This window comes from Reichenbachiella versicolor (assembly GCF_003171675.1).
In the GTDB taxonomy this organism is placed as follows: domain Bacteria; phylum Bacteroidota; class Bacteroidia; order Cytophagales; family Cyclobacteriaceae; genus Reichenbachiella; species Reichenbachiella versicolor.
The window spans coordinates 288,356-346,026 of the sequence record NZ_QFZQ01000002.1; the positions used below are offsets into that span (position 1 = coordinate 288,356).

At 34.5% G+C, this 57,671-nt stretch carries 51 protein-coding genes (2 of these 51 running past the window's edge); 13 read left to right on the plus strand and 38 right to left on the minus strand.

The window, feature by feature from the left end:
- Both DKG80_RS06155 and DKG80_RS06160 read right to left on the minus strand, forming a co-directional pair.
- Window positions 1-280, minus strand: the 5' portion of a protein-coding gene (locus tag DKG80_RS06155) for an MbnP family protein (protein ID WP_109830443.1). Its footprint begins 650 nt before the window's first position; only the first 280 of its 930 coding nucleotides appear in the window; the start codon lies at window positions 278-280; its stop codon lies beyond the left edge, outside the window.
- A 109-nt stretch (window positions 281-389) separates the two neighbouring features.
- Window positions 390-770 (minus strand): hypothetical protein, encoded by a 381-nt coding sequence (locus DKG80_RS06160; RefSeq protein WP_109830444.1) that lies wholly within the window; start codon window positions 768-770, stop codon window positions 390-392.
- A 306-nt stretch (window positions 771-1,076) separates the two neighbouring features.
- Here DKG80_RS06160 and cobT point away from each other — a divergent pair, with 306 nt between their 5' ends.
- The 3 genes from cobT to cobC are packed head-to-tail and all read left to right on the plus strand — an operon-like array spanning window position 1,077 to window position 3,412.
- Entirely contained in the window at window positions 1,077-2,114 is a 1,038-nt protein-coding gene (gene cobT, locus DKG80_RS06165) for a nicotinate-nucleotide--dimethylbenzimidazole phosphoribosyltransferase (protein WP_109830445.1), read from the plus strand.
- A complete protein-coding gene (locus DKG80_RS06170) occupies window positions 2,115-2,900 on the plus strand; it encodes an adenosylcobinamide-GDP ribazoletransferase (RefSeq protein WP_245906969.1) in 786 nt (261 codons plus the stop codon).
- Entirely contained in the window at window positions 2,882-3,412 is a 531-nt protein-coding gene (cobC, locus tag DKG80_RS06175) for an alpha-ribazole phosphatase (protein WP_109830446.1), read from the plus strand. Before DKG80_RS06170 ends, cobC begins: the two co-directional genes overlap by 19 nt.
- A 3-nt stretch (window positions 3,413-3,415) precedes the next feature.
- Here cobC and DKG80_RS06180 read toward each other — a convergent pair whose 3' ends face one another.
- Window positions 3,416-4,399 (minus strand): hypothetical protein, encoded by a 984-nt coding sequence (locus tag DKG80_RS06180; RefSeq protein WP_109830447.1) that lies wholly within the window; start codon window positions 4,397-4,399, stop codon window positions 3,416-3,418.
- 33 nt (window positions 4,400-4,432) lie between these two features.
- Window positions 4,433-4,807 carry a hypothetical protein gene (locus tag DKG80_RS06185; protein ID WP_109830448.1) on the minus strand — a complete coding sequence of 125 codons (375 nt, stop codon included), beginning with the start codon at window positions 4,805-4,807 and terminating at the stop codon, window positions 4,433-4,435.
- Between the two features lie 258 nt (window positions 4,808-5,065).
- Here DKG80_RS06185 and DKG80_RS06190 point away from each other — a divergent pair, with 258 nt between their 5' ends.
- Entirely contained in the window at window positions 5,066-7,198 is a 2,133-nt protein-coding gene (locus tag DKG80_RS06190) for a methyl-accepting chemotaxis protein (RefSeq protein WP_109830449.1), read from the plus strand.
- A 55-nt stretch (window positions 7,199-7,253) separates the two neighbouring features.
- Window positions 7,254-7,679, plus strand: a complete 426-nt coding sequence (locus DKG80_RS06195; protein ID WP_109830450.1) for a DoxX family protein — start codon at window positions 7,254-7,256, stop codon at window positions 7,677-7,679.
- A gap of 66 nt (window positions 7,680-7,745) precedes the next feature.
- Here the strand turns inward: DKG80_RS06195 and DKG80_RS06200 are convergent, their stop codons facing one another.
- The 3 genes from DKG80_RS06200 to apaG all read right to left on the minus strand — a co-directional run bounded on the left by DKG80_RS06200 (window position 7,746) and on the right by apaG (window position 9,914).
- Complete coding sequence (locus DKG80_RS06200) at window positions 7,746-8,672, minus strand: coiled-coil domain-containing protein (protein ID WP_109830451.1); 927 nt, start codon at window positions 8,670-8,672, stop codon at window positions 7,746-7,748.
- 81 nt (window positions 8,673-8,753) lie between these two features.
- Window positions 8,754-9,461: an O-methyltransferase gene (locus tag DKG80_RS06205; RefSeq protein WP_109830452.1), complete on the minus strand. Its 708-nt coding sequence runs from the start codon at window positions 9,459-9,461 to the stop codon at window positions 8,754-8,756.
- Window positions 9,462-9,527: 66 nt separating this feature from the next.
- Window positions 9,528-9,914 carry a Co2+/Mg2+ efflux protein ApaG gene (gene apaG, locus DKG80_RS06210; protein ID WP_109830453.1) on the minus strand — a complete coding sequence of 129 codons (387 nt, stop codon included), beginning with the start codon at window positions 9,912-9,914 and terminating at the stop codon, window positions 9,528-9,530.
- 77 nt (window positions 9,915-9,991) lie between these two features.
- On the opposite strand from apaG, the gene ung reads away from it, so the two are divergent.
- Window positions 9,992-10,654: a uracil-DNA glycosylase gene (gene ung, locus DKG80_RS06215; protein ID WP_109830454.1), complete on the plus strand. Its 663-nt coding sequence runs from the start codon at window positions 9,992-9,994 to the stop codon at window positions 10,652-10,654.
- Here ung and lepB read toward each other — a convergent pair whose 3' ends face one another.
- The 13 genes from lepB to DKG80_RS06280 form a co-directional block, all read right to left on the minus strand.
- Window positions 10,655-11,746: a signal peptidase I gene (lepB, locus tag DKG80_RS06220; RefSeq protein WP_109830455.1), complete on the minus strand. Its 1,092-nt coding sequence runs from the start codon at window positions 11,744-11,746 to the stop codon at window positions 10,655-10,657.
- 19 nt (window positions 11,747-11,765) lie between these two features.
- Window positions 11,766-12,479, minus strand: a complete 714-nt coding sequence (gene dapB / locus DKG80_RS06225; RefSeq protein ID WP_109830456.1) for a 4-hydroxy-tetrahydrodipicolinate reductase — start codon at window positions 12,477-12,479, stop codon at window positions 11,766-11,768.
- A gap of 4 nt (window positions 12,480-12,483) precedes the next feature.
- A complete protein-coding gene (locus DKG80_RS06230) occupies window positions 12,484-13,074 on the minus strand; it encodes a DUF5683 domain-containing protein (protein WP_109830457.1) in 591 nt (196 codons plus the stop codon).
- Complete coding sequence (locus DKG80_RS06235; RefSeq protein ID WP_109830458.1) at window positions 13,067-13,975, minus strand: ParB/RepB/Spo0J family partition protein; 909 nt, start codon at window positions 13,973-13,975, stop codon at window positions 13,067-13,069. Before DKG80_RS06235 ends, DKG80_RS06230 begins: the two co-directional genes overlap by 8 nt.
- A gap of 9 nt (window positions 13,976-13,984) precedes the next feature.
- Window positions 13,985-14,767, minus strand: a complete 783-nt coding sequence (locus tag DKG80_RS06240; protein WP_109830459.1) for a ParA family protein — start codon at window positions 14,765-14,767, stop codon at window positions 13,985-13,987.
- A gap of 228 nt (window positions 14,768-14,995) precedes the next feature.
- Window positions 14,996-15,358, minus strand: a complete 363-nt coding sequence (locus DKG80_RS06245; protein ID WP_109830460.1) for a hypothetical protein — start codon at window positions 15,356-15,358, stop codon at window positions 14,996-14,998.
- Between the two features lie 87 nt (window positions 15,359-15,445).
- A complete protein-coding gene (locus DKG80_RS06250) occupies window positions 15,446-19,660 on the minus strand; it encodes a CHAT domain-containing protein (RefSeq protein ID WP_109830461.1) in 4,215 nt (1,404 codons plus the stop codon).
- A 146-nt stretch (window positions 19,661-19,806) separates the two neighbouring features.
- Window positions 19,807-22,329 carry a replication restart helicase PriA gene (gene priA / locus DKG80_RS06255; protein ID WP_109830462.1) on the minus strand — a complete coding sequence of 841 codons (2,523 nt, stop codon included), beginning with the start codon at window positions 22,327-22,329 and terminating at the stop codon, window positions 19,807-19,809.
- Window positions 22,330-22,335: 6 nt separating this feature from the next.
- Window positions 22,336-23,631 (minus strand): glutamate-1-semialdehyde 2,1-aminomutase, encoded by a 1,296-nt coding sequence (hemL, locus tag DKG80_RS06260; protein WP_185140162.1) that lies wholly within the window; start codon window positions 23,629-23,631, stop codon window positions 22,336-22,338.
- Window positions 23,624-25,429: an ABC transporter substrate-binding protein gene (locus DKG80_RS06265; RefSeq protein WP_109830464.1), complete on the minus strand. Its 1,806-nt coding sequence runs from the start codon at window positions 25,427-25,429 to the stop codon at window positions 23,624-23,626. The genes hemL and DKG80_RS06265 overlap by 8 nt, the downstream gene beginning before the upstream one ends.
- Window positions 25,430-25,514: 85 nt before the next feature.
- On the minus strand, window positions 25,515-26,936 hold the full coding sequence (gene pyk, locus DKG80_RS06270; RefSeq protein WP_109830465.1) for a pyruvate kinase: 1,422 nt from the start codon (window positions 26,934-26,936) through the stop codon (window positions 25,515-25,517).
- A 15-nt stretch (window positions 26,937-26,951) separates the two neighbouring features.
- Window positions 26,952-27,380 carry an IPExxxVDY family protein gene (locus DKG80_RS06275; RefSeq protein ID WP_162555716.1) on the minus strand — a complete coding sequence of 143 codons (429 nt, stop codon included), beginning with the start codon at window positions 27,378-27,380 and terminating at the stop codon, window positions 26,952-26,954.
- Between the two features lie 151 nt (window positions 27,381-27,531).
- The gene (locus DKG80_RS06280) at window positions 27,532-28,029 is read right to left on the minus strand and encodes a paraquat-inducible protein A (protein WP_109830467.1); all 498 of its coding nucleotides are present in this window, start codon (window positions 28,027-28,029) and stop codon (window positions 27,532-27,534) included.
- A gap of 159 nt (window positions 28,030-28,188) precedes the next feature.
- Here DKG80_RS06280 and DKG80_RS06285 point away from each other — a divergent pair, with 159 nt between their 5' ends.
- A complete protein-coding gene (locus DKG80_RS06285; protein WP_109830468.1) occupies window positions 28,189-29,676 on the plus strand; it encodes a dihydrolipoyl dehydrogenase family protein in 1,488 nt (495 codons plus the stop codon).
- A gap of 21 nt (window positions 29,677-29,697) precedes the next feature.
- Here the strand turns inward: DKG80_RS06285 and DKG80_RS06290 are convergent, their stop codons facing one another.
- Entirely contained in the window at window positions 29,698-30,375 is a 678-nt protein-coding gene (locus DKG80_RS06290; RefSeq protein ID WP_109830469.1) for a SiaB family protein kinase, read from the minus strand.
- Window positions 30,376-30,596: 221 nt separating this feature from the next.
- On the opposite strand from DKG80_RS06290, the gene DKG80_RS06295 reads away from it, so the two are divergent.
- Entirely contained in the window at window positions 30,597-32,360 is a 1,764-nt protein-coding gene (locus DKG80_RS06295; protein ID WP_109830470.1) for an ATP-binding protein, read from the plus strand.
- A gap of 32 nt (window positions 32,361-32,392) precedes the next feature.
- On the opposite strand, the gene DKG80_RS06300 is transcribed toward DKG80_RS06295, so the two are convergent.
- Both DKG80_RS06300 and polX read right to left on the minus strand, forming a co-directional pair.
- Window positions 32,393-32,887 (minus strand): SixA phosphatase family protein, encoded by a 495-nt coding sequence (locus DKG80_RS06300; RefSeq protein WP_109830471.1) that lies wholly within the window; start codon window positions 32,885-32,887, stop codon window positions 32,393-32,395.
- Window positions 32,884-34,557, minus strand: coding sequence for a DNA polymerase/3'-5' exonuclease PolX (gene polX, locus DKG80_RS06305; protein WP_109830472.1), 1,674 nt, complete (start codon window positions 34,555-34,557; stop codon window positions 32,884-32,886). Before polX ends, DKG80_RS06300 begins: the two co-directional genes overlap by 4 nt.
- Before the next feature lie 303 nt (window positions 34,558-34,860).
- Here polX and pfkA point away from each other — a divergent pair, with 303 nt between their 5' ends.
- Window positions 34,861-35,832 (plus strand): 6-phosphofructokinase, encoded by a 972-nt coding sequence (gene pfkA / locus DKG80_RS06310; RefSeq protein WP_109830473.1) that lies wholly within the window; start codon window positions 34,861-34,863, stop codon window positions 35,830-35,832.
- 168 nt (window positions 35,833-36,000) lie between these two features.
- Here the strand turns inward: pfkA and DKG80_RS06315 are convergent, their stop codons facing one another.
- The 6 genes from DKG80_RS06315 to DKG80_RS06340 form a co-directional block, all read right to left on the minus strand.
- On the minus strand, window positions 36,001-37,644 hold the full coding sequence (locus DKG80_RS06315; RefSeq protein WP_162555717.1) for a TonB-dependent receptor: 1,644 nt from the start codon (window positions 37,642-37,644) through the stop codon (window positions 36,001-36,003).
- A gap of 29 nt (window positions 37,645-37,673) precedes the next feature.
- Window positions 37,674-40,580 (minus strand): tetratricopeptide repeat protein, encoded by a 2,907-nt coding sequence (locus DKG80_RS06320; RefSeq protein ID WP_162555718.1) that lies wholly within the window; start codon window positions 40,578-40,580, stop codon window positions 37,674-37,676.
- Between the two features lie 26 nt (window positions 40,581-40,606).
- Entirely contained in the window at window positions 40,607-41,629 is a 1,023-nt protein-coding gene (gene holA / locus DKG80_RS06325; protein WP_109830476.1) for a DNA polymerase III subunit delta, read from the minus strand.
- Between the two features lie 86 nt (window positions 41,630-41,715).
- Window positions 41,716-42,111: a DoxX family protein gene (locus tag DKG80_RS06330; RefSeq protein ID WP_109830477.1), complete on the minus strand. Its 396-nt coding sequence runs from the start codon at window positions 42,109-42,111 to the stop codon at window positions 41,716-41,718.
- Window positions 42,112-42,171: 60 nt separating this feature from the next.
- On the minus strand, window positions 42,172-42,648 hold the full coding sequence (locus DKG80_RS06335; protein ID WP_109830478.1) for a DUF302 domain-containing protein: 477 nt from the start codon (window positions 42,646-42,648) through the stop codon (window positions 42,172-42,174).
- Window positions 42,649-42,709: 61 nt separating this feature from the next.
- Entirely contained in the window at window positions 42,710-44,785 is a 2,076-nt protein-coding gene (locus DKG80_RS06340) for a carboxy terminal-processing peptidase (RefSeq protein WP_109830479.1), read from the minus strand.
- Between the two features lie 103 nt (window positions 44,786-44,888).
- Here DKG80_RS06340 and DKG80_RS06345 point away from each other — a divergent pair, with 103 nt between their 5' ends.
- Window positions 44,889-46,088, plus strand: coding sequence for an aspartate aminotransferase family protein (locus DKG80_RS06345; protein WP_109830480.1), 1,200 nt, complete (start codon window positions 44,889-44,891; stop codon window positions 46,086-46,088).
- A gap of 3 nt (window positions 46,089-46,091) precedes the next feature.
- On the opposite strand, the gene DKG80_RS06350 is transcribed toward DKG80_RS06345, so the two are convergent.
- The 7 genes from DKG80_RS06350 to DKG80_RS06380 form a co-directional block, all read right to left on the minus strand.
- Entirely contained in the window at window positions 46,092-47,261 is a 1,170-nt protein-coding gene (locus DKG80_RS06350; protein ID WP_109830481.1) for an aspartyl protease family protein, read from the minus strand.
- A gap of 88 nt (window positions 47,262-47,349) precedes the next feature.
- Entirely contained in the window at window positions 47,350-49,227 is a 1,878-nt protein-coding gene (locus tag DKG80_RS06355; protein WP_221409059.1) for a M23 family metallopeptidase, read from the minus strand.
- Window positions 49,214-49,822: a fumarylacetoacetate hydrolase family protein gene (locus DKG80_RS06360; RefSeq protein WP_109830483.1), complete on the minus strand. Its 609-nt coding sequence runs from the start codon at window positions 49,820-49,822 to the stop codon at window positions 49,214-49,216. Before DKG80_RS06360 ends, DKG80_RS06355 begins: the two co-directional genes overlap by 14 nt.
- Window positions 49,823-49,901: 79 nt before the next feature.
- Window positions 49,902-50,387, minus strand: a complete 486-nt coding sequence (locus DKG80_RS06365) for a hypothetical protein (protein ID WP_109830484.1) — start codon at window positions 50,385-50,387, stop codon at window positions 49,902-49,904.
- A gap of 35 nt (window positions 50,388-50,422) precedes the next feature.
- Window positions 50,423-50,938, minus strand: coding sequence for a DinB family protein (locus tag DKG80_RS06370; RefSeq protein WP_109830485.1), 516 nt, complete (start codon window positions 50,936-50,938; stop codon window positions 50,423-50,425).
- Window positions 50,938-51,459 carry a gamma carbonic anhydrase family protein gene (locus DKG80_RS06375; RefSeq protein WP_109830486.1) on the minus strand — a complete coding sequence of 174 codons (522 nt, stop codon included), beginning with the start codon at window positions 51,457-51,459 and terminating at the stop codon, window positions 50,938-50,940. Before DKG80_RS06375 ends, DKG80_RS06370 begins: the two co-directional genes overlap by 1 nt.
- Window positions 51,460-51,484: 25 nt before the next feature.
- On the minus strand, window positions 51,485-52,144 hold the full coding sequence (locus DKG80_RS06380; protein WP_109830487.1) for a pyridoxamine 5'-phosphate oxidase family protein: 660 nt from the start codon (window positions 52,142-52,144) through the stop codon (window positions 51,485-51,487).
- Window positions 52,145-52,228: 84 nt separating this feature from the next.
- Between DKG80_RS06380 and DKG80_RS06385 the strand changes: the two genes are divergently transcribed.
- The 3 genes from DKG80_RS06385 (at window position 52,229) to DKG80_RS06395 (ending at window position 55,759) form a co-directional block, all read left to right on the plus strand.
- Complete coding sequence (locus tag DKG80_RS06385) at window positions 52,229-53,647, plus strand: aminotransferase-like domain-containing protein (RefSeq protein WP_109830488.1); 1,419 nt, start codon at window positions 52,229-52,231, stop codon at window positions 53,645-53,647.
- A 94-nt stretch (window positions 53,648-53,741) separates the two neighbouring features.
- Window positions 53,742-54,887, plus strand: a complete 1,146-nt coding sequence (locus DKG80_RS06390; RefSeq protein ID WP_109830489.1) for an FIST signal transduction protein — start codon at window positions 53,742-53,744, stop codon at window positions 54,885-54,887.
- Entirely contained in the window at window positions 54,884-55,759 is an 876-nt protein-coding gene (locus tag DKG80_RS06395; protein ID WP_109830490.1) for a sensor histidine kinase, read from the plus strand. Before DKG80_RS06390 ends, DKG80_RS06395 begins: the two co-directional genes overlap by 4 nt.
- Before the next feature lie 203 nt (window positions 55,760-55,962).
- On the opposite strand, the gene DKG80_RS06400 is transcribed toward DKG80_RS06395, so the two are convergent.
- Both DKG80_RS06400 and argH read right to left on the minus strand, forming a co-directional pair.
- Entirely contained in the window at window positions 55,963-56,427 is a 465-nt protein-coding gene (locus DKG80_RS06400) for a CBS domain-containing protein (protein ID WP_109830847.1), read from the minus strand.
- Between the two features lie 86 nt (window positions 56,428-56,513).
- Window positions 56,514-57,671: the 3' portion of an argininosuccinate lyase gene (gene argH, locus DKG80_RS06405; RefSeq protein ID WP_162555719.1), read on the minus strand. Its footprint extends 177 nt past the window's final position; the window shows 1,158 of its 1,335 coding nt (coding positions 178-1,335); its start codon lies beyond the right edge, outside the window; it ends in the stop codon at window positions 56,514-56,516.

Consider the following 57,671-nt stretch of genomic DNA (forward strand, 5'->3'; position numbering starts at 1 on the left):
AAATCTCACCATTAGGACCTTCTAGTTTGATATTCGTAACATAGTACTGAAGGGTAGCAACATTGAACATTCCTATACCTTCTTCCATACTATGAATATCATAGTCGGTAGAACCACTTTCAGCTAAATCTAGTTCAAGAGCTTCTCCCGATTGATGATCTAAACCTCCAAAATGAGAAAAGTAGACCATCATCGTACCAGAATCTGTATTCTCTTCTTCATCGCAAGAGAGTATTACACTTGCTACAAGCACCAACAAAAACAATTGATATAATTTCATTTCTAAAATATTGAGTATAAATACACGTAAAAATTACGCTTTGCGTAAAGCGAAACCTCCATTATGACGTAGGCGAGGATATTTTCCTTCTAAAAAAAACGATAAGAATTTATACTCTAGGGGGATGAAAAATATCATGACCAAAGAGCTTGGTCACAAACTTCAAATAGATGTTAAGGTTAGGAATAATGTTATCGATTGGAATCGTAACAAAAACAATTTCACTAAGCAATTCATTATAAAAAGAAAAGGTCTCTTTTAAATTGTTCTTTTGATCTCGTTGTTGTTCTTTACTTGCTTTCTTAAGTTTCTTTGCAAGAAAGCACTTGCCATTACAATTAAGCATTGGCTTGGACTTATTGACACATAGGTATTCAGCTATGTAGTCCTTACGCATTTCATAATCAATGTAAGCAAATGGAGCCGACAGTGTACCAGTTATTAACTGAATCACAAGAAAAAACACTCCTATTCGCTGCAATATTTTCACAATGCAAAAATGTATAATTACCACTTGATTCAAAAATAGTATTTGCCCATTATAATGTGGTTTGTCTTATTATTTTGAGGCCATATTAAATATTTATATTCTTGATTTTTTTGCATGATAAAAAGATTTGAAGAATAATATTGACCTAAGTCTGGAAATTAGAGAGCTTTGCCACTTCGCTAAAAATAATATTTAACAGCTTTAAATCGTTCCTAAAAAAAGCGACTCTTAACAATACCTTTTGAATTATAAATATTTAAACGAGATATATAGTTTAGACCTATTCCTTAATAAGCATCATTACTAATGAGTAAATTTAGAATTAAACCACTTGACCACAGTTTTGAAGTAGATCTTCAGTCAATTATTGATACCAAAACCAAACCGCTAGGTGCCCTAGGTCAACTCGAAGAACTAGCACTACAAATAGGCTTAATACAAAACACCGAAGAGCCACATATTGACAGCCCATCTATCGTTGTATTCGCAGGAGATCATGGTATTGCTAAAGAACAAATATTGAACCCATACCCTCAAGAAGTTACCGCTCAAATGGTTTATAACTTCCTCAATGGAGGTGCTGCGATTAATGTATTTTGTAAACAACAAAATATAGACCTTAAAATTGTGGACTGTGGGGTCAACCATGATTTTGAACCTGGTTTAGAGATGTCCTATCTAAAAGTTGCTAAGGGGACAAATAATTATAAACACGGACCAGCAATGACACCTGATCAATGTGAGCAAGCTATTGAAAATGGAGCAAGTGTTATTGAAGATCTTTATAATAAAGGATGTAATACTGTTGGTTTTGGTGAAATGGGTATTTCTAACACCTCTTCAGCTGCATTAATCATGAGGCAACTTACTCGTATACGTATGCAAAACTGCGTAGGAGCTGGAACAGGTTTGACGCCTGACGGGGTAGAAAATAAAATTAAAACACTCAAAGAAATAAGATCTTTTTATAATGTTGGGAGAGACCCCTTCAAGACACTTTATACTTTTGGAGGTTTTGAAATAGCCTCTATGGTAGGCGGTATGTTGAAAGCCGCAGAGCTTGGTATGATCGTATTAGTTGATGGATTCATTTCATCAGCAGCATTATTGGTAGCATCTAAAATGAACGCTTTAGTTCGTGAGTATTCAATTTTCACACATGAATCTGATGAACATGGTCATCAATTGTTACTAAAACACCTTGATGCTTTTCCTATTCTTAACCTTGGTATGAGACTGGGCGAAGGTACTGGCTGTGCGATGGCAATGTCGGTAATTCATAATGCTGTTGCTTTCTTAAATAACATGGCCAGTTTTGAAGAAGCATCTGTAAGTCAAGCTTAGGTGAAAGAGATTAATATCTTTCTTACCGCATTGATGTTTTATACTCGAATACCTTGCTATAGATGGACAGGTTATAGACCTGATTATATAAATCAGTCTATTAGATATTTCCCTCTTATTGGCTGGATAGTCGGTATAATATCTTCTATTGCTTATTTATTGGGAACATACCTCATTAATACCTCATTTGGCGTCATAGCTTCTATGATAGCTAGTATACTTATCACTGGCGGGTTCCACGAAGATGGTTTTGCTGACAGCTGTGATGGTTTTGGGGGAGGCTGGACTAAGGAGAAAATACTCTCAATAATGAAAGATAGTCGAGTTGGAGCGTACGGTGTTATTGGATTGATTCTTTTATTCTTAACCAAGCACTCTCTAATGGTAAAGATTTCAACGACCTTTCCTAATTTAACCATTGGATTAGTAATTATCTCAGCTCATTCTCTAAGTCGATGGATTGCCTCAATTAACGTTTTCATATTGGACTATGTACGTGATACAGTAGATTCTAAAACCAAACCAATAGCAAAACAATCTGGGTATATAAACCTTATTATTGGTTCTTTATTTGGAATAACACCTTTAATAATATTTGCTCTGTTTACAGATAGTTTCAAACATCTAATTACAATCCCAAGTTTAGTTCTTGTTAATATTTTGCTTGCCCGTTATTTCAAAAAATGGATAGGTGGGTATACGGGAGATTGCCTTGGTGCGGCTCAACAAATAGTTGAAACGAGTTTTTTATTCATTCTGATAGTAATATGGAAATTTACCTTGTAAGACATACCAAACCTAAAGTCGATATGGGTATATGCTACGGACAAACGGATTTAGAAGTTGAGGATACGTATACTGAGGAATTAAATGAAGTAAAAAAAATACTCCCCAAAAAAGTAGAAGCCATATTTTCAAGCCCTTTGAAGAGATGTAGTCAATTAGCAACTGATTGCTACCCAAATAGTAATATAGAATTTGAATCCAGACTCAAAGAATTGGACTTTGGAAAATGGGAGATGAAGGCATGGAAGGAAATATCAAAAAAAACTTTGGATGAATGGATGGCAGACTTCATTAATAATGCACCTCCATCGGGGGAATCTATGAAAGACTTAAGTGATCGAGTACTTAATTGGTTTTTTGAGTTGCAAACTTCGAATGTGAACTCGGCTACTGTATTTACTCATGCAGGAATAATCAGGACTCTACTTTCTCACATGAATGACACCCCTTTGCATAAGGCCTTTGACCTCTATAAGGTTGACTATGGACAAGTATTCAGTATCAGAATTTAACCCTTATTCACTCATTTCCTCAGTCTTTATTTGTTTAGAAGCATCATGAATTATAGCTTGTAGCTCATCAAAATTGAGATTATACTTTCTATAAATACCATTTTTTTCCAAAAGAAACGCAATCCTTCTTGTTATATGATTCATCTCAGAAATTGACTCTTTCATATGATGAATTAACTCTTCTTTTTCACATTGATCACTACTGAGTTTGAGTAGACTTAATAATCCTTCCAACCTGCACAAAGGTGCACGTAGTAGGTGAGAATTAATATATGAATGCTCAGCCAACAACTTATTTTGTACTCTTAATCTTTCCGCTCTTTGGTATATTTTCTGTTCTAAAATATTATTCAGCATCGACATCTCTAATTGCTCGGCATAAAGGTTTTGATTATCATTCAGCAATCTCTCCTGATATTGCTTTAGTTCTTCAACAAGAGCGTCATTCTTTATTTCACTATTATAAGATTCAACATGATGTAAAATCAATGGGACAACTATCATTACCAAAGCATAAGCGTATGATAATACCTCTATTAGAGTCCCAGAAAAAATACTTAATCCATCTAACTGGATTAATATTGTTTGATTCAGTGCAGGCTGAATTCCTAGAAGGATTGTACCTATCAAACCTGATAAAATCAGAAAAAACTTATCCTTAAAATCGAATATCGTTACTAATATCAACAACATTCCAAACTGACTCAGATACAACGGAGCTATAATAGCATCATTGTCCCCCACCATCGAAGCATGAAAAATAGAATTGAAAACTATAGGAACAAGACCAATGCAAAGCCTACCTACTATTGATGATTTTATCTTAATTAAAAAAACTCCAAAAATATTAAAAATGGCAGCGACGATAGGATACCATCCTAACGAGCTTTGGTAATTGATTAGAAAAACACCTCCAAATAAAAACCCTACAGTAGCAGTTACAAAAGCAAGTTTAATGGCTACACTATCTTTTTGTGAGATATTCATTGCTAACAATCTTTGATTAAAGTGGCAAAATTTTTACGCTGGAATCAATAGATCCTTCCTATTCTTCACAATCCTAGATTCTAATCCAAAAAATTCTAACATAACTCGAGCTGCTCCTCGAATTAAAATTTTAGGAGAAATAACAACAACATCAATAATTCGTACTTTGAATATCTTAAGATGGTCATACCATATCTTGCGAGCTTCTATATCAAACCCTGACATGTAAGTACAGTCCCATACCAATGAATAGGTCATTTCTGGATATTTTTCAAAAACCTTGAACCAAACCTTGGCTGCGTCTTTACTACTTTGCAAATCCAGATGACCAATAAATTTGAATTCCAAATGGTTAAGTCCCATTTCTTTGGCCATTCTAATAACCACTTTATCCGAGTCGTAGATCATAATTCATCGATTTTCAACTCAAAACACTGCTATTATTAATTTAATAATTATCAAGCAAAAAACCTCATAATCAGAGAAATGCATTATCCCTTAACTACTCTGTCTAAGATTTTCTTTTACTAATTCCTAAATGAAACAACATCGATTTCAACGAAGTGATCTAAACAATCACTTTTCCTTATTAATTTACGCTTATATAAGAGCGTTTCGCTATCAATTCTAGCTCCCATCCAGAGTTATCACCACTTTGTATTTATTATGCTTATTCAAAAAATTAAAAACCTTGACCTAAACTTGAAACTCGCACTAGGCCCAGTATTGTTTTTACTATTGGCTATAGCAAACTACTTTGTTATCAATAGGCATCAACAAAATCAAAGAGAAGATGCTGCAGTGGTAGATGTAGCAGGAAGACAAAGAATGCTCTCGCAAAGAATTGGTCTGTTTGCTGAACAAATAGCAAAAGGAAACTTCAAGGCCAAAAAGCCACTGAAAGCTGCTATAAACCTTTGCGACTCTTCTTTAAAAGCACTAAAAAAAGGAGGCAAAGCTCCTGGCATGAATGTAGAATCCAACCTTCCTCCTACTCACCCTGAAATCCTTCCAACTTTAAAAGAGGCTGAAATTTTATGGATTAACTATAAAATGAATGCTGAAGTTTTATTGAACCAAACCAATCAAGATACTTTACTTGATAATGCCTCTCAAGCTATTAGCTTTATTGAAAGAAACTCAACTCCAATGTTGAAAAAATTCAATGCATTGGTCCAAAAATATGTACAGGAAAGTAAGGCAAAACAAAATAAACTCAATACGCTTCTTCCTGTACTATTGCTGATAAACTTACTCATAGTAGTCATAGCAGTTTCCTTAAATAGTTATTTAGTTTCCAGACCAGTGCATAAAATGGACAGCTACATTAGTCAATTATCTCTAGGCAAGCTTAATGTAAACCTCACCTATCATAGTCATGACATTATTGGTAAAGCATTACAAAAGCTTGAACAGTTAGACAAAAACCTATTGAAGGCTACTCGTTTTGCAGATAAAGTATCAAAAGGGGATCTAGATACAGAATTCGAGCTACTCAGCAAGGATGATGAGCTTGGCAAATCACTTATAACTCTTCAAAATAACTTAAAGTATTTTGTAGATGAAACTGAAGAAGTCGTTTCATTGGCTGGAAGAAAAGGATTGCTAGATTCTAGAATTGGACTTGAACAAAAAGAAGGAGCATGGAAAATTCTTGGAGAAGCTATTAACAGACTGCTTCAAAATATATCAAAACAGTTAAAAGATGTAAACGATGTGGTAACGTCAGTAGCATATGGAGACCTCTTTTCTAGATACAATGGAGATGCTCAAGGAGATATAGAAACACTCACAAGATCTCTTAATCAGTCTCTTGACAATATGAAACAGTTAATGGTTCATATCAAGAAGAATGCACTCAATATGGAAAACCAAGCTCAAGAAATGTCGGTTTTTTCTGAAGAAATGGGAGCAGCAATGGGTGAAATATCTTCTGCTACTACAGAAATGAGTCAAGGAGCTCAAACTCAAGTTGAAAAAATTGATATGGCATCTAATAAAATTGAAGCTATTCTAAAGTCCTCAACCGAAATGGGGGAACACTCGGAGGAAATTAACTCTGCTGCTCAACAAGGCGTAAATAACAGCACAAAAGGTGGAGAAATTGTATCTAACTTGGTGAATATTATAGAAGTTATTTCGGACTCTTCTAAAAAAACAACAGAATCAATGGGGATCTTATCTAATAGATCTCAAGAAATTAGTAGAGTGCTAGGCGTTATCACAGAAATAGCTGCTCAGACCAATTTACTTGCCTTGAATGCTGCTATTGAGGCGGCACAAGCTGGTGACGCTGGAAGAGGCTTTGCTGTAGTAGCGGAAGAAATAAGAAAATTAGCAGAAGACTCACGAAACAGTGCCAAAGAAATAGAAGATCTAGTTGCTGATGTTCATACTGACACTAAGTCTACTCAACAACTCATGACTACTATGAATAAAGGTGTTGAAAAAGGTGTTACAGCCTCAATGGAGGTTTCTTCATTTTTTAAACAGATTAATACTTCTTCACACACTACCTTAAACCTCTCTGAAAAAATTCTAGATGCGACCAAAATTCAGACTGAAAACATTAATGATATGGTAGTAATCACAGAAAACGTAATAGTCATCTCTGAAGAAACTGCTGCCGGTTCTGAAGAGACTGTGAGTGCCGCTGAATTATTGAATGAAGGTATATCACAATTCAAAAACAAGATTTCAGAACTTGGGTTAGTTGCAGAGGAATTAAAAAATGGAGTAGATCAGTTCAATCTAGAGAACAAAGCAAACATGGAAAATCAAAATTCTGCGAATATCTGAACTAAGTCATTTTAAAAACTGTTAAATTAAAAAGGTATTACAGTCCAAGCTAACTATGAATAGACGTAACAGAATACTAAGAACCTTGCCTAAATACATAGTTGCGGGAATTCTTCTTCAGACTCTTTGGTTTAAATTTGGTATTGGGGGTGAAGATGCTTTAAACGAATCTAAACAACTATTTTCTTCATTGACCATAGCCATATTTGGTAATAGCAATCTAGAGCCTTTGTTTAGAATAGGTACTGGAGTAGTTGAATTGTTAGCTTCAATACTAATAATCCTGCCTAAAAGGTCTCTAATAGGAGCACTTCTTGCCTCCGGAGTCATGCTTGGGGCTCTAATTTCTCATGTATTTTTTATAGGCATATCGGTAGATGGAGATGGCGGCATTTTAATGTTCCTTGCTACAATTGTCCTTTTATCTTCTGTTAAAATCATTTGGGACGAACAGGAAGCATTTTCCAAAATACTGCCATAGTTAAAAGATTAGAAAAATAAGTGGTCGCAATTTGCAGCCCCTTATTTTTTGATACCTTCAAAATACCTATTTGACATCAAAAGTTCCTGATCCCATTTTATAGCTATCTGTATATACATCTACTTGATAAGTACCCTGAGCATAATCCGAACCTTTATTATACAAATAGACTAATAGCTGTCCTTTTCGATCGTAAAGAATTTCTTTCTTAGCTGTATAGAACTCTTCTCTCCCCTCAAACATAAATGTTCCTGACCCTGTAGTCACATCAAAGATAACGTTACCATCTGGAGCTGTTATTTTAACCAATATCTCCTTTCCTTCAATAGGTGCTACCTTATTTTCAATAATATCAAAACTAATCTTGAGATCGTTGATATGACGATTTCTAAATGGACTTTCACGTTCCTTTCCATTAGAGTTTACAGCTAAAATAGACATCCCTTTAATTTTTAATCTCGATGCCAAAGCCACTTTGCTCTCCAAATCTTTTTTTCTGCTATTCAGCTCTCTAATTGATTCGTTTAACTCATTCTTCTCATTTTTAAGCCCAGTATTCTCAACTAACAATTCCTCATTGGCTTTTTTTAATCTAGCTATCTCTTCATCCTGAGCAACAAGTAATTCTTTATAACCGCTTACCTTAGATTTAAGGTCATTAATCTGCCTATAAGCTCTTTTTCTAAACTGCCTCTTTTCTTCCTCAAGTTGATTTTTAATTGCAATTAAAGTATCAATTTCACCTCCTAACTGAGCAATTTTCAAAATCCTGTTATCTAACTCTGTACTCATGGAGTCTAGTTGACTATATGCCTGATCTAATTGTGCCTGAGTTAGTTCATTTTTGTTCTCAAACTCATTAGACCTCATCAATATGTAAACAAACGCGCCTACAACTAATGAAACAACGATAAGTACATATATAATAATTAGGGTTTTGTTCGGCTTTTTCTCAACTGGGAAACCGTTTTCAACTTTATTCTTTTCTTCCATAGTCTCTAAAAATAGCAAAAATATGCTTTTAAAGGACTTTGCCAAGCTTGAGGGAATGACTTTACTGTTAACTTAAAAAGACTAAAAATTAAGTACATAGGGATAATTAGTATCCCTAGTAAAATGTCGGAGTAATATCCCTCTATTATAATTTTCAGTTGACACAAACTCAGAATCCTTTCTAATCGATTTCCAAGCCATAGACATTCCTCTAGACCAATTAATGTCATCAAAAACTATTGTACCCTCTGCTGTCAAATGATTCTTAGCCCAATTAAAGTATCTTAAAGTAGCCTCATAGGTATGATTAGCATCTATGTATATTAAATCAAACGCTTGATTTATTTCTGGCATTTTTTCGTCAATATCACCTAACATAGATTTTATTTTAGGGAAAGACCTAAAAGTACCCTTGGCAATTCTTGTAAGACCTTCGTCAGCTTCAATAGTCACAACAGACTCTACAGAAGCGGGTTTGGCTAAATATAACGTATTTACGCCCAATGAAGTCCCGAGTTCCAATACGGTTTTATATTGAAAAAATTCAATCAACCTTAGTATCAACAAAGAATCAGATGCTTCTGATATACCTTTCCTAGCTATATTAGCAATTTTCCGAGGATCTGACAAGGTTGATTTTTCGCCTATTGAATCTCCTTCTAAAAAGCCCTCTGATTCCAAAAAATGAGCCCTAATCATCTCAAATTCATCAACAGATTGACTTTTACTTTTTAATACTTGAAGATAAAATGAGGATAGTTTACTGCTTTGGATTCCATAATTATCCATGCGATAAAGCCAATAAACTACATATCGGTATATCCGAAATAGGGCTAATCTAGTTGAAAACACTTTTTAGTTCTGACGATCAGGAACAATCATTGTAAACTCTGGAATTTGCACTTCTATCATTTTCCCATCAATAATTCTCTCCATTTGATAGGTTCCAAACATCTTACCTATCCCACTTTTTAAATTACAACCTGAAACGTAAACATGTTCTTGGCCCGGCTCTATAATAGGCTGTTGACCAACTACACCTTTGCCCTCTACCTCTCTTTCAAGATAGGCTGCATCTTTGATGAACCAATGCCTGCGTTTGAGTTGTATTGTATTATCGCTCTCATTTTCAATAATAACTTTGTAAGTAAATACATAGTGGTATTGTCTGGGACTAGAATATTTTGGTTGATATTCTGTCTCAACACTAATCTTAATACCTTTTGTTTTTTGCGTTACCATTTTCTTTCCATGAAAGTGTGCAATCGAGTTCAAATACTCTAGAACAAGTAAGCGAAATTATTTTACTTTGAAAAATTATGAATGTAAAAATTGAACCGAGCTGGAAAACTTTACTTTCAGCAGAATTTGATAAATCATACTTTCGACAATTAGCTGAATTCGTTAAATCTGAATATCGAACAAATTCTGTATACCCTCCTGGAAATAAGATATTTGCCGCTTTTGATCACTCCTCTTTTGACAATACTAGAGTTGTAATAATTGGTCAAGATCCTTATCATGGCGTAAATCAAGCTAATGGATTATGCTTCTCGGTTCAAGATGACATGAGGATCCCTCCTTCATTGGTTAATATCTTCAAAGAAATTAAAGATGATCTCAACATTCCAATACCTCCATCAGGTAACTTAGAAAGATGGGCTAAACAAGGTGTTCTGTTGTTAAATGCAACTTTAACTGTTAGAGCCAGTCAAGCGGGTTCACACCAAAATAAGGGATGGGAAGAATTTACTGATGCAGTCATTACTAATCTATCTCAAAAAAAAGAGAATATTATATTCTTGTTATGGGGAGCATACGCACAAAAAAAAGGAGCAATCATAGATCGCTCCAAACATTATGTCTTAGAATCAGCACACCCTTCTCCTTTCGCTGCTCATCGTGGCTTTTTTGGCAATAAACACTTCAGCAAAACAAATGAATATCTTACCAGCAAAGGGCTGAAACCTATTCAATGGTGACTATCTAATAATATTAAATAGTCTAGACCATCTTATTTTGGATAATAAACCGCCATTTGGATCCATAGACATCCAAATAAAAGCAGCTTCACCCACTACATGATCTTCAGGAACAAAACCCCAAAACCTAGAATCCTCGGAATTATGTCTATTATCCCCCATCATGAAATAGTAATTCTGACTAAATGTGTGTTCAGTCATTAACTTTCCTTCTTGATATAACTGAAAGTCTTTCATTTCTACATTGTCAAGACCTTCATAGTCTCTAATGGTAGAGCCATACTTTGCTACCATCATAGAATCAAGTGTTATAGTCAAACCTTCACCAGGAATAACTAAAGGGCCATAAAAATCTGCATTCCATTCATAAATAGATGCATCTGGAAATATTCGCCTATTAACATAACCTTCAGGTTCTTTATATTTCACAACATCTTGTACAAATGCTAAACTTTTAAGTTTCATTGCATCTTCAGGCCTTGCATGCACAAAATACCCACCCTGTATTCTATTAATATCCCAAATATTATTCTTCCTAAAAACTCTTTCGTTAATTGTCTTTTCAGTTACAATTTGATAGCCAAACTGCCTATTCTTAGGAGATTCTCCAAGTTTTCCATTGATATAAACTTCCGAATCAACCACTGTAAGTGTATCTCCAGGTACAGCTACACATCTTTTGATATAGTGAGTTTTTAGATCTGCAGGATGCTCAAATTCTGGTGGGTAATTAAAAACGACCACATCATTTCTTTCAACATCATCTAACCCAGGAAGTCTAAACATTGGAAATTGAATAGCATCCGTATACGAAGGTATAGCTGCCAGTGGCCCCCATAGTTTAGCATGAGTTAAAGGAACTTGAAGTGGTGTCTTTGGTGTTCTAGGTCCGTAATTAATCTTACTGACGAAAAGATAATCTCCCACTAATAAAGAATTTTCCATAGAAGGAGTAGGAATAACATACGCTTCCATAAACGCCCATCTAATCAAAGTTGCTGCCACCACCGCAAAAACAATGGCGTCAACCCATTCTTTAACAGGGCCTTTCTTCTTTATTTCTTTCTTTTTTTTAAACGGATTCAAATTCATTTCTCAATGAAAGTTTAAGTTAGAATTTAAGTAAATCATCCATAGAATATACTCCAGCCTTTCCTGCTAAGAATTCAGCCGCTAATACAGCACCCAATGCAAACCCTTTACGATTATGTGCTATATGCTCTATTCTAATTTTATCAATTTCTGATTCGTATTCAATGATATGAGTTCCTGGAACGTTCTCTGTTCTCTCAGATATAATGCTAATATCACTAGCGTTGGTTGCTTTAGAATTAACCCAACCAGATTTATCTGATAACCCTTCTATCATACCTTCAGCCAAAGTAATTGCTGTACCACTGGGAGAATCAAGTTTCTGTGTATGATGAACTTCTACCATACCAGTTTCATACCCTCTACCATTCATCATTTTCGCAAGGATTTTATTTAACTGAAAGAAAATATTTACCCCTAAGCTATAATTTGACGCATAGAAAAAACCAGTTTTGTTAACTGTGCAATAGTTTTCTACTTCCTTAAAATTATCCAACCATCCGGTACTTCCTGAAACTACTGGTACGCCGTTTTTTAAACATGACATGATATTACTGAAAGCAGCCTCTGGCGCTGTAAATTCAATAGCTACGTCAGTGGTTTCTGTAGTAATCTTATTTAAGTCTTCAGGATTATCAATACTGATAGCAAATGGAACAGAATGCCCCCTTTCAATCAATACTTTCTCTATGGCTTGCCCCATCTTACCATAGCCTATTAAAGCTACTCTCATATGTCTATTTATTTAAATTCAATGTTAAAGAAAGGCCTAAATTTCGCCTGGCAAATTGTGAGTTATCCTCATATGCTGGTGATAGAGATAAATCATCATTGATCTCAAACTCACTTAAATGCGCCGCAACATGTGCATCTACAATATTCAACACATAGTAAACACAACCAATGATAATTAGAAAGTCTCGATCCCTCTTAAATTTCTCAGCATTATATTGAAGTCTATCTATATCAAATCTTGCATAGTTTTCAGGTACATCTCCTCCGTCACGTCTAGCGATGTAAGCATTTCGAAAACCATTGTAAAAATCATGATTGTATTTAATGTAGTGACCTATAAGAATCGCTCCTCCATATAGTATTGGGAGCTTCCAATATTGTTTATTATAAATCTGTCCGAGGCCTGGAATTACTGCAGAATAAAGAGCTGCTCGATTTGGATCTAATTTAGACTTACTTTGAAATGTTTCTATTTGAGGAAAACTATTTAAAGCTGAATCTAACTGAACGAAACTCTTTTCCTGTCCCCAAGAAAAATGACCTATCGAAAGCAGTAAGAAAACAATACTCGAATTAACTAAATTATTACGCATCTATGATTTCCAAAATCCTGTTTAATTCTGAAACAGAATCAAATGGTATTTTGATTTCTCCTTTGTTATTATCTTTCGTAGCGACTCTGATACGCGCTCCGAAATGCGAAGTTAATCTTTCTTGTACTTTTAATATTTCTCTATCCTCCTCTTTATTTGAAGGTTTTTTTTCTACTTCATCAGGAAAATTAGCTTGCTTTACCAATGCCTCAACTTTTCGAACAGATAACTCTTCAGCTAAAGTCCTCTTTAAAATATCTAACTGGACAGCTGTATCCTCTACATTTACTAAGGCTCGTGCATGCCCCATAGATATTTTACCATCTCTTACAGCTGCTTGAATATCCGGAGGAAGTTTTAACAGTCTTAAATAGTTATTAACAGTTGTTCTGTCTTTTCCTACTCTTTCACCCAGCTGCTCTTGTTTTAGATCACACTCGGTTAGCAGTCTTTGATAACTCAAAGCCACTTCCATAGCATTTAAGTCTTGGCGCTGAATATTTTCAATTATAGCCATCTCCAGCATTTGCTGGTCATCAGCTGTACGTATGTATGCAGGAACCTTTTTAAGTCCAGCTAACTTACTTGCTTGAAATCGTCTCTCTCCAGAAATTAACTGATAAGAATTATTATTCAACTTACGAAGAGTAATTGGCTGAATAATACCTTGAACTCTGATCGATTCGGATAATTCTTCCAGTGCTTTTTGATCAAAGTCAGTCCTAGGTTGAAATGGATTAACTTCTATTTGATCCAGTGGAATTTCTGATATACTACCTGCAGATGCTCCTCGTTCTCTGAGGGGCTTTTTAGGGGCAGTTGCTGCTTCATTACCAGAGTCATCTAGTAATGCTCCTAATCCTCTACCTAATGCGTTTCTTTTTGTAGGTTTCTTCGCCATCTATTCTGCTTACTCTACTTCTTCTACCAATTCATTCTTCGCTATAATTTCATGCGCCAAATTAAGATAGCTAATAGCACCTTTACTTTCTGCATCATGAGCAATAGCCGGAAGACCAAAACTTGGAGATTCACTCAATTTGATATTTCTAGGAATTAAAGTATCAAAAACCATTGATTTGAAGTGAGTAGTAACTTCATCTACCACTTGGTTTGAAAGTCTTAATCTCATGTCATACATGGTCAATAAAATCCCTTCTATTTCCAATTCTGGATTTAATCTTGACTGAATAATTTTGATAGTATTAAGCAGTTTCCCTAAACCTTCTAGTGCAAAGTATTCACACTGCACTGGAATAATTACTGAATCGGAAGCAGTCAAAGCATTAATTGTAATCAAACCTAAAGATGGAGAACAATCGATTATAATAAAATCATAATCCTCACGAAGACCATCTAATACTTTCTTCATTTTTTGCTCTCTCTCATCATAATCAACGAGTTCAACTTCAGCACCAACCAAATCAATATGAGAAGGCAATAAATCCAAGTATTCTATATCAGATTTGACAATGCAATCATATGGATCTATATCGTCAACCATACATTCATAGATACCTGCCTCTACTTGCTTGGGATCCTCCCCTATACCAGAAGTGGCATTGGCCTGTGGATCGGCATCTACTATCAAGGTTTTGTATTCTAAAGCTGCTAAACTAGCTGCTAAATTTATTGAAGAGGTTGTCTTCCCTACACCACCTTTTTGATTCGCAATTGAAATTATTTTACCCATAGAGCTTGGTTATTTTCTTTGACACGTAGAATATCCAAAATCCTCAGATTTTGACCTTGGCAAATATAATTTTCGTTTATTCATAATTAATAGGCACCATTAGAAACTTGTCCACATAAAAATGTTGATAAACTCGTATCTATCTGAATTTCAACACCTCTAGAAAACAATAAAAACTCCATTAATCCAATCCATGAAGTCCTTATTCTTAACATTAATTATTAGCCTTTAGATTTTAGGCAGTTCAGTTCTCATTCTATTCAGAAATGGGTTGAGTTCCTTTGGCTCTACCCCCACTATTATTGCCAGTTTTTTCTTTTGCCCTTTCCAAAAATCAGACTTTGTTTTTTTAAAGTCTTCTTCATTAATAAAACCTCCCTCTTTATTCTTCTTTACTATTAAACCAAATTCGCTGTATTCACTGAACTTATATTTATATACAGCGGACTTTTGCTCTTCTGTTAACATAAATTCTTGAGCTGCTTGCGTAGCATAATAGGTAGCTTTCTTTTCTTTCCACCCTTGTTCAGCAACAACTACTTTAAGAGCAGAAATAACAAGAAAGCTTAACAATAATAGTTTTTTAATCATCTGTTTTATTACGTTGAAACATGAAGCATTTTATGTACAGAAAAGTTAATAAACTAGACATTTTAAGATTAGATAAATATTAATTAGTTACTCTAAACCAATCATTATGAATGGACCCCAAAAAATAGGGTCTTTATATTCATCTCGTATTTCTTTTTTTGCTTCTATAAAAGACGCTCTTTTATTACCTGAAACTAACCATTTAGAATAAAAGCTTACCATAAGTTTTTGAGTAGCCTCATCTGAAACTTTAAAAAGAGACATAATAATTGTTCTTGCTCCTGCAACTAAAAAAGCCCTTTGCAAACCATAAACCCCTTCACCAGCTTCAATTTCGCCAAGACCTGTTTCACAAGCCGATAAAACGACAAGATCAGTTTTATCAAGATTGAGATTCATACCTTCATATGCTGTTAAAATCCCATCATCCATATTGAAGTTATTCGTCGTTTGATTCAAAATATCTCCAGCTCCAGCCATCAATAAACCAGTTTTCAATAAAGGGTTTTGAGCAGCTAGATTTTCATTCATTGCAATTTCTTCAGATGATAAATCGGAATTCGGCTGAAAAAAACCATGTGTCGCAATATGAAAGACTTTAGGGTTATCCATTTCTTTTATTGCCTTTTCAGTTGCAGTCTTTTCCATATGGTTTTCAATTACCCAACCATCATTTCTAAAAAGAGTCTTCAAGGTATTTACTTCAACAGCTGTCCCCGGCAAATTGCCTATGACCTCAGGATTACCTCCTCGATGGGTAGCTCTGCCCACCCATCTACCTGGATTAGATTTAACATAGTAGGTCGGGTCTCCAAACATCTCTACAGTATTCGCATCCTGTACTAAATATTCTTTCTGTTTGTCAAGATACAGATCCTTTGTATTGCTGATTAATATAATATTTGAATTGTCTAGAACATATGAACCGTCTTCAACCTTGATTGCCTCTAGATTAATCTGATTATAAACACCGTCCGCTGACAAATAAATATTTCCAGGATTACCAATTACGTCTTGTATGGGCTTCCAAAAATTCTCGTATGATTTAGGATCGTCAATTCTGAACTTGATGCTATTTCTATAATATTTCAAGTATTTCTTCTCAAGATCTTTACCATTTTTAAGTAAAATCAGACCTGGAGTACTTTTCTTTTCATTCGTCACATATAAGACGGCATACATAATGGAATCAGTAGAGAATTTATGATTAAATACTCTAAAACGTATCATTTCAAGTGCTACTTCATCATCGACCAGCGAACTTTGTACGTCTTTCCAAGTAACCACTTCTTGATCAAAACCTGAGCTAAAGTCTTCAGACTTTTGAGAAAGTTGTTTTTCTATATTTTCGACATCTTCAGAAAGCTTTTTCCCGTCAATTCCTGCTTGAAGCATTTGCTCACTACTCATAGACAAAACGTAGGTTAAGAGCTCTTTCTTAGCCTCCCAGTCATTATACAAACCAATCATCTCTTCATCCCCGGAAGATATAATTCTTTGTTTTATTTTGATTGATGAGCTTAGCAACAATGCTTTTGTTAATAGTGCGTTATTGTAAAGCGTTCCTATAAGTTCATTATTCTTTCTATTGTAGTTAATAACTAACGTATTATAGAATTCATAATCAGACTTTATAGTATTCCAAAATTTAGCCTTTTCTCGTTCCGATAATGCCGGAAAATAATCTTTGATAAAAACAGAATAATTAGCAAGAGCCTCTTCTAAAACATCCTGAGAATGTTTGATATCCCCTTGCATAAAATATGTCTTACTTAACTTAGAAAGCACTTTAACATACTCTGGGTGATTATCATTAAAAATATCTACATATAATTTTTTAGCGTTCCCATAATACTTTTCTGCCTCGTCATAATTCTTTTGATTGTAATATATATCGCCCTTCAATACATTAATAGTTGCGGCATTTACGTTATTTCGACGACCGATTTTAGCACTCCATATCCCTCCTGCTTTATCAAGTAACCTAAAGGCTTCATTGTAATTCTCCTCTGCGATATATACAATGGCCAAATTCTTAAGAACTTCTGCATAGTAAGGATTACTACCTCCTAGTTTTCTACCAATAATTTTTTCTGCTCTTAAAAAAGTTTCTTCTACTTGATCAGTAGGAGTATTATTGTAAAACTGCACGAGTGCCAAATCAGAAAGTGCTCTAGCAACGTCAATATGATCTCTACCAAACTGCTTCTCTCTAATCTCTACTACTTTTTCTAGTTTTTCTATAGCAATATCATAATCACCAATGAAAGTATTAATCTTAGCAGAAGTAAGCATTGCGGGAGTGATTTTAGATGACTCATCTCCAAAAATACCTAACATGATTTTATAAGCTTTATCAGCCAATTCTTCAGCTTTAGTATAATCACCAAGGATCATTTTCACCCTTGATTTGAGAATCAATGGGTCGTTTAAGTGTCTACTCTTTTCTCCAAACTGACGTGTCTTTTTTTCAAGATCATCCTCAATAAGTTCTTCCGCCTCTCTGTAACGACCAATATCTAAAAAAACTTCTGCTAATTCATCATCAATGTCTATACCCGAGGTTTTCACAGTTTGAATTCCTTTGGATTGAATTTTTTCAGATTTATTCATATTTGTTTCAGCCTCATCATATTCTCCTTTAATTGCCAAAAGTGTAGCTTCTGTTATCAAAGTCTGAGCTAAATAGCCTTGGGTACCTTCTACATCAGAATCTTTCAATATTTCAATAGCCTTCAATATGTTATCTTCTGCTTCATCATATCTCCCGATCTTATATTGCAGGTTAGCTATTCTATCTAGTTCAATTGCATATTCCGGATCTTTATCGTCATATTTCCTTCTGGACGCTTCTAAAGCGATATCGAGAATATCAGAAGCTTTTTTATATTCATCATTTTCTTGATAGTAAACAGCAATATGATCCAATACGTCTACATAGTCTAAGTGCCCTTCTGTGATCTCCTTACTAACAACCTTTTCCCAACTGTTGTTATAGATATCAATGGCTTCATCGAATTTCTCAGTATAGTCCACATAATAATTAGCCAAGTGAACCATACTCATCTGATATTCAGGAGACTCTTCCCCATAGAGAATCTCTTTAATATTCAGAATTTCATTTATGTATTTTCCTATATTATCCGGACGTCCATTTATTGCCGCGATTTTAGAAGCAAATTCAAGTAAATCAATTCTCATCCTATGATTCTCCGGAATGACTGATTCTTCTCCCAAAATCTCAGCTACTTCATCTTCCAGACCTTTATCTTTTCCGCCCATTAAAACATCATAATTAAGAGTAGCTAACAACAGAGAATAGATGCTCTTCTTGCCAAACTCACTCATAATACTCTTACGAAACACCTCTTTAGCCTCTCTTATTTTAGCATCTTTCCCCGCCTTCACATAGCCCTTAATGAGTCTATTTTTGATTGCTACACTTACATGATGTGATAGTGCATAATTATTGATAATCAATCTATCTGCGTCTTCATATCCTTTTACCACCGCTTCAATATCCATACCATTTTCTTCAAGCATGAGCGTATTATAGTAAAGGTTTTCACTGTATAGGATATCAGACTTTTTCAAGTTATCCTTTATCCATAAAGTATTTTGAACAAAGTACTTATCAGCGTTCAGATAGTCACCCATCCTACGGTATGCATCTGCTTTGAACAAGATCATCCGAGCATATTCTCGTTTTCTTTCTCTTACAATTCTTCTCTTGCCTTCTTCATCTTTTGAACGAGTAGCATAATAATCTAACCTTGAATCAATTAATTCAATTGCCTGTCTATAAAACCCTCTTCCTACAAGGATTTCAGCTGTTAGCACATCCATAGCTGCAGCTAAATCGTCGTTCATTCCCGTTCCTACCAGAATTGGACGAGCTTCATCTACATATTTCAAGGCAGTGACATAATCTCCATAAAGATTCATTACTTCAGCAGACTGCTTCAAGAGCAAAGCATGAACTTCACTTTCATTCCCGTTTAGCTCTCTACTAAGACTAAGGCCTTCTTGAACAGAGGTATGTACATTGTCCAGTATACCTAGAGCCACATCGTATTGAGCTTCTCGAATTTTTGCAATAGGAATAAAGTCATTTTTCTCTCCAAGTTTTTTGGTCGAAGACTTTTTGATTGTTTCTATTTCAGATCTAGCTTTCGAATAATCACCATGATCATAATATTCATCTGCTTTTTCAAGCTTCTTATCATATTTAGTTTGAGCTTGAACATAGAATGTTGTAATTAGGGGTAATACTAATATTAGAGTGATTTTTGCAATTTTCATCTTTGAGAGATTAATACAGAATATTGGGGTTTGAAGTTAAAAAGCCATCGAGTTAAATACAATTCAACTACTTCTTACAAGTTTAAAGATGTATAAAAATCAATTGGCATCAAACTATTAACGATCGATGTATCAGGCAGATTGCATCACACTGGATCAACATCAAAGGCTACTCTTAGGGACTTATAGATATTCTTCTCTTTTAACTCTAGGCTTTTACGAAAAATGAGCTCCTTAACCTTGGGAATACTCACACCTTGCCTTTCAATCTTAATAATAGTTTCTTCCAAGAATAAATTTCTAATCCTCGAAATCATAGGTTGCTGAGGGCCTAGTACTCGCTTTTCACCTAACTCAGCTAATAAGGTAGTCGTCAAAGCTCTTGCCGCTTGATTCACTATATTTTGATCCTTATGTTTCATTATTATTCGGATCATCCTATAGAATGGTGGATATCTAAACCTCTCTCGTTCAAGAATTTCACCTTGATAAAAGGCTCTATAATCATCTGTTATAATCTGAGAAAGCAACATTCCTTGTGGATCACTGGTCTGTAAAACTACTTCTCCGTCTGACTTTCTTCCTGATCGTCCAGCAACTTGAGTAATCAACTGGTAGGCTCTTTCATGAGATCTAAAATCTGGGAAATGCACTATTCTATCATAATCAAATATCCCCACCAAGGTTACTTTGTCAAAGTCTAGGCCTTTACTAATCATCTGAGTACCCACAAGAATATCTGTATCCCCATTCTCAAACCTATCAATTATCGTTTGGTACCCGTGTTTACTTCGAGTAGTATCTTGATCCATTCGTTGAATCCTTGCCTCTGGAAATATTAGCTTCAAGTCTTCTTCAAGCTTTTCCGTTCCAAAACCAACTGTTTTAATGGCTGTGGAACCACAAGCTTCACATACTGAAGGCATTGATTCTTTATGTCCACAATAATGACAAATCAACAAGTGTGAATTCATGTGATAAGTCAAACTCACATCACAATTTTGACATTTAGGAACATGACTACAATCTCCACAAATTAAATAGGGAGAATACCCTCGTCTATTTTGGAATAGTATGACTTGCTCATTTTTATCAAGTCTATTCTCTATTTGCTCTAGTAATTCTGGGGTAAAATCGCCCTTCATCCGTTTGTTTTTGGATGCTGTAAGGGTATTAGCTAACAAATAATTAGGAAGGCTAAAATTCTCATGACGCTTGGTCAACTCGATTAATTCATACTTTCCTTCTAACGCCTGATAGTAAGTATCGATAGCAGGGGTAGCAGTTCCCATTAGTACCTTGGCACCATGTAATCGAGATAACCACAATGCACAATCACGTGCGTTAAACCTTGGCGCTGGGTCATACTGCTTGAATGAAGAATCATGTTCTTCATCTATAATAATCAAACTAAGATCATTAAAGGGTAAGAAAACAGAAGACCTTACACCAGCCACAAATTGCAAATTCCCTTGCTTGACTTGATTCCATATCTCAACCCTTTCGTTGTCAGAATAACGTGAATGGTACACTCCTACGTCAGCCCCAAAAACTTTTATCAACCGCTTAACAATCTGAGTGGTGAGTGCTATCTCTGGTAGAAGGTAAAGTACCTGTCCTCCACTTTCCAGTGCTTTTTGAATAGCATCTATGTATATTTCGGTTTTTCCGCTTCCAGTCACTCCGTGTAAAAGTACTGGCTTTCCTTTCTCAAAAGCCGATTGTATTTGATTAACAGCATCGAGTTGAATATTGGAAAGTTCTTTAGCTATTTCAAGCTTTATTTCATTAGTTTGAATCCTCGGAACTACTTTTTCGATTTCTTCAAAGTACCCATTTTTTATCAGTGTTTTAAGAGAAGATGATGACAAACCTGCGTCTATAATCTCTGACTTAGGAACATCATACTTCTTATCTAAATCATTCTGATCCATCCCAATGATGCTCAAATACTTAAGAAGAATATCAAATTGCTTTTGCTTCTTTTCTAAAATAGAAAAAAGCTCTTCTAGCGATTCACGACTTCTAAATTGATCCTTTATACAGATATACTTTACAGTCTTAGGCGTATACTTGTCTTTGACTTTCTCAAACACCAATATCGAATCCTTTTGAATCAAAGATTTAATAACTGGATGTATAAGTTTTATCCCCAGTAAACTGGATACATCTTCAAAAGACATCCTCTCTGAAGCTTTCAATGCTTCGAGAACTGTTAATTCTCGCTCTGAAAAGTCATCTACCGACCAATCTTGAGATGATATAGGGTTAAGCTGAATATAAGACTCACTGGAAATCTTCAATCCACTTGGAAGAGCCGCGTTGAGTACTTCTCCTACTGTGCACATATAATACTCAGCAATCCATTGGATAAACTTTAGCTGAAACTCGTTAAACGCTGGACTCTCGTCCATAACATCTAAGATATACTTTGCCTCGTATACAGTAGGAGCTATTTCATGTATTTGCCTTACAATTCCTGTAAGAACTTTTGATTTTCCAAATTGGACAATGACTCTACTACCTATTTGAACTTCGCGAATTAATTCTTGAGGAATCCTATAGGTATAAGCATTTGAAAGAGGAATAGGTAAAATGACATCAGCGAAATAAGTGACTCGCTCTTCAAAGTTCTTTTGCAAGTCACTATTTAACTCTAGCTGTGCCAAAAATTATTATTTCAATAAAGATGCAAGTACAGATTTGTTTGCTGCTACTACTTTATCAACCATGTCTGTAGTAATTGAGGTAGAAACAAATAAAGACTCATACTGAGAAGGAGCTAAATAAATACCTTCATTCAACATTTCATTGAAGTACTTTCCAAACAAATCAAAATCACAGGATTTTGCAGATTCGAAATCCACAACTGGTTTTTCAGTAAAAAACAAAGAAAACATCGAACCTATAGTATTTATAGTATAGTTAAGATCTAAGTCATTCAAGTTAGATCTGATACCTTCTGCCATTGATTTAGTTGTAGCTTCCAAACTTTCATAAATATCTGGATTCTCATTAAGATGATTTAACATAGCCATCCCCGCAGACATAGCAACTGGATTACCAGACAGCGTACCAGCTTGGTAAACCGGCCCAGATGGAGAAACGAGATCCATAATTTCTTTTTTACCTCCGTAAGCACCTACCGGCATACCTCCTCCTATAATTTTACCTAAAGTGGTCAAATCTGGAGTAACACCAAACAGCTCTTGAGCACCTCCTCTTGACAACCTAAAACCTGTCATCACTTCGTCAAAGATCAATAAGACATTGTGCTTATCACATAATTCCCTTAATCCTTGGAGATAACCATTAACTGGTAATACACACCCCATATTACCTACTACAGGTTCTAGAATAATTGCAGCTATTGAGTCCGATGCTTCAACTAAAATACCTTCTACTACTTCTAAATCATTATATGGAAGTGTAATGGTATCTTTAGCTACGCTTTCAGTAACCCCAGGACTATCAGGATGTCCCATTGTGGCTGCACCACTACCCGCTGCGATTAAGAAAGAGTCCCCATGACCGTGATAGCAACCTTCAAACTTGATAATTTTATCTTTATTAGTATAGCCTCTAGCCAATCTAATTGCAGACATAGTTGCTTCCGTACCAGAATTAACCATTCTAATCTTTTCAATAGAAGGAACCATTGAGCATATCAACTCTGCGATTTCCACTTCTCTTGCCGTTGGTGCTCCAAAGGACAAAGACCCTTGAACTGCTTTAATTACAGCTTCTTGGATCATAGGGTTTTTATGTCCCAGAATCATTGGCCCCCAACTATTGATAAATTCGATATATTCATTCCCATCAATATCTCTTAAATAAGCCCCATCTGCTGAATCAATAAACAGAGGCTGTCCTCCTACAGCTTTGAATGCTCTGACAGGTGAATTAACACCTCCGGGAATAAATTTTTGCGCTTCAGAAAAACATTTTACACTCTTAGATTTATCAATCATTATCTATACTATTAATCACTTCTACTTTAGCGTTTCTTATTCTAAGAATTGGTACATACTGATTATTGTTTGTCAAGGTATAGTCAACTCCTTCAAAAAACACTCCATTACGCAATCCGTATTCTGCTGTACCATTTTGGAAATATGTACCATATTTCTCAAGAAGCTCACCAAATACCGACATCAATTCATATCCTAATAATACATTCTTAGAAATTGGTCTATGGTACATTCTCAAGAATTCACTGCTTGCTTTTTTATAGCTTTTAGATGTTTTATCACAGTAATCAATATCTATAAGTCTGACATCCAACCTTTCCATCTCCTCAAAAGTCAAAGTCTCAAACCCCAACCAATTTCCTCTACCAATAATTTTAGTTGAATCATTTCTAATTTCGACGGCACTTATATAATTAGATGCATATAAAGGTTTTGAACTAGCCACAAAAATATGTCCTATGCTATCAGGTGCTATTTTAAAAAATTCTTCATAATACACCATTTCCCCTTTTTCTTCAGTTGACTTACGCTCTTTAATTACTCTTTGGCTATCCGCTTTTTTAATCGAATCAGCTTGATATTCAAGATATTCCAATTCAAAAGTCTCAATTAATAAATCATATGAAGCTCTTACAGTTGTATCAACAACTCCTTCATACTTCAATACATTAAAACCTAACTCCTGTATGCGTTGACTGTATACTGCTGCACTAAGAGAATCTTTAGGGTTGTTTTCATAGAATACCCATGCATTTTTGTTGATTAACGAATCATTCGCAACTACTTCTGCTACTTTTTTAGCTTGTGACTCTAATGACGACCTAAAGAGAAATGCATATGGGTTAGCTTCTACCACATTTGAATTTGTAGATAAAGGATGGATTATATTTATTTTGTTTTCATATGCGAAATCTGAAACTACTTTAAAAGGCTTTTCAAACAGGGGACCGATAATCAAATCCATTGACTTTAACTCTTCATCTTCCAATAAAGCTTTAGTCTCATCAGCGTTTCTCTTAGTATCATAAGGAAAAATTTGTATTAACTCGTTTTTAGCTTCATTCTGATTTTTAGCTGACCATTTGATACCTTCATATAAATCCATTACGAACTTATTCCTGATAGTCATAGAAGGGTTATCAAGACCAGAGAAAAAAAACGGTAGTATTACCGCAACTTTGTATGTTTTCTTTATAGAACTATCACCTATATCTGGCAAACCATACTTTGTTCTATCCAAATCAAACTTTTGTACTATCGTATTCAAAAGGTAGTAATCCCGTTGGCTATTGGGCTTAATCAAAATCCTTTTGGCTAATGTTTTTGCCACGCTCAAATCATCCGGAAATTGATGATATAAATTTTCCAGAATTTGAGAAGAAACAGTACTGTCTAATGAATGAGATATAAGGTCATTACTTTCTGGAAGTTTTGATTTTTTTGCATAAACAACACCTTTGGAATAGTCCCCTTCATCAAAATAGACTTGGGCTAACCAAAAGTATACCTCTCTTATTTGTTTCCACTTTGGATTCTTTGCTTCAATTTGCTTCCAAGTAGAACGTGCGAAACCTATTTCATTATTCTTGTAAGAAGAAAGGCCTAAATAATATAATGCGTAATTCTTGAATGGAGAATCTTCTCTTGCAGCTTTTTTAAAGAATTCTGCAGCAAACTTATAGTTCTCTTCAGCAAAAAATTGCTTGGCTTGAAGATAGTCTTTTTGGGGAGTTTGAGATACAGCTAATCTACTGATTAACAGTAATAAAAAAAGAAGGTCAAATCTTATTGTTCGCATCAAGCCTCTTGTCAATCTATAAATTGTTTAAAAACTGGATAAAACTATAAAATTTGACCTTGTCAACTACTTTATCTACGGCAATTTATTTTACCGTATCAAGCTTAAGCATATTCGTTTTCTCTTGCCAGTGTAGTGGCATTGAAGCTGTATTAATGTATACATCTCCTTCTTTCAAATATCCTTTTTCCTTCAAAAAGTTTGCAAGATCAGCAAATGTTTCATCAATGCTTCTTTGCTCTTCATAATGAAAAGCTTTTACACCCCAAACAAGGTTCAGAGTTTTCACTATGTTCTCATTATTTGAGAAAATAAACAAATCTGCCTCTGGTCTATTTTTTGCCAAACTAAACCCCGTATATCCAGATTTAGTCATACCAATTATAGCCTTTGCTCCTACAGATTTACTAAGCTGACATGCTGACTTCACTAGTAAATCATTGTTGGTCAAGTCAGGATCATTGTCATCCCAATACTTATTAAATACCACGTCTGTAGAATCTTCAATAGCAGCAATGCATCTAGCCATACTCTGCACAGACTCAACAGGGAATTTACCCGACGCTGACTCAGCAGATAGCATTACTGTATCAGCACCATCATAGATTGAGTTTGCAACATCATTTGCTTCAGCTCTAGTCGGGCGAGGGTTCTCCGTCATGCTCTCAAGCATTTGAGTAGCGACAATTACTGGCTTACCAAGAGCATTACACTTTTTAACAATGGTCTTTTGGATTGGAGGAACATCCTCCATTAAAATTTCAACACCTAAGTCTCCTCTAGCTACCATTATAGCGTCAGTTTCAGCAATGATATTATCAATGTCATCAATAGCCTCAGGCTTCTCAATTTTCGCTATGATTTTACATTCCTTTCCTGCTTTGGTGATAATGTCTCTTAGTTCGGTAATATCAGCAGCATTTCTCACGAAAGATAGTGCCACCCATTCCATATTATATTGTAATCCGAACTCAAGATCAACTCTATCCTTGTCAGTCAATGAAGGTGAAGATATCGCAGTATCAGGAAGGTTTATACCTTTTCTAGACTTAAGCATCCCCCCATGCACAACTTCAGTTACTACTTCTTCACCGTCAGAGGAGACTACTTTCACTTGTAAGTTACCATCATCGATCAAAATCAAATCTCCAGCTTTCACATCATTTGCCAATGGCTTGTAAGTCGTACTTACTCTCTCATTAGTACCAAGAACATCTTCTGTACTAATTACCAATTTCTGACCTGGATTGATTTCAACTGCTCCATTCTCTACCTGACCAATTCTAATTTTTGGTCCTTGTAAATCCTGAAGTTTACAAACGTTAGTCCCTAACTCCTCATTCACTTCGTCAATCAACTTGATCACTTTCAAATGATCCTCATGTGTACCATGAGAAAAATTCAATCTGAAAACATCTGCTCCAGCCTCGATCAGTTTAATTAACGTCTCTTTGTTGTTGCTGGCAGGACCAATTGTTGCAATGATTTTTGCTCGTTTAGAATGCATCAATTTCGATTTTGATTAAAATATTAAGCTCTCTTTTTCTTTAATCTTCCTTACATCAAGTTTCAATATGGAGTCTATTTTCTCAGCGTCACGAAGTCGCATAAAAACATCCTTCACATCTTCTACCTCCTCAAACACCTCTACCTTCAATAGGTAATCAAAATGCGCCAAAGTCGGCAATAGTGGTTTGAACCTTTGACTAGAATCTACTAGCACTTTGTTAGACACTAAAGAATACCTAATAAAGTCATTTTCAAACACACAAATGGAAACCATCTGTTTCTCATCATTTCTCGACACCAATTCAATATCCGGTTCTTTTTTAAGGTCAATCTTCAAAGTATGATTGATAGACCAGCACACGGTGTACTCTCTGGCGTTAGAGATGATTCCTATAAGGTGGAAGTCAAAATTAACATCCGATTGTAGTTTTACCTTCTTCAAATCCAGAGGTTAAAATGAGCGCCAAAATTGTTAACATTTTAACCAATATCAAATTTTAGAATGAACTATTACCTATCGGATTACAGGTATAAGAAAAGTTTTTTACGTAGTACGTACTTCAACTACTTAGATAATACTTTAAAATCTGACATTAATCAGTCTTTTCGTTAACACTAGTAAGTTGAATTCCAAGTAAAGAAAGAATGCAATAAGCAACGAAGAAATTAAAACCTACTAAAAGCTTAGCATCTATTGCACTATTAGAAGTAGTAGATAGATAAGCAATAAAAATACCTACAACAAATACATCTGCCATTGACCATTTACCAATCAAAAAAACGAATCGATACAGTCTGTTCTTTAATTTGTATTCTTTCAATAATATAGTTGCTAAAACTATTACACCTTTTATTACAGGCACTACCACACTGAATATTAATATTAAAGCCGCAACCAAAGTATTATTATTCTTATGCAATACTCTTATTGATTGTAAAATGCTCTGCGTTTGCTCATGGAATGTCATTCTACCTACAATTGGTAAATCAGCGGCAATGGTAATTTTAAGAATAGGTTCTGTTAATCCGGGATACAATAATATAAGTGAGACTACAGTAAAAACTAGTGCGACAATATTTCTTTTCTGCATTAAGTATTTGATTTTATGACTCTTGTACAAAACAACTCTTTCAGAAATTGCTAGAGTGAGACAGTTGATAAATGATTAAATAAAAGACTCCTTAATATTAGATTTATTAACTATAATTAACAATGAAACTGGCTAGCATTACTTAAACTCACTTGTATTATGGAAAAATATGATGTCTGTGTCATAGGTGGAGGTCCAGCAGGTTATGCAGCTGCTATGAGAGCCGTAGATTTTAAGAAGAAAATTTTACTCATAGAAAAAAAGAGAATAGGTGGTGCTGGCATTCATAATGGCGCTCTTTCAAGTAAAACTTGGTGGGAGCTTTCGAGAGAAGCTTTAGCACTTAGTACTCACTGTAAATCCACCAATGTTCCTGCACCAAAACACCATTTCCAAATTTTAAAGGATGAAGTAGATAAAGCTGTTACGAAAAGGCGTGAATTGTTAGAACACCACATGCACAATATAAATCTCAATTCCCAGGGAGATTACTTTCATTTTAAACATGGCACAGCTAAAGTCATAAGTGAAGATATAGTTTCTATAAAGACATGTGAAGGTGAAAATATTGAAATAAAATCTGACAACATCATACTTGCCACGGGTAGTCGCCCTAGAAAACTAGAACAAATACCAATTGATGAAGAAATAATATTAACAAGTGATGGAATAGAAAATCTAAAAGAGTTTCCTAAAAGCATTGTAATAGTAGGAGCTGGAGTAATTGGTTGCGAATTCGCTACAATATTTTCAAATTTTGGACAAACAAAAGTTCACATGATCGATAAAGGAAATAGAATATTGCCTTTTGAAGATGAGGACATTGTCAATATCATTGAAAAGAACCTTGAACGCAAAGAGGTACTTATTCATAGAAACTCTAAGCTGGTAGAAATGAAAGTCGTAAACAAAACAGTGGTGTATACACTGGAATACGATAATGGTTCTCGAGAGATGTTTCATGTTGAAAAAGCTTTAGTTTCTGTGGGTCGCATACCTAACTATGAAAGTTTAATTTCTGAATCTGTCAAAATCGAAAAGGATAGTAGAGGGATCATAGATAACCTTACTAGAACTTCCATTCCTAATATTTATGCAGTAGGTGACATAACAGCAGATATAGCCTTAGTGAATGTTGGTGAGCTTGAAGGAAGATATGCAATTGAACAGATGTTCGGTAAACCAGAAAAAAACTTAATTTATGAGAATATATCTACGATTATGTTTTTAGCACCTGAGGTAGCGGGAGTAGGTATAAATGAAGTTCAAGCTCAAAAACAGAATATTCCTTATAAAGCGGTTTCTATCGATTATAGTTGTATCTCAAGAGCTATTGCGATGAGAAACACAGATGGATTCATTAAAATCATCGTCTCAAATGATGACGACATGAAAGTACTTGGTATGAGAGTAGTTGGAGAACATGCTTCTAGCTCGATTGAAGCTGTAGCTCTATTAATATCAATGGGCAAAGGAATTAATGAACTAGCTGAGTTAATTCATCCTCATCCATCTATAATCGAAGGTATACAAGAATGTGTAAGGATGTTATTAAATAAATCAATGCTCAAACCTGGTGTACTAAGAAATGCAATGAGATGTCGAAGTTTTAAAAATGGAGAAGTGAAAGTTTTTGAATTTGCTTAGTAAGCAAAACATTTCATTTAATTACTTTCTGTTAATTTTTATTTGAAAAGTAAAATAAGAATACTGTCCATTTACCTTATCAAATTTATAATTCAACTTCTCTCCAGTTTTTCTTGCAAGCTGAATAAGTCCCAATCCAGCTGTTCCCTTATCAGAAAACTGACCATTACTAAGTGTTTCTTTATATAAAGTTCTTAAACCACTTTTATCAGTAGTATTAACTTCATCTATTTTTTCCTTAAGAGAGTATGTGTTTTCTGTAGGAATAAAATTACCTGTAAGGATGTTATAATAATCTTCTTTAGCTAAAACTGTTATCATCCCAGATTTAGCATCTTGTTCGGTAAACCCTTCAAATGACCCTTTCATTTCATCCATATGATGATAAAGGTTATGAACCACTTCTACAGCAGCACTGTAAAACAACTTCTGAACCTTTTTATCTTGCTCGATCATAGTGATCTTACGGTCAAGAGTTTCTATGATAGAGGTTATAAGATCAAAGGTAATAGCTCCTTTATACATGAGTACAATGTTTTCATTATACACTCGATTATAAAGGTCAAAACTGCTTACATTATTATCTTCAGACGATACCTCTATTTGTTTATTAGCTTGATCTAACATCGTATCTTTTAAAGCACGTTCTTCTTTCCACTCATCAAATGCATCAAGAATCTTTTCAGCATTGTCATCCATTGCGTAATAATAAAGAAGATTTGCAACAAATCATCATTAACTTAAAACTACATAATTAATCTCAGATTCAACAAATGTCCCTTTTACATTATTAACACCTTTAATTTTTAGGCTCAAACCCTCCATTTTAGTGCCAAAAAATCTAATTTACCTACTTTTACTGCTTAGCAAATTTCGTGAGAAAAATCATCTTCATTAACATATTGTTTTTGACTCTACCGATGAGCAACCTAGCTCAAAACGGTACATGGGCCTCTGCTCTACGAAATCAAAAAGCCAAAGTAATAATCCACTACAAAATTTCAGAACCTTTCCTTTATCACAAAGAAAAACATGGTCTTTCTGGTTTTGAGCATGAAATGCTTAAAGGATTCAAGGCTTATGTAAAATCTAAATACAGTGTAAATCTCACGTACCATTGGGAAGAACATCAAGGCCTTCGAGATATATTCAAGGAAATAGAATTAGATGAAAGAAAAAACGCATTTGGTATCAACAATATTTCTTGGTCTAAAGAGAGGCAAAGGCGTCTTAAGTTTTCTTCTGCCTACTTCCCAGACATTCAAGTACTAATCACCCATAGAAACAATCCTCCTTCAGGATCCTTAAGTGACTTTAAAACTCACTATAACAAAAGTTCTGCCATTACAGTGAAAGGCACTACCTATGAAACGAGCTTATTTAAGATAAAAAAGAAGTATGGTTTAAACTTTAATATTTATCACGTAAAAAGTAGTGATGAATTAATTAAAGAAATATTGCAATCTAAAAATGCTTTTGGATACACTGACATTACCAGTTATTTACTGGCTCTTGAAGAAAACAGTCCAATAAAGAGAATTAACCTTCAGCCAGTAGTAAGTCGAGGAATAGGATTGATATTTAATAAAAAAACTGATTGGGACATCCCTGTAAATGAATATTTGGCGAGTCCAGAATTCGAAAAACTTAAGACAAAGCTCATAGGAACCTATTTAGGCTCTGACTTCGAAGATTTTATTGAAAAATTAGCCAATAGTAAGGATAAAGAATTTGTGATGCTCCTCCAAGAAAAAAAATTCATGGACATCGAGCTAACTAAAAAAGATCAGCAAGTAGCAATTCAATCACATATCAGAAACATCTTAATTGCTGCTGTGGTATCTGTTTTGATTATTGTATACTTTTTATACAACCGAAATAGAATAAAGACCAACGCTAACGAGGTGTTGATGCTCCATCGAAAAATGATTGAAAGTCAAAATCGATTATTGAGCAAACGAAATAAGGAATTGATTGAAGTAAATGAAGAAAAAAACAATTTTATACATATACTGTCTCATGATTTAAGAGCTCCTATAAATAACATAACAGGTCTATCAAAACTCCTTCTGATGGAAGCGGAAGGAAAGCTAGACTCGGATCAAATTAATATGATTGAGCACATATCTTCAGAATCCAGAAGATTGAATAAAATGGTGACAAGAATTCTAGACATTGAAAAAATAGAATCCAAAAAAATCGATGAATATCGTAAAGTAGATCTTTATCAAGTAGTTGAAAGAGTAATTAAAAATTACGAGACTCAGGCAAAGTCAAAAGGGATTGAAATGAAGTCCAGACTAGAAAAAGAACTATACGCCTTAGGTTTAGATCAGTATTTTTTTCATGTCTTTGAAAACCTTGTGTCTAATGCTTTGAAATTTTCACCTATAGGAGAATCAGTAGCTATTGAACTTATCAAAAGTGAAAAAGGAATTGAAGTCAAAGTCATCGACAACGGCCCAGGAATGAGCGAAGAAGATCGAGAAAAAATGTTCAAAAAATTTCAGGTATTAACAGCCAAAGCCACTGCTGGAGAAAGATCTACGGGACTTGGACTTTCGATCGTCAATAAATACATCAAACTTCTTAATGGACAACTCATATGTGACTCTGAATTAGGTAAGGGAACTACATTTACTGCCATCTTCCACGAATTTAAAGAAGAAGGAGAAATACAATAAGTTTAACTTGAAACCTCCTTCCGACCCTTACATTACTTAATTCCTTTAGGATAATAATATCCATCTAGAGTTCCTCCAACATCTATTATGTTATCCCATCTCTGAACTTCAGTAGAAATGACACTAACTCCACAAGTTGGAATATTATCAAAATTCTCTCCTGTAAGTTTATATACCAAATTGATTATCCCTGGATTATGACTAAAAATAATTATTGAATCTTGAGAATCATCAACCCTTCTAAAAAATGATTCAAAATCATCTAAACCAGGCAGGTACAACTCATCCACCAGTTTTATTTTTTCTTCTTTAACAGCATACTGTTCAGCAAAAAATTTTGCTGTTTCAAATGCCCTTTTAGCTGGACTAGAATAAAAAACACCTACATTATCAATAATATCGTAAAGGTATTTGGCCATCTGAGGAGCATTTCTTAATCCTCTTTTATTGAGAGGTCTCTCGAAATCAGTCAACTCAGGATATTCCCAACTTGACTTGGCGTGCCTTACAACAATAATCTTTTTCATTTTCTTTTTCTCGATTCAAAAAATTCAGAAATTTCATTGTGTGATAGCGCATTTAAGGTCATTTCCTTTGTAAGTCCACCTTTTCGTCCAACCATTACTCCATACTTCATATCATGATATCCACTCATACTATGTGCATCGGGGTTGATACTCAGTTTCACGCCTTTTTGAATTGCATAATCGACCCATCTCCAATCAATATCTAAACGATATGGACTTGCATTAATTTCAATTACTACTCCTGTCTCTGCACATGCATCTATTATTGCTTTGTGATCTACAGGGTAACCTTCTCTCTCTAAAATCAACCTTCCTGTCATATGTCCTAAAATGGTAGTATGTGGATTATATATGGCTGTCAAAAGTCGTTTAGTTGCCTTAGCTCTATCCATCGTCAAACCTGAATGAATAGATGAAACAATAAAATCAAAAGATGAAAGAACTTCCTCTGAGTAATCCAACGAACCATCAGCTAAAATATCAGACTCAATCCCACTGAATATTTTGAAAGGCGATAGTTCCTTATTTAGCTCTTTGATCTCCATCTGCTGCTCTTTAACTCTATAATCTTGCAATCCATTAGCATAAACTGCCGTTTGACTATGATCAGTTATCCCAAGATATTCATAACCTAATTCTTTACAATATTCAGCCATTTCACGAAGAGTATGTTTGCCATCGCTATAGGTAGAATGATTATGTAAAATCCCATTTAAATCTTCCATTTCGAGAAGTTTAGGCAGCTTATTCTCTTTTGCTAACTCAACTTCTCCTAATCCCTCTCGCATTTCAGGTTCAATATAGGCCGATCCTACTGATTCGTAAATTTCTCTTTCCGACTGATAACTAACTTTCAAATGTTTTTTGACAGCTAATTGAGATAAATGTGACATCGAACCTGTATTATCAAATAGTGTTTTGATATATGAACGGGTCGAAGAGAACCTAATTAAAACAGGAAGGTCTAGTCCCTCAAAATATCCTTTCCAAGTGAATGGTCCCGAAGACATATTATCACAGTGAAACGTTGACAGACTATTAATTTCAGTTCTAGAAAGCTCAAAGTCATCTGTCCCAATAACTAACTCCAAAGAATCCAACACCTCCATTTTTCGTCTAGCAGGCCCTACTTCTGATATATCATCAATAGACTTCAAATCTTTTAATGAGCTAGTTATTAATTCTATGAAAGGTTCAACTATAGCATACTTCATTTTTCCCCTACATGAAATAACAAAGTCTACTGCACTAGCAAGAGAATCCTGAGTTTTCACCGCAAATCCTTTTAACTCAGCGACGCTCCCAACTTCACACATCGCCTTAACCTGCTCTAATGTTTCAGCTCCAGCATCTTTCCAAAGAATTGCAATTTTCTTGGGACCAAAGCCAGGAATTTTCATCATCTCAATTACACCTTCGGGAGTCAACTCCAAATAATTATTGAGTTTATCGAAAGAACCTGACTCAAGAATTTGTTCAATAGCTTTAGCTAGACTCTTTCCAATCCCTTGAACTGATTCTAATTGATCGACTTCGCTAAGTTCTTGAGATAAGCTTTTTATCACTTCTCTACCTGATTGGTATGATCGGATTTTAAATGGGTTTTCTCCGTGCAACTCCATTAATTGAGTAGCAAGCTTGAGTTTTTGATTGATTTCTGAGTTTGTCAATTATGCATAATTTAATCAGGCATAAACATACGAATTGAAGTAGAATTACTGTAGCAATTTACATGATATATTCTTCAATACTATTCTAAACAATCTGCTTGACCTATTCTAACCTAATTATTAAAGTGATTTACAAGAGTGTATATACCAACAACTAATAAACAAGGATATTTGAAGTTAGATTAGATGGTAATAAACAGGCTTAAGGGTGATGATAATTTTGGTTAGAATGCTTTATTTTGAACCTGAAATACAGCATCAATACAGGTTATTGGACTATTGTAAAAACCTTACTCTTAATTTATGAAAAAAATTGCAGTATTTACTTCGGGTGGTGATGCACCTGGTATGAACGCATGTATTAGATCAGTAGTACGAAGTGCTCTTCATATGGGACTTGATGTCTATGGAATCAAATATGGATATGATGGAATGATTCGAGGAGAAATTTTCAAAATGGATTCATTTTCCGTTAGCATGATTGTTCAAACTGGTGGCACAATTCTAAAGTCTGCCAGAAGTGAAGAATTTAGAACAAAACAAGGAAGACAAAAGGCTTTCGAAAACCTACAAGAACATGGCATAGAAGGCCTCGTGGCTATCGGGGGGGATGGTACATTTACAGGTGCTAACATATTCTACGAACAATACGGAATTCCTGTCGTGGGGTGTCCTGGTACAATTGACAATGACCTATACGGTTCAGATTATACAATTGGATTTGATACTGCAGTAAACACAGCATTATCAGCTATTGATAAGATTAGAGATACTGCAGCTTCACATGACAGAGTATTTTTCATTGAAGTGATGGGTAGACATAGCGGATATATCGCTATTCAATGTGCAATCGGTGGTGGAGCCGAGGAAGTAATGGTACCTGAGACTTCTACTACTGTAGAAGACGTAATAGATAAGCTAAATCAAGATAGACAAAACAAGAAAACGTCGTCAATAGTCGTCGTAGCTGAGAATGGAGATCAAGGTAGTGCTCAAGAGATTGCAGACAAAGTAAAGTCTCACACTAAAAACCTTGATATTAAGGTTACAAATTTAGGCCATATCCAAAGAGGTGGAGGCCCTACCGCTTTTGACCGTACTTTAGCTTCTAGGTTAGGACTCGCAGCAGTGGAAGGTCTAGTAAATGGTGAGAAAAATGTAATGGCTGGTGCTATTGACAATAAGATCACTTATACGAATCTAAAATTAGCAATTTCAAAGTCTAAACCTTTGAACCAGGAATTAGTAAGATTAACTGACATTCTTAGTAAATAAGAATTCATTGATTATTTTTTAAAATCCCTAACCAAATTTATTGGTTGGGGATTTTTGTATAGCTTCAATATTATTACAAAGCTGTTGTCACTTTAGTAAGAATAATTCTTGTCCAATTACTTGTAGGCATAACAGATTGACACATTTGCTTCAAACCATCATTCTTACTTAAAACCTTACCGAAGCGCCTAGTTTGAACATGAATTTTCGCTCAGGGTAGTATAAGTAACGAGAGTATTCTTGTGAAAGCATATTATCAAAAGAAACCCACCCTCCTATTCGTTCTATGATTTGATAATGAATCATCATATCAAGTTTTGGTATAGGATCCAAAGTAACATTGCTTCCATTTGTATTTATAGCTTCTATCCCTGCTAATAGACCAAACTGCCATTGATATGTTAGCTTCTCTATAAAAGTATGATTTCCTTTAACTTTGACATCGATTGTTGGCCTATGGTAAGCTTCTCTTTGCTCATCACTCATATTGTATCCATATAAGTTAGAAGTAAAGCTAATATCATGATCATCTGAGAAGAAATATTGCGCTGCTAGCCCTACACTTCCAATAACGACTTTCCCATCATCATAATTAGGTAATATTTGCGCTCTTTCCACTTGATCATTCACAAAAACCATAAAATTTTTCACTCGCTTATACCCGACCTTCACTTCTAATGATAATTTATCTGTGAGAAGGCCTTTTACACCTGATTCAAAAGCTAAATCAACTTGTGTATTTTGAGGACTAAAAGAACTGCTTAAAAATGATAAATCTCGCGCTATAGAGTTCATAGTATTAAGATCATAGCCTGCATCTATCTTCAAAAAGCCCGAGTATTCTTTATTTAAATTATATATGGCATTGACATATGGAAACACCTTCAAGGTATTTAGTCCTTCAACATCATCATTTTGACCATTTACCGATAATCCAAGATCAACCAATAAATCTCCTACAGCAAGCTGATAATAGGGAAGTAATCTGTAATAAAACCTCGACTGCGATGAATCCAATACATTATAAGAAGACAACATTAACTCTGACTCAAGGTTCATTCTTGTTTTCCAATCAAAAAGAGCACTAGCAGTAAATGTGTTTTCTGAATTTTCAAAACTATCAATGAAGTAGTCATATTTGAATCCCGCTAGATAAGACCACTCGTTCTCTAATGTGTTGTCTTCAAAGTCAACCCCCAGACCAAAGAAATTATTCGTTCTCTTAATGTCATTTCTGCTTGGAGCTGGTATTACTGGAGTGTATCCATAAAAGTAATTCTTGTTGTGACTATACCAAATTGAAGGCTTTATTTTCACCTTCTCATAGGCCGCCAAAGCATACAGAGTTAGTTCATTAAAACTAGAAGCACTGTTTTCTTCATCTACCTCTCCTTTTGAATATGATAAATGCTTGTAATTCAAGCCCATCATTAAATTTGTGTTAGATGGCGTAGAAAGACTCAAATCAATTATTGGAGAGCCATAGTTTCCAAAGCCTGCTTTTAAAAACTGTCTATAATCTGGACCTTGCTCCTCAATAGTAACCTGTGGAGGATCAAAAATTGTAGGTTCTATTGCACGATTAAATTCATAAGCTTCAAAACCATCATTAGGCACTTCATACTTCTCATTTTCAGGATTGTATTTAATATATTCATACAATTTCGTTTCACTATTGAGTTTAATTTGGCGATCCTTTTCAATAATAATCTCAGCATCTTGTACTCCTCTTTCTGCATCGTCTTCCTGACCTAATACAAGAAAACTATATGATATTGCACAAAATGAGAATAACAGCCGTTTAAAATTCATCGCAGTAATATTGATTTTAAATCCCACTTTCAATCAATGTTTTTTAACTTCTCTTTAGCCTCTTCTACTACCTCGACAATATTTGAATTTTCGATAATAGAGTTTAATGTGGCCTTGGCTTGAAAAACTTCATCTGTATCCAAATAGATATCTGACATCAATAAATAAGCTTTGCCTTGCCAATAATCGTAATTTTTAAAATTATTCGTCAGTACAAACAAACTTTCAAGAGCTTTATCATCCTTTCCTTGAGCAAAATATAACTGACTAATTACGTAATAAGCTTCTGCTCCAGTCTCATCAGGAGCATTACTTACTAAAGGAATCAAGTAAGTGAGAGCTTCATCATAATTACTTTGCTTAAAATATGATTTGCCCATTGTTAGATTAGCAAGAGACTCAATGGCTACGCTAATGCGCGAATTATTTAATAATTTCCGAGCGTAAAATTTTGCAGAATCATATTCTCCTAATGAGTAGTAATTTTCCATTAATCCTCTATTTAAGAATATAATATTCCTAGAACTGGGGCTACTTGTAGACATTTGATAATAGAAATCATTACTAGACTCATAGTTTTCTTGCTCACCTTCTATCTCTGCAAGCCTATACAGCACTTTTATGTGCTTTGAAAAATCAATATCATTTGAAATTTCCTTAAAACTTGACTTTGCTTTTTCCTTCTGATTCAGTCGATAATGGGAGTCTCCTGTAAAATAAATGGCTTCAGTTTTCAAAGCACTATTTGGATAGTTTTCAAGAAAAGCATTCAAACTTGTTATAACACCTTTATAATCCTGCGAATAGAATTTGGATTTAGCAGTCTCGAACTCTATGTTCTCCAAAGCCTCACTATTGGGATGAGCTTTTTTGTACATGGCTAAATACGTATCAAACGAATCAAAATTACCCTGATTATTCTGTTCTTGTAATGCGAGTAATGCACTATTGGACATTTCATGTCTAGGAAAACGTTCAAGAACTTCTTTGTAATTCGTTATACCCGCTTGACTTTCACCAATATTCTCATAAGCTACAGCTTGACTCACCAATGCATAAGGAATGAATGCACTAGAAGGGTGATTGATCATTAAAGTGCGATAAGAATCGATCGCATTACTTTCATTACCTTGCTCAAAATCAATTTGAGCAATTTGAAACTGAGCATGATCAATTTGGGATGATTTAGGTACTTCTTTAATTAGTTTCTGGAAGTACTTTTTAGCATCGGAATATCTGTTTTTATATCTGTATACCAATCCAATTTGAAAGTATATTTCATCTCTTTTCTTGGCACCATGTTTAAGAGCTTGAAAATAATTATCTAAACTCTGATCGTAATTTTTTAAAGCAAAATAGCAATCTGCTAACCTTATATAGGTATCCTGTTTATACCTCTTATTAAGAGATTCGTCAAAATGAGTGATAACAGTCTGAAAAGGATTTATCGCTGCTTCATAATCTTGCAGATTAAAATAAGCATACCCTAATCCATATTGTGCTTTTACATACAAATTGTAATTCAGCTTATTCACACTATTATAGTAAAAGAGAGATTCTTTATAATTCCCCTCCAAAGTTTTCGTCTCAGCCATCCAATAATAGGTTTGCTGTGTCAATTCTTTATCAATATTATGAATCAGAGATTTCTGAAAAGTTTCCGAAGCTTGAGCAAACTTCTTAGCATTAAATAAACTAGTAGCCTTAGTGAAGGTGATTCTTTGATATATCCTTTTGGAAGCTGATGTAAGTACATCCAAATCTTCTATGTACTTCATTGCAAGATCATAGTTACTTGTATGTTCATATGCCGAAGCTATCATCTCACTAGAAATATCAGCATATATCCCTTGAGGGTATTCATTGACGTAATTGGTCAGCACTTTAATAGCATCTTCGTATTTAGGGATTTCTAAATAAGTTTTACCATATAAATATGTAGCTTCTTCTTTAAGCCTTGTATTGTATTTAGCAGTATTGCCAAATGATGTTGATGCAAAAGGAAGGTTTCCTTGCTCATGATATATTACTCCCAAATAATAAGATGCATAAGCACCAACTGTATCATCAGATACAGCAGATCTTTTAAGCCAATCAATAGCTTGATCTCTATTATCAATTTTATAACTACAAAACCCCGCCTTGAAGTAATTTTGTTCTGTTCTGTAATTAGAGTTTTTGAACAACTTAGAATAAGTATCTTTCGCAGACCTAAAATCACCTACTGCATAATATGAATCAGCTAAATAATTTAAAACCTCTGGTTGATCAACAGATTCATCAAGCCCTTCTAATAGATTGACTACCTCTTTATATTCACCTGCTTGATAGAGAGAACTCGTATATAGAACTAAAGCATCACCCCTATACATCTTCGAATCAAAAGCTATTTTCAATTGAGGATATGCTTTATCAAATTTCTCTTCACTGTAATAAATATAACCTTTGAAATATCCAGCATCTGCATAATACTCGCTTGACGAATTGACATTCGACAAAGCCCTCATGGCTTCTTGGGGCTCGTCTATTTGAAAATATGAATAGCCCTTCTTGTAGTTTAATTCACTTGGATCATTGGATATACTTCTATTAAAATACTTTATAGCCTTATCATACTTTGCACTTACATAGAAGAAATTAGCTAGGTCAAAGTATACTTTAGTTGAATACTGACTATTCGGATAATTTTTAACAAACTGATCCACCAAATACTCTCCATCAATTTGACCAGACCTCACCGCACTTGAAGCAATATAGTACTGAGCATTTTGAAATAAATTTGGGTCATTTATAGTTGAAAACTCTTGACGAGCTGCTAAATAAGCTCCCTTTTCATAAAGTAATCTTGCATGATCAAACCTAGTAGTCTGATCTATGGATTGGGCATAGGATACTTGAACAACTAGCATCAAACACACCACAAATAATTTATTCATTTTCATATGTGTATGCCAAGGTTAAATTAATGTAATAAATTAAAAACTAATTCCTTCAAAATCTCCCCCTCAGTCTGCTTTGGATAATCAATACCCTTAGATTTCATATCAGCTACTTTCAAATGCTTAATGTTTGCCATCACTTTAGGTAAAGAGTAATTTCTGGAGGCCATAGTATAATCTTTAACAAAGAATGGGTTTACCCCCAATAACGATGCCAAACCTCGGTCAGACTTGTCTGGGCTCTTGTGAACTAATAAAAGTTTATTGTAAAATGTAAAAATGTTCGCAATTATTGGAATGATAGGGTTAGACCTAGGATCGGAATCAAAGTAGTTAATTATTTGATTTGCTTTTAATACGTTCTTGTAGCCTAATGCTTTTTGAAGTTCAAAAACATTATATTCTTTACTTATTCCAATATTCTTATAAACATGATCTGCAGTAATGACATCTTCAGCTCCAATATTGATAAGTAGTTTATCAATTTCATTAGAGATTCTAGTGAGGTTATTGCCAATATTCTCGACGATTAGCTGAAGTGCTTTCTGATCAATTTTCTTACCTTTCTCCTTTACAAATTCATCTACCCAAGCCGGAAGTTTGTTATCATACATCTTATCTGATGTAAACATAACCGCTTTGGCATCTATAGCTTTAGCAATCTTCTTTCGCTTATCAAGTTTTTTGTATTTGTAAGAAAAAACAAGAATCGTAGAAGGCTGAGGATTTTCTAAATATGCTCCTAAAAGCTTATCTCCAATCTCTTTGTCAATACCAGTGAGCTCTTGAGCCTCTTTAACAATAACCACTTTTCGCTCTGACATCATAGGAAAGCCTTTAGCATGATTAAGTACCGTTGGTAAATCGGTATCCTTACCATAAAGAACCACTTGATTAAAATCTCTTAACCCAGAGTCAATTGCATTTTCCTCGATGTGTTTAACTAATCTATCTATATAAAATGGTTCATCTCCTTGAAAGAAATAAACAGGAGCATACTGATTCTTTCTTAGTTGCCCTAAAATATCATGAAATGTATTAGCCAAAGTGATCTATAGATTGAATTTCAGAATGTAGCAAAGAAATAGAATTCTTACTGATCACTAAGTTTTTTTAGCTGCAATTTGACTACCTATTTGGCATTATTCAAAGGATAATACTTGGCATCTTCGATTTTACTTTGAATAACGAATCTAAAATGAAAAATCACCAGCAATCCAATAGCATGACTTATAGGCTTTAGTAAAATAAGCCACTCTTCATGAACTATATGAGTCACTACCGCTCCACTCATCACTGCAATTAACATTATGGTAGCATAGCCAGCAGCTTTAGGATAAAATAAAAGCGCACCACAAACTAGTTCTATGATTCCAATTACTTTGTAAAAGCCGAATGGATAACCCCAATTCTCAAAGTTTTCAACAGCTACAGGATGTGAAGTTAGTTTCCAAAATGATTCGATTAAGAATAAAACTCCCATTATTATTTGAACTACCCAGACGGCACGATTAACATTAGTTTTCATGGTATTAGTAATTGGCTACTGAAGTTCAATACATATAAAACTTTAAAAAAGTTCTACAAACTATTTTTTTTGGCGCTTTATAGATTCATTGACTAATCTCATTAGTCTCCTATTCAGGTCAAAAAGAATTTGATCACAACCTTGAATATGAAAACGTCTTTTAAAGGAAATGGGGTTTATATAAGAGACAAAAACATCTCCTACCTCTTCCCATATAACTACCCTCAAAGGAAATTCTAACGCTATAGAAGGCTCACAAGCTATAAGTTTAAATAATCCTTTATCCTCAAAATTGATAATCTGTACTTTGCCTTTAAATACAGAACTATCATTATAATCTGCTCGTTGAGCAAATGTGTTTAAATAAGTAAAATCATACCTATCAATATGAAAAAGAATATTTGTAACAGTCTCGTCTAATGGTCTATTGCTTATGTAAACAGAAGCATCTTGAGACCTAGTCTCAAGGGATAGAACAATTTGAAAAAATATGATCAGTAAGAATTTAAAAAAATACAGGCTTGAATTTATAGACATAACTATTCGTCTATCATTAAGCCTGTAAATCTAGTATCATTTAGAAATATTGTTGCATTAATCAGTTTGGACTTATATCTACCATATTAGCTAAAAGTCTAAGACTTTGTTTTAAATCTAAGTCTTCATTGAGCTTTTTCAATTCCTCTTCTGGAACTTCAAAACCCTCAATTTCTGAGTTGGTATTTTCTACCAATTCCTTTCTCTCTTTATCTAAATCATCCTGAATATCTTTTTCTTGCTGTCTCTTTTCCAAGTTTAAAGAAAGTGCCTTCCTATTTTGAATCTCCTTAGCTCTTTCTATATCCTCTAGACGGAGCTTTAATAAAATGTCTTTTTCTATATTTGACTCATAAGACTTGGTTAATGATTTAACCATTTTATCATTAACCCTTCCAGTAGTTGAGAAATTTGACTCGTCTATCTTATCCCATGGTAAAGAATTCTCGTGAGAACTTTCTCCAAAATCTACGGCATCAAAGGGAGAAGAAAACTTTACATCTGGAGTTACACCAATATTCTGAGTACTACTTCCAGTAACTCTGTAAAACTTAGCCAGTGTCAATTTTAATTGACCTAGTTCATCTTTATCACTAGGAAACATCCTATTCAAATCTATTAAATTCTGAACTGTTCCTTTACCGAAAGAAGTTTCTCCTACAATTACACCTCTTTTGTAATCCTGAATGGCACCACTAAAAATCTCACTAGCAGAAGCCGAAAACCTGTTGATCAATACCATAACTGGCCCATTGTATTGAATAGTTGGGTCCGCATCTCTTTTGACATCGATCTGCCCATTTGAACTTTTTACCTGTACTACCGGACCTTTATCTATAAACAAACCTGTCAAGTCAATTGCTTCTTTTAAAGAACCTCCACCATTATATCTAAGATCAATTAAGATTCCATCAACATCTTCTGACTTTAGGTCTGTTATTATTTTTTTCACATCTCTAGTCGTACTTTTATAATCCTTCACACCACGTCGAGCCGCATCAAAATCTATATAAAAACTAGGCAATGTAATTACACCTAAATTGTAAGTGGTATTACCATTCTTAATAGGAACTACTTCAGATTTTGCTGAAGACTCTTCCAATTTTATCTTATCTCTTACCAATAAGATCTCCTCTGGTACAGCTCCACTTCCTTGTCCGTGTTTAATTATTTGTAATCTTACAATACTTCCTTTTGGTCCTCTAATCAACTGTACAACATCTTGTAATCTCCAACCAATTACATCTACAAATGCTTCATCCTTACCTTGTCCAACGGCTACAATTTTATCGTCTTTATGCAATTGCTTACTTTTAAAAGCTGGTCCTCCCGCTATCACTTCATTGACTACTGTATAATCCATGCTTTGACTTAAACGAGCTCCAATACCTTCCAATGAAAGTGACATAGAAATATTAAAATTTTCTGACGATATAGGAGAGAAATAATTAGTGTGGGGATCATATGCCTCGGTATATGAATTCATATAAAATTGATATACGTCATCGGCGTTATATTGTAGAATTCCTTTTCGAAACCTTTCATATCTTTCTGTCAAAGATTCTTTAATACCTTCATCATCCCTACCAGATAGTTTTAGATTAAGAGCTTGGCTTTTGATGATTTTTCTCCACCTTTCATTTAGTACATCTTCTGTACTTGCCCATTCTACATTTTCATTATCTAAGTTCAGTTCCTCATTAATAGAAAAATCAAAACCTTTAGAGATTAGCTCATCAACATAATCCATTCTAGCAATTGCTCTATCTCTGAAAGTTTTAAACACCTGAAAAGCTAATTCGACATTACCTTCTTTTATCTGATCGTCAAGTTTGAATTCGTACTTTTTGAAGTAATCAACATCAGATTTAAAGAAGTAAGTTTTATTGAAGTCTAGAGAACTAAAGAAGTTATTAAAAATAACTGACGACAATGAATCGTTCAGCTCTTGTTTTCTAAAATGATAATGTTTGAGATTATTATTTATCAAATAGGTTTCTTTAAGGTATTTAGGCTTGGCTTTTAAATCCTGCTTTGATACTTCTACTTTGGATTGGGCAATAATTTGACCACATGAGACAATACCCCAAATGAAGAGGATCATCACTACATTCACCGCTCTACTATTTCTTCCCATTATTAATTTTATCGTTCAATAAGTAAATATGAATTATCTAGAACGAATATACTTGCAAACAGGCTGATTTGTTAACAGAATTTAACCTTTACTGTATTTCAATATGAACAATAGACAACTCTTTATCCAACACCTAGGTCAAACTTCACAATTCCCTCTAGCTATAGAAATTGAACGAGCAGAAGGTTTATATATGTATGGTATCGATGGAAAAAAGTATTTGGATTTGATATCTGGTATAGGAGTTAGCGCACTTGGTCATGGTCACCCCAAGATTACAACTGCTGTTAAAAATCAAGTTGATAAATACATGCACGTAATGGTATATGGCGAATTTATAGAATCACCTCAAGTCAAACTCGCTACTCTTTTATCAAAAACCCTTCCCGAAAAGCTAAATAATGCATTTTTAGTTAACTCAGGGAGTGAAGCCACTGAGGGTGCTATGAAGTTAGCTAAAAGATATACAGGGAGAGGGAAAATCATTTCTTGCATAGACGCTTATCATGGAGCTACTAATGGAGCTCTTTCAGTATGTGGAGATGAAAAACTAAAAAATGCTTTCCGACCACTATTGCCTTTGACTCACCAAATCAGATTTGGAGAAACAGCTGACTTAGATGTAATTGACGAAAATACTGCCGCTATTATTATAGAGACTGTACAGGGAGAAGCTGGTGTTAGAATTGCAAGTAAAGAGTATTTCAAAGCTTTGGAAGCTAAATGTCAACAAACTGGAGCTTTATTAATTACTGATGAAATTCAATGTGGAATGGGACGTACTGGTAAATTATGGGCTTTTGAGCATTATGATATAGAGCCTGACATTCTTTTAACTGCTAAAGGCTTGGGAGGAGGAATGCCGATTGGAGCCTTTATATCATCCAAAGAAATAATGATGTCTTTGACACATGATCCAATTCTAGGACACATTTCCACTTTCGGAGGACATCCTGTAAGTGCTGCTGCTGCTTTTGCGACTCTAGAGACAATCCTCAATGAAAAGTTGATCAGCGAAGTGGAAGCCAAGGGTAAAATATTTAAATCACTCTTAAAACATGATAAGATTTTGGATGTTAGAGGTCTAGGTATGATGATAGCAGTGGAATTCGAATCTTTTGAAAAGCTAGAAGCAATAATTCAACAACTGCTTGATATGGAGATATTATCTGATTGGTTTCTATTTTGTGATAACTCGATGCGAATTGCCCCTCCTTTGATTATTACAGAAGACGAAATAAAAAAGGCTTGCAGTACGATACTACAAGCCATTGATATCGTTTACGAAATTGATGATGCTTAATCTTTATAGCATTGACTTAAGTTGTAATGGAATTGCCTTACCGTCAATTTCAACATCTACAGTTTTACCTGATTGACTTAGCATCGTTCTCAATTTAGCTAAGCCTAGTTTAGATGCATCCTTACCGTCTACTGAATTAAGAACAGCATTCAATTTCACACCTGCGGCTTGTGCTGGGCTATCTTTAAACACTTTATGAACCAATACAGTGTATTTGTCTTTAGCAAGTTGAAGTTCTAAGCCTGATGCATTGATTTCAAACTCCTTAGCAAAATCACCGCTTTTCTCCCAATACATTTTCTTAGAATGATAATCATATACAATATTGAACTTCTTCAATACAGCTCCTCCTATTATACCTGACATCTTTTTATGATTTTGAATACCACTCTTAGCATGACTTAATCCCACGGGAATGTCAGAAAATTCAAAACCTCCGAAAGAAAAACTATTAACCTTGCCTTTATGATGTTCATATTCTTTAGAACCAATACCAGCAACTAAATAGATATAGCTATCTCCTATTTTATTAACCAAATCATTTTTTTCAACAAATGGAGTATTAAAATCAACTGTAGTTTTAGCTCCTGTGTCGACAAAAAACTCGCTCGTTATTTTTTCCCCATTAGCAAATTCAGTAGTCGCTGTAATATGAGGAATATAAGATGTCAACTTAATATCAAAAGACTTACCTGTACCCATATAAGTGTACTCTGAAGGCTTATAAAGTTTAATCTTCATCTCATCATAATTGACGTCTACTACGTAGTTTTTCAATAAATCATATCCAATAATGCCATCGATATCTCTTCCGATACTAATCTCCAAATGAGAAAGGTCGGTTTCGTAAAGTTCTACGTCATGAATAGGTGCTTCTCCAATCAAAAATTCATTATGTTTTACTTTTTTTCCAGAAATAGTACCTTCTGCACTGGTAATAGTCTCATCATGATCAGCACTAATACCTAATTCGGCAGCTTTACTAATATCTAATATTGCTAAGCCGTCTCCTGTGTCAAAAATATAATCAAGCTCTTTAGACCCATTCACTTTTACTTTGATAAACATGTGGTCTCCGTACTGCTCAAACGGAATAGTCGCCACTGGCGACTGTGCGTATAATACTGCTACACCTAAAAACGCTGCAACAAACAAACCGAGTTTCTTTTTCATACAATATCTGATTTAAGAAGTTTTGAAATTAGTCGCATTTACGGGAATTTCAAAAAAAGAATTCTACAATGTATATCCTTCTTAGAAGCTATTGGTAACTCCTTTCAAAAATGGACTTGTTATCAACTTTGTCAATCACCTCTAATTTAAATTCACCCTGGACATTCACTTTATCATCTGACCAAATACGACCAGACTTCACATCATAATTCATCAAAATCCAATCATTGTTTAAATAAGCTTTAACAATTTTGATTCCAGACCTATTATCTTGAACACGAAAACGTACAACACCGTAAGATTTAGAAAGAGGTGTGATCTTAGGAGGTATTGTATCCATTTCTATTGTGTATCGACCTAAGTTCTTTGTTTTAAAAGTGATTTGTCCATCGTGCCAATCACCCCCTACAAATTCAAATCGTTTTCTAGAATTAAGCGTATAAACTGAAGATTTACTTATAGGATAAAATGACCTAGGTGATAAAGTTACTATAACACTCTGATTAAAAGGAACATCTGAATTTTTAAATTCAAAAAACTCCCGATCAATGTTAGAATACTGATATCTCAAATACATAGTATCAAAGAGCGACTTCTTAGGAAATGAAACAGAAGCTGTAGAAGACTTCCACGAAGTAATAATATTCGACGGAATCATTTCTACAGGATCTATTATTATATCATTATCACATACAGATATAGAATCTGGAATTGAATTTCTTAAATCCCAAAGAAAATAGCCCATATCGTTATCGTCATATGCTAACTGTTCTTTGCGAATTTCACCATCCACATGCATCAATGCTTCACAATAACCATGATCTATCAGGTCAGTCTTGAAATGAACATAATTATTAACAAACTCAAATTCGTCCTCCTGAATACCTGTATAGATAGCTCTACCAGTTGATTTAGTATCAATTTGATTAATAGTAAATACGTACTGTGAAATATTTCCATAGGCATCCGAAAATCTAAATTCTATGTCATGAGCTAATGGATCATTGAATCTATAAATCCCTTTGGAACGTCCTGTTTCATAAAAATCTAGATGATTCCCATCATCTATATACATTTTATTAAACCTTCTACCTCCTTGTGAAGAACGTTGATAATTGGTATGTACTAAAATACTCCTAGATTGTGCAAATGAGAGTTTGTCAATTGCTTGTTTGAATACTGGCTTACCATCAACTAACATAGTCTGGTACGGGATTCCATTTTTATTATTAGCACCATCGAGCCGATCATAAGCATATACTTCAACTCCGATGTTTCCTTGTAAAAAAATATCGCCATCCAATACTTCTACTCCATCACTATTTTTGATCACATTGAATTCATGACGTGCAAAAACTCCATTAATACGAGCATTGGCATCCATTGGAACAAAGGCAACTTTTGAAAGTGTCGGGGGTGTTGTATCCTTAATTTCATTGAATCCAAAAAGTAATGGGTTCAACACTTTATGATCCCAAGATCTAATCTCAAAGTGTAGATGTGGTCCTGATGAAGAACCTGTATTTCCAGATTTAGCTATCTCATCACCTTGTTTAAATGCAAACTGATTAGCTGCTGGAAAAAGGTTAACTTCAAAGGACTTTTTCTTGTATTGCTGCTCTCTGACCCAAGCTGCGATCTTAGGACTAAACTTATCCAAATGAGCATATACTGTTACACTTTTATTATGAGGATGAGCGATATAAAGGGCATGACCATACCCTCCAAGAGATACTCTCACTCGTTGAACATATCCATCTGCTGCTGCTAATATAGGCAAACCTGTAATCCCACTTGTTTTGATATCTATACCGGCATGAAAATGAGTAGAACGTAATTCGCCCATTGTACCAGCAAGATGTACTATCTGCCCATGACGCACAGGCATAATAAAATCTCCTTTCTTTGGCTGAGCCAATGAAAACAGAGAAGTCAAAACAAAAACTAGTAGACTACTTAACCTCAAAATCCATTACCTTTTCTTGTTCCAGAAATGCTTCTACATGATTACCTATATTAATTGGACCTACGCCTTTTGGAGTCCCCGTGAATATCAAATCGCCTTTCTTAACAGTTATGAATTTGGATATATACACTATGATATCATCAATATCAAACATCATTAAAGAGGTATTAGCTTCTTGAACCTTTTTACCGTCAATATCAAGACTAAAATTCAAGTTGCTTAAATCATAACCCTCTTTTGATCGAAATTTTGAAATTGGGGCAGAACTGTCAAAACCTTTCGATAATAACCAAGGTAACCCCTTATCCTTAGCTTTGTTTTGAATATCTCTAGCAGTTAGATCAATACCTATCGCAAATTCATTGTAATATGAAGGAGCAAATTTCTTCTCAATGTTTTTACCAACCTTATCAATCTTCACCACCAGCTCAACCTCATAGTGAATATCTGTTGAATAAGAAGGGTAATAAAAAGGGTCATTATTTCTAAGAAGAGCCGTATCTGGTTTCATAAAAATCAGTGGCTCATCAGGAATTTCATTATTAAGTTCCTTAATGTGATCAACGTAGTTCCTACCAATTGCTAATATCTTCATACCTAAGGGCTATTAAATTCAATCCGAAATTAGCACGAACCTACAAACGTAGGAAATAATAAGACTTGTTATTTGACAGTTAATCTACTTTTTCGAAACCATCTACAAAACTAAAAACATCACTTTTCGTCAAATACCCCATCCATTCCTCTTTTGATACAAAAGCCATAATGAGTTTTATAATAATCTTAACATTATGATCATCTAAAATAATCACTCGTCCTCCTTTATTTACGACATACATTGGTCGTTTTTCACCTTTATAGTCTAAAACCAAGTACTTATCATAGATATACCAGCTACCTGAGCGATTCACAGTCTTGCTTTTTTTTCCCGTCGATCTTATTTTAAACTTTCTTGAAGAAAACTCTAATGAGATATTGTTCATTCCTGTGTTATATTCCCAAGTTGAGTTTTGAATATAGTTCTCATCGAACTTGACAACCTCACTTTCAAGGTAAGCTGTAATAATAGAATCAAGTCTTACTTCTTGAATATCTAGTAACTGTGTATTTGAGAAAAGAACAGATGTTGAAACCAACATCAATGCAAGAAAAAAATTCATTACAGATCGAAATGTACCATTAGTATCTAAACGAACTAATTAGACTGTCTCTTATATCTTTCCTGAATTATATTCAGATGGTGTAGGACATGTCCAGCAATTATATAAACCTGAGCTCTAGCAGAGGTAGAAGTACCATTGACATTGCCCTTAGATATAAGCTCACTTGAATTTAGTCCTTTTATGAGTAACAAATTAGCCATTCTTAAATACTCAAACTCTTGAATCAAGACTTTTATGTCATCGTCCATAGCTTTTAAATTATATTCATTTTCATTAAACCCAAATAAACACTGCTGTTCACCTCTGACAATAGACAATAGTCTAAAACCAAATATTCTCTCTACGTCAACTATATGTCTAGCTACTTGCAGTATTGTCCATTTATCAGCAGCATATGCAAAGTGACCATTACCTTCAAAAGGCAGAAACACTTCGCTAAAATGTTCGCATTGACTTTCTAAAACTCTCAACACATCGTTATCTCCAACACACTGAACATAACCATCAAAAAAACTGTTGTACTCTGTTTTATTGGGTTTTATTATCATTATTTCTCTTCGTTTTTAAACCAACTAGCATATTTTGGATAATTATTAGCGATCCTTTTTATTTCAGCTAAACCTTTATCTCCACTTTCTTTGACTTTTCTTGCAGGGTTTCCTACGTAAATAGAATTAGGTTCTACTATGGTATTTGCTAATACGACAGCCCCTGCTCCTATGATCGCCCCTGCTCCAATAACAGCATTATCCATGATTATAGCACCCATACCGACCAAAACATTATCTTCAATTGTACAACCGTGTATCAATGCACTATGCCCTATTGAAACATTACTTCCTATTATTGTTCCAGCTTTCTCATATGTCCCATGAACTACGACATTGTCTTGAATGTTAGAATTATCACCCACTATAATAGAATTGACATCACCTCTAACTACAGCATTGTACCATACTGTACAATTTTCGCCTAACGTTACCTCCCCTATAAGCGTAGCAGTCTCTGCGAACCAACAACTATCTTTCCACAGTGGCTCAAAACCTCTCACCTTTCGTATTAATGCCATATTTTCTTAGTTTGAAACAAATCTATTATTTCAGATAGCTACATGCAAGCCTAACCGAAGGGCTAACTTCCAATTGATTTTTAAGCTTTTCATCAGATATTGGGGTATCAAAACCTGATTTGAAAGGTAACTCCCCTGCCCAAACATCAAGTTCATAATCTTCGGTTTCATCAACTGGAGCTCCTGTCCTAATCTTGGCTGAAGCACTTTCTATTTTAATTGCTAATACCTTTGTAGCATCTAATTCTTTTTGATTTGGTTCCCTCACTTCATCCCAACGTCCCTGCAATACATTTTCTGTAATTGCATACAATGCCTGATTTTTCTCTTCATCTGATTCTACATGCCTAGCACCACCAAATACCATGACAGAGCGATAATTTGCACTATGATGAAAAGCTGATCTTGCTAACACTAATCCATCAAGCAAAGTCACACAAATACATACTTTGGGAATTTCTAAGGAAGAAATGAGAGACCTACTTTTCATAGATCCATGAACGTATATAGTATCTTCAACTCTACCGTACGCAGTTGGAATGACAAAAGGTGTACCATTAATTTCGTAACTCAAATGACAAATTATACCAGCATCTAATATTTCGAATACTGTTTTCTTATCATAGGTCGCTCTTTTAGCTCCTCTTATAACTTTATTCAATGTTGTTTTTTCAAAATGACTCATGACTTCTTTGTTTATTAATAACAAATCTCCATTGAATCCGGACTATTTTAGCAATCCACTTTTAAACATTTTACTGGTCCAGATATGTTACCTTGGAAATCTATCATAGAAATAAACCCTGAATCGAAACGAACGATTTATCTTCAAATTTCAGATTTCATCATTAAGGAGATAAACATTGGGCATCTATCTGCTGGACAAAAACTACCCAGTTCAAGAACTTTAGCTGACATTCTAAAAATAAATCGAAAAACGGCTATTATGGCCTTTGACGAACTATTAGCGCAAGGTTGGATTGATGTTATTCCTAATAAAGGTGCCTTTGTCAAAAATAACATTCCGACATTCCGACCTCAAGATTTAGGTCGAAAAATGAATATTCCTAAAATCATAAAGAAGGATCCTATCTCATCACTAGTGACTGTCAATGATGGAATACCTGATTATAGACTTTCATTGATAGACAAGCTTTATAAACAAGCCGGATCACTGTCTAAAAACGCGATAGGAAAGAATTTATTTGGAGGTGGAAGCCCTGCTGGAGAAGAATCACTTCGATATGTACTTTGTAACTATTTACACGACTCTCGTGCTATTTCAACCACACCATCTAACATCATGGTAACACGTGGTAGTCAAATGGCTCTCTACCTTGCTTTTTCCATACTTCTAAAGAATGGGGGGAAAGTAGCAGTTGGTGAGTTAAATTATCAAACTGCAAATGATACGATTACTACCTTGGGTGGAAAACTGGTAAAAATTCAACTAAATGATCAAGGTTTGGATATAGATCACCTTGAGGCTACACTGCAGAAAGAAAAAATTGCGGCAATTTATATTACTCCACATCATCAATATCCAACTACCATTACCATGCCGGTAACTCATAGGTTAAGGCTTTTGAATCTAGCTTCTAAATATGACTTTACAATAATCGAAGATGACTATGATTACGATTACCATTATTCTAGATCCCCTATTCTTCCTATAGCTAGTATAGATCAAGAAAGTAGAGTCGTGTATATAGGATCTTTTTCCAAGCTTTTTGCTCCAGCTGTCAGACTTGGATATATGGTGGCAAGTCAAACTTTCATAAATAATTGCATTCCTCATAGGTTACATATTGATCGCCGAGGTGATCCCTTATTGGAAAAGTCACTTTCTATGCTGATAGAAGATAATGAATTGCCTCGTTTACTCAAGAAAAACATAAGTATATACAAGCGTAGAAGAGACCTATTGGCTAGCCTATTAGAAAAAGAACTAGGTAATCAAGTTAGGTTTAAGCTACCAGAAGGTGGAATGGCGATATGGGTAAAATTTCTAAATATCGATATTGACACTTTAAAAGATAAACTACATCAAAATGGGGTAATTATGAATACGGATGTATACACAGCATTCAATTCTCATAGTAGATTGGGCTTTGCCTCACTAAACGAAAAAGAAATAGGAATTGTAATAGAACTACTTACAAAAGTTATTCACCAAATAGTCCAGTGATCCATTGAATAATCCATATTATTGTTAAAGCATCTTTAATTAACTTCAAGAGTATTAAAATTCATTCTATCCAAATTAAACAATTAACCATCCAATGATAATTGAACAAAAAACATGGCATCCTCGAAACGGATGGAATGACGTATCAAAAGAAGTTGAAACTTCAAAAGCAAATCTTGTCCTTGTATTTGGACCAACTGAATTAATTGTACAAGATTCATTGAATGGTACATTAAAAGAACTTTATCCTAAGGCAGAAATTATTTCGGTTTCTTCAGTTAAATCAATTTTATCTGGAGAAATTAATGATGACTTAGTATGTATAAGTGCATTTCAGTTCTCTAATACAAAAATTCAAGCACTAAAGATAAATGTAAATCAAGTGAAAGACAGTTTTGATGCTGGTGCTCACTTATCTGCCGAATTAGATAAAGATGATTTGAAGTACTTAATGGTCTTTACTGATTCCACACATAATGTCAACAGTTCTCAATTAGTTACTGGAATACACTTCAATATATCAGAACATATACCAATTACTGGTGGCGTAGCTTCTGATAAAAACATGTCTAACACAGCATTAGGATTGAATGCAGAAATCGGTCAAGGAAACATAATAGCCATTGGCTTTTCTGGCAATGATAGCAAAATTGGTACAGGAATGGATTTAGGTTGGACATCATTTGGTACTGAACGGTTTATCTCTAAAGTCAAAAACTCAACTGTTTACAAAATTGACCACCTTACACCTTTAGAAATGTATACAGAATATTTAGAAGGACTAGTGGATAACGTTGAGACATCTGCACAAATTGAATTTCCTTTAGGCATAAAAACTACAGAAACAGATAAAAGAATTATTAGAAGCATAGTGAGTTTTAATAGTGAAGATGGGTCTGCACGCTTCTCAGGAGATCTAACAGAAGGTGACAAAATTCGAATATTAAAAACTAACATTTCGCAACTTATAGATTCAGCAAAAAATGCCACTAGGCATAGTAAGAGTGGCATCAATAATGAAGAACCTGATATTGTATTTGTTGTAAATTGCATTCAGAGATCAAAAATTCTTAAAGATTGGACTGAAGATGAGATTTCAGCAGTAAATAACAGTATTGGTGATAAAAGGAAAGTATTCGGGTTTTATTCTTCAGGAGAATTAACTCCCTTTCACCAGTCAGGAAAATGTGAACTCCAAAATCACACTATTGTAGTAACTTCGATACAAGAGACGGAATGAAAAAAGGGTATAATAAATTGCTTCAACGTCAAATCAAAAAGTATACTGAAGAAGACATTCCTGACCATATGAATGAATTGATGTCGAGTATTAGTCAAGCTTATGATTACTATGAAAGGGATCAAGCACTTGTAGAGAGAGTAATGGATATTAGTTCAAAAGAACTTCTATCTGCCAACGAAGAACTAAAGAAAATCAATACTGAAATGGATAGGTTTGTTTATAGTACTTCTCACGATTTGAGAGCTCCTCTTCTTTCTATTCTGGGGTTATTAAACATCATTGAAAAGGAGAATGAACAATATGACCTTAAAGGTTATCTACAACTACTAAGAGACAGTACTGTGAAATTGGATAGATTTATCAGTGACATTATAGATTACTCAAGAAACTCTAGATTGGAGGTTTTGGCTACTGAACTTGACATTACAGAGTTAATCAAAGAATCATTTCAGCATCTGAATTACCTACCAGGCTGTAGTTCATTACTAAAACTTGTAAATGTAGATGCGCCAGTTAAATATTTTGGAGACGAAAGAAGAATATCTATCGTTCTTAACAATCTAATCTCCAACAGTATAAAATACCAAAAAAAAGACATTGCTGATAGTTTTGTAAATATCGAAGCTTCTGTTAGCAAAGATTATCTTGTCATAGAAATTGAGGATAATGGATTAGGAATAGACACTCCTTACCTTAAGAAAATATTTGATATGTTTTATCGTGCTAACCCTGATGCTAAGGGCTCTGGTCTTGGACTTTATATTGTACAAGAAACGATCGAAAAATTAAACGGTAACATTAACGTAGAGTCAACATTTGGGGAGGGGACTAGGTTTACTGTTAAAATCCCTAACCTTCTTAAAGAATAGTAAATCGAACTTGTAATCCATTGTATTTTTTTTGCAGAAACTTCCTTTATAACCAAAAACATATCTGATATAATAAATACAATATCGTAGTTTCTTTACTCCGGCGTGCTTGAGCAATGTTTGTTCTTGGAAGTCAAATTAGATATCAGTTCTAAAAGGTATGTATCAAAAGAAATATTCTAACATTACCAATTAATCAGGTACTACCAACGCTCTGTATTTAGACTGAGTACTGCACGCATAATATCTTTTTGACTTATCATGCCTACAAGCTTCATATTATGATCCAATACTGGAAATCTTCTTATTCTCAAATTCAAAAACATATGAGCAGCTTCAAAGATGTTTACTTCTGGAGATATGTATTTAATATTAGTAGCCATATGGTCTTTGACTAAACCATGTAACCTTGGATAATTATTGTATTTCCCTTTAACAACCTCCTTCAGACAATCACCTTCAGAAATTATACCTACTAATTCCTTTCGATCATTGATAACTGGAGCACCAGATATCTTTCTTTTGAGTAGAGTGTCCACCACATCAAAAATGGACTGATTTGGATGAAACGTTGTAAGCTTAGTAGACATGTAATCCGAAACGGATACAGGCATGATCTCTGAGACTTCTTGTGTCTCAACTTTGACTCCTTGAAAACTTTTTACCATCATTCTAGTTGTTTAATGCAATTAATAATATACATCAAAACAAGAAGAAAATCAACTTAACTAACTGATAATAAGAACCGTAATTTTTACGAAATGAGCTTTAAAATCGACTTATCAGCCTTTTCAAAATCAAAAGAAGAAATAATAGCTTTTAGTTTGGATTCAATCTGATCATTAGCAGGATCTCCTATACTTCCCAAATGAGTATGATTCACCTCCTTACTTAAAGAAGCCCCTCCTTCTTCGATAGCTCTTCCCACCTGAATATATGCATCTCTAAAAGGTACGCCTTCATTTACCAACCTGTTGACCTCTTCTACACTGAATAAGTCGTTATATTTTGGGTCATTGATAATACTGTCTTTAACCTCAATATTCTTCATAGCAAAAATAGCTACCTCTAGGGTAGATTTAAGCTCTTCAAAAGCAGGTAAGAAAGTCTCCTTAATAGTTTGCATATCTCTATGATAACCAGAAGGAAGGTTTGTAGTAATCAAACTTATTTCAGTGGTCAATGATTGGAGTTTGTTCATTTTAGCTCTGATCAACTCAAATACATCTGGATTTTTCTTATGCGGCATTATACTGGAACCAGTAGTCATTTCAGTAGGCAATTTCAAAAAACCAAAGTTTTGAGAATTATAAAGACAGATATCCATACTCATTCTAGAAAGCGTAGCTGCTATACTATTCATAGCAAACGCTACAGTCTTCTCTACCTTACCTCTACTCATTTGAGCATAAACAACATTATAACTTAAATCATCAAACCCTAATAAGTCAGTAGTCATTTGACGATCTAAAGGAAATGAAGAACCATAACCTGCTCCTGAACCTAATGGGTTTTGATTAGCTACTTTATAAGCTGCATTTAGCAAATGAAGATCATCTGTTAATCCCTCTGCATAAGCCCCAAACCATAAACCAAATGAAGAGGGCATTGCAACTTGCAGGTGAGTATAACCTGGGATCAATACATCTTTATGCTCTTTACTAAGTTCATTAAGAGTATAAAAAAGCTCCTCTATAAGCCCTGCAATAGTCTTTATTTCATCACGAATAAACAATCTCAAATCGACCAAAACCTGATCATTTCGAGATCTACCACTATGTATTTTCTTGCCTATATCACCAAGCTTTCTTGTCAGCATTAATTCAACCTGAGAATGTACATCCTCAATCCCTTCTTCTATTACAAACTCTCCAGATTCTATTACTTTTAGAATCTCCTTAAGCTCAGCATG

Bases quoted from the DNA above. Each gene is read 5' to 3' on its own strand.
- lepB (WP_109830455.1), bottom strand. From the start codon at position 11,746: ATGAATTTGAATCCGTTTAAAAAAAAGAAAGAAATAAAGAAGAAAGGC.
- DKG80_RS06300 (WP_109830471.1), bottom strand. From the start codon at position 32,887: ATGAAAAAGATTATTGTTGTAAGGCACGCCAAGTCAAGTTGGGAATAT.
- DKG80_RS06350 (WP_109830481.1), bottom strand. From the start codon at position 47,261: ATGAAAAAGAAACTCGGTTTGTTTGTTGCAGCGTTTTTAGGTGTAGCA.
- DKG80_RS06320 (WP_162555718.1), bottom strand. From the start codon at position 40,580: ATGAATAAATTATTTGTGGTGTGTTTGATGCTAGTTGTTCAAGTATCC.
- DKG80_RS06180 (WP_109830447.1), bottom strand. From the start codon at position 4,399: ATGAATATCTCACAAAAAGATAGTGTAGCCATTAAACTTGCTTTTGTA.
- DKG80_RS06385 (WP_109830488.1), top strand. From the start codon at position 52,229: ATGTTACCTTGGAAATCTATCATAGAAATAAACCCTGAATCGAAACGA.
- DKG80_RS06265 (WP_109830464.1), bottom strand. From the start codon at position 25,429: ATGCGAACAATAAGATTTGACCTTCTTTTTTTATTACTGTTAATCAGT.
- DKG80_RS06285 (WP_109830468.1), top strand. From the start codon at position 28,189: ATGGAAAAATATGATGTCTGTGTCATAGGTGGAGGTCCAGCAGGTTAT.
- DKG80_RS06185 (WP_109830448.1), bottom strand. From the start codon at position 4,807: ATGATCTACGACTCGGATAAAGTGGTTATTAGAATGGCCAAAGAAATG.
- DKG80_RS06370 (WP_109830485.1), bottom strand. From the start codon at position 50,938: ATGATAATAAAACCCAATAAAACAGAGTACAACAGTTTTTTTGATGGT.
- DKG80_RS06395 (WP_109830490.1), top strand. From the start codon at position 54,884: ATGAAAAAAGGGTATAATAAATTGCTTCAACGTCAAATCAAAAAGTAT.
- dapB (WP_109830456.1), bottom strand. From the start codon at position 12,479: ATGAGAGTAGCTTTAATAGGCTATGGTAAGATGGGGCAAGCCATAGAG.
- DKG80_RS06340 (WP_109830479.1), bottom strand. From the start codon at position 44,785: ATGGGAAGAAATAGTAGAGCGGTGAATGTAGTGATGATCCTCTTCATT.
- DKG80_RS06245 (WP_109830460.1), bottom strand. From the start codon at position 15,358: ATGATTAAAAAACTATTATTGTTAAGCTTTCTTGTTATTTCTGCTCTT.
- cobC (WP_109830446.1), top strand. From the start codon at position 2,882: ATGGAAATTTACCTTGTAAGACATACCAAACCTAAAGTCGATATGGGT.
- DKG80_RS06345 (WP_109830480.1), top strand. From the start codon at position 44,889: ATGAACAATAGACAACTCTTTATCCAACACCTAGGTCAAACTTCACAA.
- DKG80_RS06290 (WP_109830469.1), bottom strand. From the start codon at position 30,375: ATGGATGACAATGCTGAAAAGATTCTTGATGCATTTGATGAGTGGAAA.
- DKG80_RS06235 (WP_109830458.1), bottom strand. From the start codon at position 13,975: ATGGCGAAGAAACCTACAAAAAGAAACGCATTAGGTAGAGGATTAGGA.
- DKG80_RS06280 (WP_109830467.1), bottom strand. From the start codon at position 28,029: ATGCAGAAAAGAAATATTGTCGCACTAGTTTTTACTGTAGTCTCACTT.
- DKG80_RS06250 (WP_109830461.1), bottom strand. From the start codon at position 19,660: ATGAAAATTGCAAAAATCACTCTAATATTAGTATTACCCCTAATTACA.
- DKG80_RS06360 (WP_109830483.1), bottom strand. From the start codon at position 49,822: ATGAAGATATTAGCAATTGGTAGGAACTACGTTGATCACATTAAGGAA.
- DKG80_RS06315 (WP_162555717.1), bottom strand. From the start codon at position 37,644: ATGAATTTTAAACGGCTGTTATTCTCATTTTGTGCAATATCATATAGT.
- DKG80_RS06240 (WP_109830459.1), bottom strand. From the start codon at position 14,767: ATGGGTAAAATAATTTCAATTGCGAATCAAAAAGGTGGTGTAGGGAAG.
- pfkA (WP_109830473.1), top strand. From the start codon at position 34,861: ATGAAAAAAATTGCAGTATTTACTTCGGGTGGTGATGCACCTGGTATG.
- DKG80_RS06335 (WP_109830478.1), bottom strand. From the start codon at position 42,648: ATGTCTATAAATTCAAGCCTGTATTTTTTTAAATTCTTACTGATCATA.
- DKG80_RS06400 (WP_109830847.1), bottom strand. From the start codon at position 56,427: ATGGTAAAAAGTTTTCAAGGAGTCAAAGTTGAGACACAAGAAGTCTCA.
- apaG (WP_109830453.1), bottom strand. From the start codon at position 9,914: ATGGTAACGCAAAAAACAAAAGGTATTAAGATTAGTGTTGAGACAGAA.
- pyk (WP_109830465.1), bottom strand. From the start codon at position 26,936: ATGCATTCTAAACGAGCAAAAATCATTGCAACAATTGGTCCTGCCAGC.
- ung (WP_109830454.1), top strand. From the start codon at position 9,992: ATGAATGTAAAAATTGAACCGAGCTGGAAAACTTTACTTTCAGCAGAA.
- cobT (WP_109830445.1), top strand. From the start codon at position 1,077: ATGAGTAAATTTAGAATTAAACCACTTGACCACAGTTTTGAAGTAGAT.
- DKG80_RS06295 (WP_109830470.1), top strand. From the start codon at position 30,597: ATGAGCAACCTAGCTCAAAACGGTACATGGGCCTCTGCTCTACGAAAT.
- DKG80_RS06195 (WP_109830450.1), top strand. From the start codon at position 7,254: ATGAATAGACGTAACAGAATACTAAGAACCTTGCCTAAATACATAGTT.
- DKG80_RS06190 (WP_109830449.1), top strand. From the start codon at position 5,066: ATGCTTATTCAAAAAATTAAAAACCTTGACCTAAACTTGAAACTCGCA.
- DKG80_RS06390 (WP_109830489.1), top strand. From the start codon at position 53,742: ATGATAATTGAACAAAAAACATGGCATCCTCGAAACGGATGGAATGAC.
- DKG80_RS06205 (WP_109830452.1), bottom strand. From the start codon at position 9,461: ATGGATAATTATGGAATCCAAAGCAGTAAACTATCCTCATTTTATCTT.
- hemL (WP_185140162.1), bottom strand. From the start codon at position 23,631: ATGATTGATAAATCTAAGAGTGTAAAATGTTTTTCTGAAGCGCAAAAA.
- DKG80_RS06200 (WP_109830451.1), bottom strand. From the start codon at position 8,672: ATGGAAGAAAAGAATAAAGTTGAAAACGGTTTCCCAGTTGAGAAAAAG.
- DKG80_RS06330 (WP_109830477.1), bottom strand. From the start codon at position 42,111: ATGAAAACTAATGTTAATCGTGCCGTCTGGGTAGTTCAAATAATAATG.
- DKG80_RS06365 (WP_109830484.1), bottom strand. From the start codon at position 50,387: ATGAATTTTTTTCTTGCATTGATGTTGGTTTCAACATCTGTTCTTTTC.
- DKG80_RS06375 (WP_109830486.1), bottom strand. From the start codon at position 51,459: ATGGCATTAATACGAAAGGTGAGAGGTTTTGAGCCACTGTGGAAAGAT.
- DKG80_RS06380 (WP_109830487.1), bottom strand. From the start codon at position 52,144: ATGAGTCATTTTGAAAAAACAACATTGAATAAAGTTATAAGAGGAGCT.
- DKG80_RS06230 (WP_109830457.1), bottom strand. From the start codon at position 13,074: ATGCGTAATAATTTAGTTAATTCGAGTATTGTTTTCTTACTGCTTTCG.